The organism is Pseudonocardia wallangbongensis (genome assembly GCF_054486945.1).
Map to the genome: position 1 here is coordinate 173015 of NZ_JBRERS010000004.1, position 56362 is coordinate 229376.

General features: G+C 73.4%; 56 protein-coding genes (2 of these 56 cut by a window edge). 31 read left to right on the forward strand and 25 right to left on the reverse strand.

The genetic code is table 11. The features are described from left to right. On the forward strand, nucleotides 1-140 hold the final stretch of the coding sequence (locus tag ACU436_RS15925; RefSeq protein ID WP_459025970.1) for a bifunctional nuclease family protein. Its footprint begins 379 nt before the window's first position; the window shows 140 of its 519 coding nt (coding positions 380-519); its start codon lies off the left edge, out of view; its stop codon occupies nucleotides 138-140. A 14-nt stretch (nucleotides 141-154) separates the two neighbouring features. On the opposite strand, the gene ACU436_RS15930 is transcribed toward ACU436_RS15925, so the two are convergent. After that, nucleotides 155-841 (reverse strand): SDR family oxidoreductase, encoded by a 687-nt coding sequence (locus tag ACU436_RS15930; protein ID WP_459025972.1) that lies wholly within the window; start codon nucleotides 839-841, stop codon nucleotides 155-157. A gap of 70 nt (nucleotides 842-911) precedes the next feature. Here ACU436_RS15930 and ACU436_RS15935 point away from each other — a divergent pair, with 70 nt between their 5' ends. From ACU436_RS15935 to ACU436_RS15945, 3 genes are read left to right on the forward strand one after another with little or no spacing between them, the layout of a single operon-like run. Continuing rightward, on the forward strand, nucleotides 912-1499 hold the full coding sequence (locus ACU436_RS15935) for a TetR/AcrR family transcriptional regulator (RefSeq protein ID WP_459025973.1): 588 nt from the start codon (nucleotides 912-914) through the stop codon (nucleotides 1497-1499). 4 nt (nucleotides 1500-1503) lie between these two features. After that, nucleotides 1504-1752 carry a hypothetical protein gene (locus ACU436_RS15940; protein WP_459025974.1) on the forward strand — a complete coding sequence of 83 codons (249 nt, stop codon included), beginning with the start codon at nucleotides 1504-1506 and terminating at the stop codon, nucleotides 1750-1752. A 20-nt stretch (nucleotides 1753-1772) separates the two neighbouring features. Then, nucleotides 1773-2609 (forward strand): NAD-dependent epimerase/dehydratase family protein, encoded by an 837-nt coding sequence (locus ACU436_RS15945; RefSeq protein WP_459025975.1) that lies wholly within the window; start codon nucleotides 1773-1775, stop codon nucleotides 2607-2609. 19 nt (nucleotides 2610-2628) lie between these two features. Here ACU436_RS15945 and ACU436_RS15950 read toward each other — a convergent pair whose 3' ends face one another. After that, nucleotides 2629-3555: a TIGR03620 family F420-dependent LLM class oxidoreductase gene (locus ACU436_RS15950; protein ID WP_459025977.1), complete on the reverse strand. Its 927-nt coding sequence runs from the start codon at nucleotides 3553-3555 to the stop codon at nucleotides 2629-2631. Nucleotides 3556-3677: 122 nt separating this feature from the next. On the opposite strand from ACU436_RS15950, the gene ACU436_RS15955 reads away from it, so the two are divergent. After that, nucleotides 3678-4574, forward strand: coding sequence for a LysR family transcriptional regulator (locus tag ACU436_RS15955; protein WP_459025979.1), 897 nt, complete (start codon nucleotides 3678-3680; stop codon nucleotides 4572-4574). Here ACU436_RS15955 and recD read toward each other — a convergent pair whose 3' ends face one another. From recD to recC, 3 genes are all read right to left on the reverse strand, one after another. Then, on the reverse strand, nucleotides 4575-6557 hold the full coding sequence (gene recD / locus ACU436_RS15960) for an exodeoxyribonuclease V subunit alpha (protein ID WP_459025981.1): 1983 nt from the start codon (nucleotides 6555-6557) through the stop codon (nucleotides 4575-4577). Beyond that, nucleotides 6554-9910: a UvrD-helicase domain-containing protein gene (locus ACU436_RS15965; RefSeq protein WP_459025983.1), complete on the reverse strand. Its 3357-nt coding sequence runs from the start codon at nucleotides 9908-9910 to the stop codon at nucleotides 6554-6556. Before ACU436_RS15965 ends, recD begins: the two co-directional genes overlap by 4 nt. An 88-nt stretch (nucleotides 9911-9998) precedes the next feature. Next, entirely contained in the window at nucleotides 9999-13274 is a 3276-nt protein-coding gene (gene recC, locus ACU436_RS15970; protein ID WP_459025985.1) for an exodeoxyribonuclease V subunit gamma, read from the reverse strand. Nucleotides 13275-13587: 313 nt separating this feature from the next. Here recC and ACU436_RS15975 point away from each other — a divergent pair, with 313 nt between their 5' ends. From ACU436_RS15975 to pgm, 3 genes are all read left to right on the forward strand, one after another. Beyond that, nucleotides 13588-13977: a hypothetical protein gene (locus tag ACU436_RS15975; protein WP_459025987.1), complete on the forward strand. Its 390-nt coding sequence runs from the start codon at nucleotides 13588-13590 to the stop codon at nucleotides 13975-13977. Between the two features lie 68 nt (nucleotides 13978-14045). Next, on the forward strand, nucleotides 14046-14867 hold the full coding sequence (locus tag ACU436_RS15980; protein ID WP_459025989.1) for an NmrA family NAD(P)-binding protein: 822 nt from the start codon (nucleotides 14046-14048) through the stop codon (nucleotides 14865-14867). Between the two features lie 69 nt (nucleotides 14868-14936). Next, on the forward strand, nucleotides 14937-16562 hold the full coding sequence (gene pgm / locus ACU436_RS15985) for a phosphoglucomutase (alpha-D-glucose-1,6-bisphosphate-dependent) (RefSeq protein WP_459025991.1): 1626 nt from the start codon (nucleotides 14937-14939) through the stop codon (nucleotides 16560-16562). 47 nt (nucleotides 16563-16609) lie between these two features. Here pgm and ACU436_RS15990 read toward each other — a convergent pair whose 3' ends face one another. The 8 genes from ACU436_RS15990 to ACU436_RS16025 all read right to left on the reverse strand — a co-directional run bounded on the left by ACU436_RS15990 (nucleotide 16610) and on the right by ACU436_RS16025 (nucleotide 25015). Next, entirely contained in the window at nucleotides 16610-17107 is a 498-nt protein-coding gene (locus ACU436_RS15990) for a DUF2127 domain-containing protein (RefSeq protein WP_459025992.1), read from the reverse strand. Between the two features lie 136 nt (nucleotides 17108-17243). After that, nucleotides 17244-18023: a hypothetical protein gene (locus ACU436_RS15995; protein WP_459025994.1), complete on the reverse strand. Its 780-nt coding sequence runs from the start codon at nucleotides 18021-18023 to the stop codon at nucleotides 17244-17246. Continuing rightward, nucleotides 18020-19438: a Na+/H+ antiporter NhaC family protein gene (locus ACU436_RS16000; protein ID WP_459025995.1), complete on the reverse strand. Its 1419-nt coding sequence runs from the start codon at nucleotides 19436-19438 to the stop codon at nucleotides 18020-18022. Before ACU436_RS16000 ends, ACU436_RS15995 begins: the two co-directional genes overlap by 4 nt. A 39-nt stretch (nucleotides 19439-19477) precedes the next feature. After that, the gene (locus ACU436_RS16005) at nucleotides 19478-21079 is read right to left on the reverse strand and encodes an N-acyl-D-amino-acid deacylase family protein (protein ID WP_459025997.1); all 1602 of its coding nucleotides are present in this window, start codon (nucleotides 21077-21079) and stop codon (nucleotides 19478-19480) included. Then, on the reverse strand, nucleotides 21076-22506 hold the full coding sequence (locus ACU436_RS16010; RefSeq protein ID WP_459025999.1) for a Na+/H+ antiporter NhaC family protein: 1431 nt from the start codon (nucleotides 22504-22506) through the stop codon (nucleotides 21076-21078). Before ACU436_RS16010 ends, ACU436_RS16005 begins: the two co-directional genes overlap by 4 nt. Further along, complete coding sequence (menC, locus tag ACU436_RS16015) at nucleotides 22503-23621, reverse strand: o-succinylbenzoate synthase (protein WP_459026001.1); 1119 nt, start codon at nucleotides 23619-23621, stop codon at nucleotides 22503-22505. The genes ACU436_RS16010 and menC overlap by 4 nt, the downstream gene beginning before the upstream one ends. After that, the gene (locus ACU436_RS16020; protein WP_459026003.1) at nucleotides 23622-24272 is read right to left on the reverse strand and encodes a MurR/RpiR family transcriptional regulator; all 651 of its coding nucleotides are present in this window, start codon (nucleotides 24270-24272) and stop codon (nucleotides 23622-23624) included. It lies immediately after the preceding gene. Further along, the gene (locus ACU436_RS16025) at nucleotides 24269-25015 is read right to left on the reverse strand and encodes a GNAT family N-acetyltransferase (protein ID WP_459026005.1); all 747 of its coding nucleotides are present in this window, start codon (nucleotides 25013-25015) and stop codon (nucleotides 24269-24271) included. The genes ACU436_RS16020 and ACU436_RS16025 overlap by 4 nt, the downstream gene beginning before the upstream one ends. Before the next feature lie 97 nt (nucleotides 25016-25112). On the opposite strand from ACU436_RS16025, the gene ACU436_RS16030 reads away from it, so the two are divergent. Both ACU436_RS16030 and ACU436_RS16035 read left to right on the forward strand, forming a co-directional pair. Further along, on the forward strand, nucleotides 25113-26234 hold the full coding sequence (locus ACU436_RS16030) for a M20/M25/M40 family metallo-hydrolase (RefSeq protein WP_459026007.1): 1122 nt from the start codon (nucleotides 25113-25115) through the stop codon (nucleotides 26232-26234). A gap of 94 nt (nucleotides 26235-26328) precedes the next feature. Then, nucleotides 26329-26505, forward strand: a complete 177-nt coding sequence (locus ACU436_RS16035) for a hypothetical protein (RefSeq protein WP_459026008.1) — start codon at nucleotides 26329-26331, stop codon at nucleotides 26503-26505. Here the strand turns inward: ACU436_RS16035 and ACU436_RS16040 are convergent, their stop codons facing one another. Continuing rightward, entirely contained in the window at nucleotides 26506-27492 is a 987-nt protein-coding gene (locus tag ACU436_RS16040; RefSeq protein WP_459027007.1) for a LacI family DNA-binding transcriptional regulator, read from the reverse strand. Nucleotides 27493-27591: 99 nt separating this feature from the next. Here ACU436_RS16040 and ACU436_RS16045 point away from each other — a divergent pair, with 99 nt between their 5' ends. The 4 genes from ACU436_RS16045 to arfA are packed head-to-tail and all read left to right on the forward strand — an operon-like array spanning nucleotide 27592 to nucleotide 32249. Beyond that, nucleotides 27592-28896: an extracellular solute-binding protein gene (locus ACU436_RS16045; RefSeq protein WP_459026009.1), complete on the forward strand. Its 1305-nt coding sequence runs from the start codon at nucleotides 27592-27594 to the stop codon at nucleotides 28894-28896. Further along, entirely contained in the window at nucleotides 28893-29825 is a 933-nt protein-coding gene (locus ACU436_RS16050; RefSeq protein WP_459026010.1) for a carbohydrate ABC transporter permease, read from the forward strand. Before ACU436_RS16045 ends, ACU436_RS16050 begins: the two co-directional genes overlap by 4 nt. Continuing rightward, nucleotides 29822-30709 carry a carbohydrate ABC transporter permease gene (locus ACU436_RS16055; protein ID WP_459026012.1) on the forward strand — a complete coding sequence of 296 codons (888 nt, stop codon included), beginning with the start codon at nucleotides 29822-29824 and terminating at the stop codon, nucleotides 30707-30709. The genes ACU436_RS16050 and ACU436_RS16055 overlap by 4 nt, the downstream gene beginning before the upstream one ends. A gap of 16 nt (nucleotides 30710-30725) precedes the next feature. Then, a complete protein-coding gene (arfA, locus tag ACU436_RS16060; protein WP_459026013.1) occupies nucleotides 30726-32249 on the forward strand; it encodes an arabinosylfuranosidase ArfA in 1524 nt (507 codons plus the stop codon). Between the two features lie 70 nt (nucleotides 32250-32319). Here the strand turns inward: arfA and ACU436_RS16065 are convergent, their stop codons facing one another. Then, the gene (locus tag ACU436_RS16065; protein ID WP_459026014.1) at nucleotides 32320-32685 is read right to left on the reverse strand and encodes a hypothetical protein; all 366 of its coding nucleotides are present in this window, start codon (nucleotides 32683-32685) and stop codon (nucleotides 32320-32322) included. A 230-nt stretch (nucleotides 32686-32915) separates the two neighbouring features. Here ACU436_RS16065 and ACU436_RS16070 point away from each other — a divergent pair, with 230 nt between their 5' ends. After that, nucleotides 32916-33416 carry a beta-class carbonic anhydrase gene (locus ACU436_RS16070; protein ID WP_459026016.1) on the forward strand — a complete coding sequence of 167 codons (501 nt, stop codon included), beginning with the start codon at nucleotides 32916-32918 and terminating at the stop codon, nucleotides 33414-33416. Here the strand turns inward: ACU436_RS16070 and ACU436_RS16075 are convergent. The 4 genes from ACU436_RS16075 to ACU436_RS16090 form a co-directional block, all read right to left on the reverse strand. Beyond that, nucleotides 33413-33742, reverse strand: a complete 330-nt coding sequence (locus ACU436_RS16075) for a hypothetical protein (RefSeq protein ID WP_459026017.1) — start codon at nucleotides 33740-33742, stop codon at nucleotides 33413-33415. The genes ACU436_RS16070 and ACU436_RS16075 overlap by 4 nt on opposite strands. Before the next feature lie 57 nt (nucleotides 33743-33799). After that, complete coding sequence (locus ACU436_RS16080; protein ID WP_459026019.1) at nucleotides 33800-34036, reverse strand: hypothetical protein; 237 nt, start codon at nucleotides 34034-34036, stop codon at nucleotides 33800-33802. Nucleotides 34037-34144: 108 nt separating this feature from the next. Next, nucleotides 34145-35833 (reverse strand): hypothetical protein, encoded by a 1689-nt coding sequence (locus tag ACU436_RS16085; protein WP_459026021.1) that lies wholly within the window; start codon nucleotides 35831-35833, stop codon nucleotides 34145-34147. Between the two features lie 687 nt (nucleotides 35834-36520). After that, nucleotides 36521-36892 carry a hypothetical protein gene (locus tag ACU436_RS16090; protein WP_459026023.1) on the reverse strand — a complete coding sequence of 124 codons (372 nt, stop codon included), beginning with the start codon at nucleotides 36890-36892 and terminating at the stop codon, nucleotides 36521-36523. A gap of 148 nt (nucleotides 36893-37040) precedes the next feature. On the opposite strand from ACU436_RS16090, the gene ACU436_RS16095 reads away from it, so the two are divergent. From ACU436_RS16095 to ACU436_RS16105, 3 genes are read left to right on the forward strand one after another with little or no spacing between them, the layout of a single operon-like run. After that, nucleotides 37041-37214 carry a ribbon-helix-helix domain-containing protein gene (locus tag ACU436_RS16095; protein ID WP_459026025.1) on the forward strand — a complete coding sequence of 58 codons (174 nt, stop codon included), beginning with the start codon at nucleotides 37041-37043 and terminating at the stop codon, nucleotides 37212-37214. Nucleotide 37215: 1 nt separating this feature from the next. After that, nucleotides 37216-37563 (forward strand): VOC family protein, encoded by a 348-nt coding sequence (locus ACU436_RS16100; RefSeq protein WP_459026027.1) that lies wholly within the window; start codon nucleotides 37216-37218, stop codon nucleotides 37561-37563. Between the two features lies 1 nt (nucleotide 37564). Continuing rightward, on the forward strand, nucleotides 37565-38395 hold the full coding sequence (locus tag ACU436_RS16105; protein ID WP_459026028.1) for a class I SAM-dependent methyltransferase: 831 nt from the start codon (nucleotides 37565-37567) through the stop codon (nucleotides 38393-38395). Here the strand turns inward: ACU436_RS16105 and ACU436_RS16110 are convergent. Continuing rightward, nucleotides 38388-39425, reverse strand: a complete 1038-nt coding sequence (locus ACU436_RS16110) for a LacI family DNA-binding transcriptional regulator (RefSeq protein WP_459026030.1) — start codon at nucleotides 39423-39425, stop codon at nucleotides 38388-38390. The genes ACU436_RS16105 and ACU436_RS16110 overlap by 8 nt on opposite strands. 94 nt (nucleotides 39426-39519) lie before the next feature. Here ACU436_RS16110 and ACU436_RS16115 point away from each other — a divergent pair, with 94 nt between their 5' ends. The 8 genes from ACU436_RS16115 to ACU436_RS16150 all read left to right on the forward strand — a co-directional run bounded on the left by ACU436_RS16115 (nucleotide 39520) and on the right by ACU436_RS16150 (nucleotide 47452). Continuing rightward, nucleotides 39520-40740, forward strand: a complete 1221-nt coding sequence (locus ACU436_RS16115) for an amino acid ABC transporter substrate-binding protein (protein ID WP_459026032.1) — start codon at nucleotides 39520-39522, stop codon at nucleotides 40738-40740. Next, entirely contained in the window at nucleotides 40737-41621 is an 885-nt protein-coding gene (locus tag ACU436_RS16120; protein WP_459026034.1) for a branched-chain amino acid ABC transporter permease, read from the forward strand. The genes ACU436_RS16115 and ACU436_RS16120 overlap by 4 nt, the downstream gene beginning before the upstream one ends. Beyond that, on the forward strand, nucleotides 41605-42612 hold the full coding sequence (locus ACU436_RS16125; RefSeq protein ID WP_459026036.1) for a branched-chain amino acid ABC transporter permease: 1008 nt from the start codon (nucleotides 41605-41607) through the stop codon (nucleotides 42610-42612). Before ACU436_RS16120 ends, ACU436_RS16125 begins: the two co-directional genes overlap by 17 nt. Beyond that, nucleotides 42609-43337, forward strand: coding sequence for an ABC transporter ATP-binding protein (locus ACU436_RS16130; protein WP_459026038.1), 729 nt, complete (start codon nucleotides 42609-42611; stop codon nucleotides 43335-43337). The genes ACU436_RS16125 and ACU436_RS16130 overlap by 4 nt, the downstream gene beginning before the upstream one ends. Next, entirely contained in the window at nucleotides 43327-44088 is a 762-nt protein-coding gene (locus ACU436_RS16135; RefSeq protein WP_459026040.1) for an ABC transporter ATP-binding protein, read from the forward strand. Before ACU436_RS16130 ends, ACU436_RS16135 begins: the two co-directional genes overlap by 11 nt. 5 nt (nucleotides 44089-44093) lie before the next feature. After that, complete coding sequence (locus ACU436_RS16140; protein WP_459026042.1) at nucleotides 44094-45224, forward strand: Gfo/Idh/MocA family protein; 1131 nt, start codon at nucleotides 44094-44096, stop codon at nucleotides 45222-45224. A gap of 94 nt (nucleotides 45225-45318) precedes the next feature. Continuing rightward, the gene (locus ACU436_RS16145) at nucleotides 45319-46488 is read left to right on the forward strand and encodes a dihydrodipicolinate synthase family protein (protein WP_459026044.1); all 1170 of its coding nucleotides are present in this window, start codon (nucleotides 45319-45321) and stop codon (nucleotides 46486-46488) included. Nucleotides 46489-46558: 70 nt separating this feature from the next. Continuing rightward, nucleotides 46559-47452, forward strand: a complete 894-nt coding sequence (locus ACU436_RS16150) for a sugar phosphate isomerase/epimerase family protein (RefSeq protein ID WP_459026046.1) — start codon at nucleotides 46559-46561, stop codon at nucleotides 47450-47452. Between the two features lie 943 nt (nucleotides 47453-48395). On the opposite strand, the gene ACU436_RS16155 is transcribed toward ACU436_RS16150, so the two are convergent. Further along, the gene (locus tag ACU436_RS16155; RefSeq protein WP_459026048.1) at nucleotides 48396-49037 is read right to left on the reverse strand and encodes a TetR/AcrR family transcriptional regulator; all 642 of its coding nucleotides are present in this window, start codon (nucleotides 49035-49037) and stop codon (nucleotides 48396-48398) included. Nucleotides 49038-49132: 95 nt separating this feature from the next. On the opposite strand from ACU436_RS16155, the gene ACU436_RS16160 reads away from it, so the two are divergent. Continuing rightward, the gene (locus ACU436_RS16160) at nucleotides 49133-50737 is read left to right on the forward strand and encodes a DHA2 family efflux MFS transporter permease subunit (protein WP_459026050.1); all 1605 of its coding nucleotides are present in this window, start codon (nucleotides 49133-49135) and stop codon (nucleotides 50735-50737) included. On the opposite strand, the gene ACU436_RS16165 is transcribed toward ACU436_RS16160, so the two are convergent. Next, complete coding sequence (locus ACU436_RS16165; RefSeq protein WP_459026051.1) at nucleotides 50738-51091, reverse strand: VOC family protein; 354 nt, start codon at nucleotides 51089-51091, stop codon at nucleotides 50738-50740. Next, nucleotides 51088-51696, reverse strand: coding sequence for a class I SAM-dependent methyltransferase (locus ACU436_RS16170; RefSeq protein ID WP_459026053.1), 609 nt, complete (start codon nucleotides 51694-51696; stop codon nucleotides 51088-51090). The genes ACU436_RS16165 and ACU436_RS16170 overlap by 4 nt, the downstream gene beginning before the upstream one ends. An 89-nt stretch (nucleotides 51697-51785) precedes the next feature. Between ACU436_RS16170 and ACU436_RS16175 the strand changes: the two genes are divergently transcribed. After that, complete coding sequence (locus ACU436_RS16175; RefSeq protein WP_459026054.1) at nucleotides 51786-52094, forward strand: hypothetical protein; 309 nt, start codon at nucleotides 51786-51788, stop codon at nucleotides 52092-52094. On the opposite strand, the gene ACU436_RS16180 is transcribed toward ACU436_RS16175, so the two are convergent. Then, the gene (locus ACU436_RS16180; protein WP_459026056.1) at nucleotides 52095-52724 is read right to left on the reverse strand and encodes a proteophosphoglycan 5; all 630 of its coding nucleotides are present in this window, start codon (nucleotides 52722-52724) and stop codon (nucleotides 52095-52097) included. A 24-nt stretch (nucleotides 52725-52748) separates the two neighbouring features. Between ACU436_RS16180 and ACU436_RS16185 the strand changes: the two genes are divergently transcribed. The 3 genes from ACU436_RS16185 (at nucleotide 52749) to ACU436_RS16195 (ending at nucleotide 55050) form a co-directional block, all read left to right on the forward strand. Continuing rightward, entirely contained in the window at nucleotides 52749-52982 is a 234-nt protein-coding gene (locus ACU436_RS16185) for a hypothetical protein (protein WP_459026058.1), read from the forward strand. A 279-nt stretch (nucleotides 52983-53261) separates the two neighbouring features. Next, nucleotides 53262-53594 (forward strand): putative quinol monooxygenase, encoded by a 333-nt coding sequence (locus ACU436_RS16190; protein ID WP_459026060.1) that lies wholly within the window; start codon nucleotides 53262-53264, stop codon nucleotides 53592-53594. A gap of 487 nt (nucleotides 53595-54081) precedes the next feature. Next, nucleotides 54082-55050, forward strand: a complete 969-nt coding sequence (locus tag ACU436_RS16195; RefSeq protein WP_459026062.1) for an NADPH:quinone oxidoreductase family protein — start codon at nucleotides 54082-54084, stop codon at nucleotides 55048-55050. Here the strand turns inward: ACU436_RS16195 and ACU436_RS16200 are convergent. After that, on the reverse strand, nucleotides 55047-56362 hold the 3' portion of the coding sequence (locus ACU436_RS16200; RefSeq protein WP_459026064.1) for a BCCT family transporter. The gene runs 427 nt beyond the window's last position; 1316 of the gene's 1743 nt are visible here — the last part of the coding sequence; its start codon lies off the right edge, out of view — the gene reads right to left on this strand; the stop codon is at nucleotides 55047-55049. The two genes, ACU436_RS16195 and ACU436_RS16200, sit on opposite strands and share 4 nt — an antisense overlap.

The window sequence follows — 56362 nt, forward strand, 5'->3', positions numbered from 1 at the left end:
CGGTGGCCGAGGTGGGAATGGTCAGCCCCGCGGCGGAGGAGGACGAGACCGACGGTGGGACCCCGTCGGAGGAGGAGCTGGAGCGCTTCCGCCGCTTCCTGGACAACGCCTCACCGGAGGACTTCGGCAACTCCAGCTGACGGGCACGAGAACCTCAGGAGACGGTGAACCCGCCGTCGACGGGCAGGATCGTCCCCGTCACGTACGTCGCGCCGACGAGGTAGTCCACGGCCCGGGCGACGTCGTCCGGGCGGCCGACCCGGCCGGCGGGCACGGCCTGCGCGGCCGCGGCGAACCGGTCCTGCCGCTGGTCGTCGGGGAGGAACGACCACCACGGCGTGTCGATCACGCCCGGCGACACGGCGTTGACCCGCACCGGGGCCAGCTCGGCGGCGAGCGGTGGCACGATCCGTTCGATCGCGCCGTTCACGGCGGCGAGCGCCACGGTGCCCGGCAGCGCCGCGCGAGCACTCGCCGCGGAGATCAAGGTGATCGAGCCGGTGACCCGGGCGTGCCGGATCGCCGCGAGGTAACCGAACAGCTTGCCGTCGAACATGGCTCGGATGGCGGCGGGGTCCGCCTCCCGGAGCGGCCCCATGCCGATCGACCCGGTGCTGAAGGCGAGGACGAGGTGGTCGATCTCGCCCGTGCGTCGGAAGAACGCGGAGAGCTCCTCCTCGCTGGTGCCGTCGACCTGCTCGGCGGCCGTGACCCGGTCCTTGACCGCTGCGAGCTTCTCCGGGTTCCGCCCGGTGACGATGACCTCGGCCCCGCTGCCCGCCAGCCGCTCGGCGGTGGCGAGCCCGATGCCCGAGGTGCCTCCCATGATCACGACCCGCACGACGTACCTCCATTTCAAGACGCTACGTCTCGATACTAAATCGAGACGGGCCGTCTTGTAAACTGCGCGCATGACCGGAGACCGGCTGCCCGGCCGCCCGCGCAGCGAGTCGACCCGTCGGGCGATCGAGGCGGCGGCCCTCGACGAGCTGCGGGAGCGGGGCTACGCGGGCCTCACGATCGAGGGCATCGCGGCCCGTGCCGGCGCCGGCAAGCAGACGATCTACCGGTGGTGGAGGTCGAAGGCCGACGTCGTGCTCGACGCCATGGCGGGCTTCGCGGACGCGATCGTGCCGATCCCGGACAAGGGCTCGCTGCCCGACGACCTGCTCGCGTTCCTCGTCGCGTCGTTCCGCCAGCAAGGAACGCGCCCCGCACTCGCCGGTCTGATGGCGCAGGCGGTGTTCGACCCGGAGTTCGCCGAGGCGTTCCGCGAGCGGTTCATCTCCGTCCGGCGTACGGCGTTGCGCGGGATCCTCCAGCGCGCCGCGGCCCGCGGCGAGATCGCCGAGGACGTCGACCTCGAGTTGCTCGTCGACGTCGCGTTCGGGGTGCTGTGGTACCGGCTCCTGCTCGACCACGCCCCGCTGGACGACGCCACGGCGCGCGATCTCGCCGCGCTCATGGCGCGCGCCGCCGCCCCGGAACGTCGAGACTGAGAACGTGCCCGAGCTCCCCGAAGTGGAACGCGCGCGCCAGGCGATCGAGGCCGCGCTCGACCGCGAGATCGTCGGCGTCGACGACGGTGACGAGTGGGTGTGCCGCTGCTCTTGCAGGCCCCGCGGCGCGCACACCGGCGAGGCGATCTCCTTCCGGAAGGAGGGCGCGGCCTGCCCGCGCTGCGGTGCCCCGATGGAGCACGGCCGGGTCGGCGGGCGGTCGACGTGGTGGTGTTCCGCGGAACAGTCGTGATTGACGAGAGGATCGACAGCATGCGCATCGCCGTCACGGGGAGCAACGGCAAGATCGGACGGGCCGTCACCGCACGGCTGCGCGAGGACGGCCACGACGTGGTCGGCTTCGACGTCGACGGCGCGAGGGGTGCCGGCTTCACCCGGGTCGATCTGTGCGACTACGGGCAGACCCTCGACGCGCTCCTCGGTGTCACCTTCCGGCACGACGGCATCGACGCGCTCGTCCACCTCGCCGCGATCCCCGTCAACGGGCTCGTCCCGGACGCCACCACGTTCCACCACAACATGGCGGTCACGTTCAACGTCCTCCACGGCGCGCACCGGGCCGGGATCGCGAGGATCGCGTACGCCTCCAGCATCAACGCGATGGGGTTCCCCTTCGACGAGCCGCCGCCCTACCTGCCGCTCGACGAGGGGTACACGGCGGCGAACAACACGTACGGCCTGGTGAAGGTCATGGAAGAGACGATGGTCGGGCAGCTCGTGCGCTGGGACCCGGAGCTGTCGGTCACCGCGTTGCGCTTCACGAACGTGGTCGGCGAGGACGAGTACGGCTCGTTCGCGCGGGCCGGGGAGCTCGACTACCGCCGCGACCTGCTCGGCTCCTACGTCGACGCGCGCGACGCCGCGCTCGCCGTCTCGCTCGCGCTGGAGAAGGGCACGCCCGGCTTCGAGGTCTACGCCATCGCCGCGTCGGACACCGGCCTGACCATCCCGTCGGCGGAGCTCGCGGCGGCGTGGTTCCCGGGCGTACCGGTGCGCAAGGAGCTGGGGGAGTTCGAGACGCTGCTGTCGATCGACAAGGCGGCCGAGCGCCTCGGCTACGTCCCCCGGCACCTGTGGCGGGAACGTTGATCCGGGGCCGCGGCGGCGGTCAGCCGAGCTCGGCCAGTGCCGGGGCGAGCCGTTCCAGCTCGTCCACGCCGGTGCCGAAGTCGCCGCCCACGGGGCGCATCACCAGGACGTGATCCGCGCCGGCGGCGAGGTGCTCGCGCACCTTCGCCGCGATCGAGGCGGGGTCGCCGTGGCCGATGACCGCGTCCACCAGCCGGTCGCTCACCTCGGCGATCTCCTGCTCCGGGTAGCCGAGCTGGCCGAGGGTGTGGGCGTAGGACGCGGCCACCCTGCCGATCCGGCTCGACACGACCTCGCGCGCGGTCTCCCTGGCCCGCTGCGCGTCGGTGTCCACCACGACGGACAGCCCGACGACCAGGAGCTTGTCCGGGCCGAGCCCCTGCCTGGCCCGAGCGGTGAACTCGGGGGGGACCATGGCCGGGAACGCCCCGTCGCTGATCTCGCCGGCCAGCGCGAGCATCTTCGGCCCGACCGCGGCGAGGATCCGCGGGTAGGCCACGTCCGGCGCGGGCAGCTGGGTCGGGTCGGCCATCCGGTCGACGTAGTCGCGCATCGTGGCCAGCGGGCTCCCGAACTCGCGCCCGGCGCTGGCGGCCTGCTGCGGGTAGCCGACGCCCAGGCCCAGCACGAACCGGCCGGGATAGGCCTGGGCGAGCAGCGCCGCCCCACCGTGCGCGGTCTGCGGGGCCCGGGCCCAGATGTTGGCGATGCCGGTGCCGAAGGTCATCCGCTGGGTGGCTGCGAGCAGCACGGCCAGTTGCACGAAGGCGTCCTTGCCGCCGACGCCCTCGTTGGTCCACGCGGCGCGGTAGCCGGCGCGTTCGAGCCGACCGACCGCCTCGCGCTGCACGTCGACCGGCGCCGCCTCGGCGAGCGGCGACGGCAGGAACACCCCGACCGGCCCCAACGCCTCCCGGGCAGCCTGGACCACGGTGGTGGGTTGCATGCGGATCCTCTCCGGAGATGGTGGCTCCACGATGCGTCCACGTCGCGCCCCCGGTCCAAGATCTGTTCCTCATCAGGCAATACGTTTCAGGCATCGCCGCAGCTCGCAGCTATGATGAGGGTGTGCCCTCGCTACCGGTGGACCTCGACCTGCGGCTGGCGCGCTACTTCGTCGCCGTGGCCGAGCACCGGCACTTCGGCCGGTCCGCCGCCGCCCTGCACACCGCGCAGCCGTCCCTGAGCCGGCAGATCCGCCGCCTCGAACAGCAGCTGGGCGCGCGCCTGTTCGACCGCACCCCGCAGGGCTGCCGGCTCACCGAGGCCGGCGAGGTCTTCCTCCCGCACGCCGTCGCGCTGCTGCGCGCCGCGGCCGAGGCCGCGGCGCTCACCCGGGCCGCGGCCGACCCCAGCCGCATCACGATCGGCTACACCACCGGTCTCATCGTCACCCCGGCGGTGCGCGAGCTGCGCCACCGGCACCCCGACGCCGAGGTGCGCACCGTGCACCTGTCCTGGAACGGACCGCGCACCGCGCTGCTGGACCACCGCGTGGACGCGGCGATGACCCGGCTGCCGTTCGCCACCGACGGGCTGCACGTCACGGTGCTGTACGACGAGCCCCGCCTGCTCCTCGTGCCCCGGTACCACCGGTTGGCGGGCAAGGAGTCCGTCACGCTCGACGACATCGCCGACGAACCCCTCCCGACGGTCCGCAACCCCGATCCGGCCTGGAGCGCGTTCTGGCGCATCGACCCCCGCCCGGACGGACGCCCGGCACCCGACGGCCCACTCGTCGAGGACGGCCAGGACAAGCTCGAGCTCATCGCCGCCGGGGAAGCCGTGGCCATCGTGGCGGGGTCCCACGCCACCGGCCTGCGCCCCGACCTCACGACGGTCCGGCTCGAGGGCGTCGAGCCCTGCCACGTCGTGCTGGCCACCCGCGCCGGCGACCGCAACCGCCTCGTGGCCCAGTTCCGCAAGATCGCCGAAGCCCACCTGTCCTGCCATCCGGCCGTGTGACTAGTTCAAGCGTCCGAGCCGATGGCGCAGGCCGCTCGCCCGGCTGACCGGCCGGGCCACCGCGGCGCGCACCGCCTCCTCGGTGCCGACGACCCGGACGAACTCGGCGGCCCGGGTGACCGCCGTGTACAGCAGCTCCCGGGTGAGCAGGGGGGACTCGGCGGGCGGCAGCACCACCGTGACCCGCCGGAACTGGCTGCCCTGGCCGCGGTGGACGGTCATCGCGTGCACCGTGGCCACCTCGGACAGGCGGGCCGGCGGGTGCAGGGTGGGCACGCCGCCGCGCGTGAACGCGACCCGCAGACCCTCCGGCGTGGCGACCGCGACGCCGGTGTCGCCGTTGAACAGCCCCACGTCGTAGTCGTTGGCCGTGACGAGGACCGGGCGGCCCGGGTACCAGGGACCCGTCGGCGCATCGGGCAACGCCGAGCGCAGCCACCGCTCGATCTCGGTGCTCCAGCGCGTGACGCCGTGCGGGCCCCTGCGGTGTGCGCACAGCACCCGGTGGCGTTCGAGGGCCGCGAGGGCGGTGGGGACGTCGCCGTCGAGGGCCGCATCGGTGAGCTCGCGGCCCGCGGCGACGACGTCCTTCCGCACCCCGTCGGTGGCGTCGGGCGCGACGAACTCCAGGTCGGGGTGGCCCCCGTGGAGCAGCGCCACCGCGGAGTCGGCGTCGCCGGCCTGCACGGCCCGGGAGAACTCGGCGATGGCGCCGCCGAAGCGCCACACGTGCCGCAGGGTGACCACGCCATTGATCACCGACCCGTCGACGAGGCCGCCCGCCACGCCAGCGGCCTCGAGAGCGGCGTCGAGGCTCGCCTCCGGCTGCCCCGGCGCACGGGCCAGGTCGCCGAGGACCGCGCCCGCCTCGACCGAGGCCAGCTGGTCGGGGTCGCCCACCAGCACGATCCGGGCCTCCGACCGCACCGCCTCCAGGAGCCGGGCCATCATCGTGAGCGACACCATCGACGTCTCGTCGACCACCACCACGTCGAACGGCAGCCGCTGGGCCCGGCCGTAGCGGAAACGCCCGCCCGGTCGCCAGCCGAGGAGCCGGTGGAGGGTGGCGGCGTCGGGAGTGCGGGACCGCAGCTCGGGGGGCAGCTCGGCCGCGACCGCCTCCTGCAGCCGGGCGGCCGCCTTGCCGGTGGGGGCGGCGAGCGCGACCCGCAGCGGCGGGCCCGGCTGGTCGTGGAGCAGGGTGAGCAGCCGCGCGACGGTGGTGGTCTTGCCGGTGCCCGGCCCGCCGGCGAGCACCGTGACCCGCCGCAGCACGCTCACCGCGGCCGCCAGCCGTTGCCGCTCCGAACCCGGCGCCGAGAAGTGCCGCTCCAGGCCCGCGTGCAGCATCGCGATGTCGACCTCGGGTGGCGCGGCCGCGGCCCGCTCCGTGAGCGACCGGCGCACCACCTCCTCCTCGCCCCAGTAGCGCGCGAGGTAGAGCAGCCCGTCGACGAGCCGCAGCGGACGGCCCCCCGGCTCGTGCGGCCCGTCGGTGACGACGGGGCTCGCCGCGCACGTCGCCAGCCAGCGCGGCGGTTCGGGCCAGGGCAGCGCGGAGACGTCGACGAGCTCGTCGCCCTCGCCCAGCACGGTGTGGCTCACCGAGGAGAGGTCGACGCACACCGACCCCAGGCGCACCGCGCGCACGGCCAGCGCCACGGCGAGCAGGACCTCCTCGTCGGTCTCGCCGCCGAGGCGCCCGATGCGCTCGGCCACGTGCACATCGGCGGGATCGAGCACGCCCGCGGTGTTGAACTCCCCGAGCAGGCCGTCGGCCGCGCGGGCCAGCCGGACGTCACCCAGATCCAGTGCCCCCCGCCGGGAGTCCGTTGCGTATATCGGCGGATCCAGGTTTTCGCTGGGTGTGCCGGCGGGCCGTCCCTCGTATTGGACATACTCGGGCGGCTCGCCGGTGCGGCCAGCGGGAAGCTGGGCCGTCGAGATATGTGGCGGACTCCCGGCGGGGGGCACTCGGGTCATGCCCGCTCTCCGTCCAGCAGCGCGGACAGCTCCTGCACGAGCGCGGCGGGCGGCGACCAGCTGAACACGCCGCACGGCACGCCGTCGACCGTCGGGGTGTCGGGCCCGCACATCCCGCGCACGAACAGGTACAGCACCCCGCCGAGGTGGTGCTCCGGCGCGTAGCCGGGAAGCCGCCAGCGCAGGTACCGGTGCAGCGCGACGCCGTAGAGCAGCGCCTGCAGCGGGTAGTGCGCGGCGATCATCGCCTCGGCGAGCCGCGGCGGCGTGTAGTGGGCGGACGTGAGCGGCTCGCGGCCCTCGGGACCCATCGGCCCGAGCCAGTTGGTCTTGTAGTCGACCACCGCGAACCGCGGGCCGGGCAGCCGCAGCACGGCGTCGATGCTGCCGGTGAGGTAGCCGCGCAGCGGCTGCTCGTCGAGCCCCGCGAGCGCATCGGGGTAGTCGCGCAGGGGATCGTCGGCCGGGAGGTGCCGGCGCAGCACCGGTGCGAGGGCGCTGAGGGCCACGGGAGGGCCGGGGTGATCGCCGCCGGCGAGGGGGAGCTCGAAGTCGAGCTCGGCGAGCCGGTCCGGCGGAGCGATGTCGGCGAGGCGCAGGCCGCCCGCGAGGGGACCGAGCGGGGTGCGCGCGGCCGGCAGCAGTGCCGCGGCCAGCTCCTCGGCCTCGACACCCGGCGCGGGATGGTGCACGAGCTGCTCGCCCGCGCGGGCGGTGAGCTCGCCGGCCAGGTCGGCCGCGGTGAGGTCGGCCGCCTCGAACACCCCGTGGACCAGGGTGCCGAAGTCGGCCCCGAGCGGCAGCTCGGCCATCGGCGACGGGAGCGTGGCACCGCCGGGGGCGCCCGCACCGGGTGCCAGCTCGACCGCAGCCTCGTCGTCGATCCCCGGTGCCTCGGGCTCGCTGCCGACGCCCGGCCCGTGGCCGTGGCTCGCCCCGGCCGTGAGCGCGCTGTAGGACGTGCGCCGCCAGGCGACGTCCACCATGCGGGAGAACTCCGCGGCGCGCAGCTCGCCCGCGCCGCCGGCCGGGGTGGAGAACGCGAGGGCGCCCTGCGAGAACCCGATCTCCTCCACGGCGATCCGGCTGCCGCCGAGCCCGCGCAGCGCGTGGAGCGCGGCGTTGTCGGCAGGCACCCGGTAGGCCTCCGCCGGGTCCCGGCCCGGGTCGGGCCGCCCGATCAGCAGCCGGTGCAACGGGGACGTGGCCGTGGTGGTGGCCGGCACCCACCACGTGACCACCTGGCAGCGCGCCCGGGTGAGGGCGACGTAGAGCAGCCGCAGGTCCTCGCCCGCCTCCTCCGCGCGGTGCCGGGCGACCCGCTCCTTCCAGCCGTCGCCGGACTCGCCGCCGACGTCGAGCACCCGGGCGCCCGACTCGTCGTGCAGGAGCGGCACGTCCGGGTCGCGGACGTTGCGGTCCCAGCCGAACGGCACGTAGACGATCGGGAACTCGAGGCCCTTGCTGCGGTGGATCGTGATGATCTGGACGGCTGCCGCGTCGGACTCCAGCCGCCTGCTGCGCTCGACCACCACGTCCTGGGCGGCCTCGGCGATGCGGTGACGCAGCCACTCCACCAGCGCGGCCGGGCCGAGGTGCTCGGACACCGCGGCGGCGTGCAGGGTCTGGGCGACGTGACGCAGGTCGGTGAGCAGCCGCTCGCCGTCGGCGATGCCGAGCAGCCGGCCCGGCAGCCCGGTGCCGGTGGTGACCGCCTCCAGCAGGGCGGCGACGCCGCGCTCGTGCAGCACCGCCGCCCAGGCCCGGAGCGTGGCACCGATCTCGTCGAGCAGGGACTCGGCGCGGGGGCCGCAGAGCTCGGTGACCGTGTGGCCGAGGAAGGGGGTGAGCGCGGCCGCCCGTACCCGTACCGCCCGCGGCTGCTCCAGCGCCTCCAGCAGCGTGAGCCACTCCCCGGCCACCGGGGTGCCGAACACGCTGGCGGTGCCCGACAGGACCGCGGGCACGCCCACGGCGGCGAGGGCCTGGCGGATCATCGCGCCCTGGTCGTTGGTGCGCACCAGCACCGCGACGTCGCCGGGCGCGACCGGCTCGCCGCCGACGGTGGCCGCGCTCCCCAGCAGCGCCGCGATGTCGGACGCGGCGTCGCGCGCCACGAGCTCGCGGGCCGGTGCGACGACGGCGAGATCGCGGCGCGGCGCCTTGGGGAGCCCGGCGCGGGAGGCCACGCGCAGCCGGAACGGCGTGTCGACCGGCGCGCCCCGCAGCCTGCTACCGGGATGGGCGGACTCGACGGGGTGCACGGTGATCCGCGGGTCGCCCAGCGCGGCCCCGGCGAACACCGTGTCGAGCGCATCCAGCAGGACCGCGTCGCTGCGCCAGTTGCGGGCCAGCGTGGCGTGGTGGTCGGCAGCCTCGGTGGCGTCGAGGTAGCTGACGACGTCGGCCCCGCGGAACGCGTAGATCGCCTGCTTCGGGTCGCCGATCAGCACCAGCGTGGTGGACCCGTGGAAGGCGCGGCGCAGGATCTGCCACTGCACCGGGTCGGTGTCCTGGAACTCGTCGACCAGCACCACCCGGTAGCGGGCCCGCAGCCGGGCGGCCGCGCCGCGCGCCGGATCGGCCAGGGCGTCGGCGAGCCGGGTGAGCATGTCGTCGTAGGTGTAGATGCGCCGCACCCGCTTGCGCCGCGCCACCTCGGCCCGCACGGCGGAGCCGAACCGATGCCGGACGTGGGCGGTGCTGCCGGGCTCGGCGTCGCGCGGTTCGAGCCGCGCCTGACCGTCGTGCACGGCCCGGCGGGCGAGGGCGAGCGCCTCGGCCCGGCTGAACGCGGGGGTGCCGGCCCCGCGGGCGCCGTACTTGCGGACGTAGAAGTCGTCGACCACCTCCGCGACGACGTCGTCGATCGACTCGACGAACTCGGCGTCGCGGTCGCCGTCACCCGCCACGCCGAGGCCGGCGAGCATCTGCTGGCAGAACTGGTGGGTGGTGGCGATGGTGGCCGCGTCGAAATGGATGATCGCGCGGGCGAGCCGGGACCGCCGGGCGGCGACCTCGGGACCGGGGGCGTCGGCGAGCAGCCGCACGACCGCGTCGCTCCCGGCGCGGGCGGCGTCCGGATCGGCCAGGCCGCGCTCGGCCGTGACGAGCCGCTCCCGCACGCGTTCGCGCAGCTCCTGGGTGGCCTCCCGGCCGAAGGTGACGAGCATGAGCTCGGGCAGCGAGGCGTGGCCCTCGGCGACGTAGCGCGCGGCGAGCGCGGCGATCGTGAACGTCTTGCCGGTGCCGGCGCTCGCTTCGAGGACCGTGGTGCCGGTGGGCAGCTCGCCGCAGACGTCGAACGCGGCGGGCGCGAGCACGGGTGCGGTGGGGAACGGGATGACGGTCATCGCCGGGCCTCGATCGTCGCATGGAGCGAGCGGCACTTTCGGTCGCTAGGTGCGAGCGATGGTGCCGTTCGGCCCCCGGGGCGCTCTCTCATAGCCGCACCACGTCCTCCGTCGTGAGCAGTGGGGACCACACCTGCAGCGCGAGCGTGCCGAACCTCGTGGGCTCCCCGCCCGGCGGCCCCTCCGGGGTGAGCACCTCGGGGCCCGCGCCCGGACCCCAGGCCCGCACGTGTGCGGTGTCGGCCCGCTCGGCACCCGCGCCGGCGGTCCACTTGCGCAGCGCCTCGTCGAGTGCGCCCGCGGGATCGGCGCCACCGCGGCGGCGCGTGGCGTAGATCTCGCCGGTGATCGTGGGCAGCGGCAGCGGCTCGCGCAGCCCCGCCCGCCGCAGCGCCACGAGCTCGGCGAGCTCGGCGGCGGCGCGGTCGGGGTCGAGGGGGCCGGCCGTGGCCTTCGCGAGCCCGAACCGCTGCCCGCGCCCGATCGTGACGGCGCGCCACGGCTCGCGGGTGGCCGCGGTGAGCGCGAGCAGCCGCACCCACGCCCGGATCCGCTGCTTGGCCGCGAGCCGCGAGTACTCCACGCGCAGCAGCACCGCGCCGTGCAGCCCGCCGAGCGTGCCGACGACGCGGGTGCCGTCGGGCAGGGTGACGTCGACGTCGCGGTCGCCCGCGTCGCCGGCCAGGTACGGCTGGGCCGCGTCGACGATCGGCTCGACGTCGTCGAGCACCCGGTGCAGGACGTGCTCGCCCAGCGTGCCCGGCGGCAGCTCCCCGCGGCGCCACTCGGCCTGCCGGCAGCGGTCGAGGGGCCGGCCGGCCAGCCGGTCGCGCAGCAGCCGGTCGCCGATGGCCCACATCGCGAGCCCGTCGAGGTCGACCGGCAGCGCGTCGATGTCCTGCTCCTCCGCCGTGAACAGCGAGAGCCCCACCCGCTGGCGCAGGAACTCCTTCACCGGGTGCTCGACGAACGCCACCAGGTCGTCGAGCGCGACCACGGGATCGTCCTCGGCCGGGGGGAGCGGGGCGGCGAGGAACGGGGCCGCCGGCACCTTCGCCCCGGCCGCCGCGACCGCGCCCGCCAGCTCGGCGCGGTCGAAGCTGAACGGGGCCGGTCCGGCGAAGTTGCGCGGGTCGAACGGCTGCAGGGGGTGGCGGACCACCACCTGGTCGAGCGCCTCCGGCCCCGCCGTGGTCGCGACGGCGTCGAGCAGCTCCCCGAGCGGCACGGCCGGTGGGCGCCGCGCGCCGCTGCGCTCGTCGGCGCCGGAGTGCACCACGACGAGGTGCTCGGTGGCGGCGCAGATCGCGTCGAGGAAGAGCTGGCGGTCCTCGCTGCGCGGGTCGCGCTCGCCGACGAGCGGCTCGCGGGCGAGCAGGTCGTCGCCGTCGGGCATGCCGGCGCGGGGAAAGGCGCCGTCGTCCAGGCCGAGCAGGCAGATCACGCGGTGCGGCACCGACCGCATCGGCACCAGCGTGGCGACGGTGAGCGTGCCGGTGCGGAAGTTGGCCCGGGTGGGGCGGCCGCGCAGCCGTTCGGCGAGCAGGCCGCGGACGTCGGCCAGCCCCAGCTCGACCGTGGTGCCGTGCGGCCCGGCCGCCCGGACCGCCGCGGCGAGCTCGGCGCGCGCCTGCACTCCCTGCCACTCGTCGGTGCCGGTGACGAGCGTGAGCGCGTCGAGCCCGTCCTGCAGCGCTGCGGCCCACCGTTCGAGCGGCTGCTGCCCGCCCAGCCCGGCGAGGACGGCCGCGACCCGCTCGACGAACTCCGCGAGCCTGCCGACCCGCGCGACGTCGCCGGACTCGACCTCGTCCATGGGCAGTGCGGTGCCGAGCCAATCGTGCTCCGCGCCCGACATCGCGACGCCGAGGAGCAGCCGGTCGAGGCCCGCCGACCAGGTGTTCTGGCCGAACCCGTCGAGCTGGAACGGCGCCCGGTGCGCGCCGTCGAGCCCCCACCGCACCCCGGAACGGACCACGAGCTCGCGCACCCGCTCGAGATCGGCCTCGTCCAGGTCGAAACGCCTGCGCACCGGTGCGGTGCCGAGCAGGTCTAGCAGCTGGGACGTGGTGGCGCGCGAGTCGGCGAGCTCCAGCAGCTGCGCCACCGTGTCGAGGAGCGGGTTGACCTGGCGCAGCGCGCGGTCGGCCAGCCGGACCGCCAAGCGCTGGCCGGGGTGGGCGTCGGGGCCGTCGGCGAGCCCGAAGCGGGCCGAGACCAGCGGGGCGAACGTCTCGACGTCGGGGCACATGACGAGCACGTCGCGCGGCTCCAGCGTGGGATCGGCCTGGAGCAGCCCGAGCACGACCTCGCGGAGCACCTCGACCTGCCGGTCCGGCCCGTGGCAGGAGTGCACCTGCACGCTGCGGTCGCCGGGCGGCAGCTCGAACCCGCCCTCGGGCGCGCGGTCGTCGCGCAGGTCGGCCTGCAGCCGCTCCAGGAGCGTGACCGGCGGGCGGTCCGCTGCCGGGTGGTGCGTGTCGACGCACCCCGTGGGCAGGCGCAGCTGCAGCTCGCGGGCGTCGCGGCCGAGGGAACCCAGCAGCGGGTGGCGGGGCGTGCCCGCGGCGGGGTCGGCGCGGCGGGGCGGGACCGCGGGCGGCACCACGACCGCCGCCCACAGGGCGGGTGACGGGTGGGGCAACCACAGGTGCACGTCGCGGTGCTCGGCGAGCGCGGCCAGCACCGCGAGGTGCTCGGCGGGCAGGCGGGTGGGCCCGAAGATCGACACCCGTGCCGGGAGCGGCACCACCTCCGGGTCGGCGCGCAGCGCGGCGCACGCCGATTCGAGGCGCTCGGCCGGCGACGGGGCGCCGACGCGCTCGCGCAGCCGCCGCCACAGCTCGGGCTGCCACGCGAGGTCGGCCGCCCGGCCGTCCGGAGCGCTCATGCCGGCCAGCCATCCGGTGAGCAGCGCGGGCCGGTGGGTGGCGTAGGAGGCGAAGAGGTCGGTGAGGTGGCGCGCGACGGCGTAGCGCCGACCCCGCTCCGCGTGACCGACGTGGGCGCCCAGCGGGGCGCACCACTCCTCCCCGACGCTCGCGTCGATCACCTCCAGCAGCGGCCACACCGCCCGCTCCGGCCGCCAGGGGTCGTCCTCGGGGTCCAGGCCGGTGGCCGCCGCGACGACCTCGGCCACCACCGCGGCGGGGGAGGGGAACGCGACGCCCGCGCACACCCCGTCACCCCGGTCGCCGGCCGCGCCCAGCCGGTGGGCCAGCCGCTGCGCCAACCACCGCTCCACGCCCCTGGCCGGCACCGCCACCACCTCCGTGGCGAACGGGTCGGCAGGCGGCTCGGCCAGCAGCTCCCCGAGCGCGCGGGCCAGTGTGTCTGCCCGTTCGGCCCGGTGCAGGTGCCACATGGCTGAGCCCCCCTCGTTCACGTTCTGCGCACACGCTAGGCGCGGGCGGTGACAGACCCCGACGGGGGCGCGCCGGTTGTCCACAAGTCACCGAGCGCGAGTGCGAAACCGGAGCACGTCGGCTCGCGAAGGAGCCGCTCGGCAGCAACGGCGGCCGACCGCCCACGCTGGGTGATCATCCACTCCGTGCGTTCGCTACCCACCGTGATCAAGGTCGGAAATCAACACGATGGTGTTATCCCGTTTCCGCCCGGCTAACGGAAAGCTGTGACACGCGCGATCACCGGGTACAGGACGCGGAGGAAGGGGTCGGATGAGCGCCGACAGGAGCGACGCGACGACCGGACCGCTGGTGCCGCAGCAGCGCGGGGTACGCGATGCGGCGCGGGCGGAGGTCCTCGCCCGGCACGGCCGGCTCACCAGGGCGGGTCGCCCGATCTTCTGCCGGCCCAGTCGCGCCGAGGCGGAGGGCAGGGCGTTGCACCGCACCGGATCGGACGGCAAGGTGATCTACTCGACGCGCGAGGACGCCGAGGCCGCGGCCCGCGAGCTGGAGGCGCTCGGCGCCCGGCCGCTGCGCTCCTACATCTGCGGGCGCTCCCGGGGCGGCCACTTCCACCTCACCACCGACTCGGCCCCGCGCACCGGGCACCTCCCGCTGCACCTGCGCATCCCGCAGCAGCGCACGCCGCTCTCCGCATAACGGACGAAACCCTTGACCTGAAGTCGACTCGAGCTTCTAGCGTCGCCCGCGACGAAAGGAGTTCGACTGTGACGACACTTGTCACGGGCGCCACCGGGAACACCGGGCGCCACGTGGTCGCAGAGCTGGTTCGCCGGGGTGAGAGCGTGCGGGCCCTGACCCGGAACCCGTCCGCGGGGACGTTCCCGGCGGAGGTCGAGATCGTCGCCGGCACGCACACGTCGCCGGGAGAGCTGGGCCCCGCCCTCGAGGGCGTCGACCGCCTGCACATCACCGTGACCGCAGGGCTCGCCGAGGTCGGGCCCGAGCTGGTGCGCCGGGCGGTCGATGCCGGGGTCGGCCGCATCACGGTGGTGTGGGGCGGCTGGGTCGGGCCGGTCGAGCAGGCCGTCGCCGAGTCGGGCGTGGAGTGGACCCGCCTGGAACCGCAGGAGTTCATGTCGAACACGCTGACGTGGGTCGGGTCGATCCGCGACGAGAACGTCGTGCGCGAGCCGTACGACTTCCCGAGCGCGCTGGTCCACGAGGCCGACATCGGGGAGGTGGCGGCGATCGCGCTGCTCGACGACGGCCACGCGGGGCGCGCCTACAACCTCACCGGGCCCGAGTCGCTGACCTCGCGGGCCCGGATCGCGCTCCTGTCCCGGGCCGTCGGCCGCGACATCGCCTTCGTCCCGATCACGCACGAACGGGCCGTCGACCGGCTGATGGGCACCGGCGTGTCCCGGGCGGACGCCGAGTTCGTGATCGGCTGGTACGCCGACCCCGGGGACGCCGCCACGACCGTCGTCGACACCGTCGAGAAGGTCACCGGGCGCCCGGCGCGCACGTTCGCCCGGTGGGTGGCCGAGCACGCGGAACGCTTCGAGGAGCCCCGCGTCGGGGTGTGAGCGGGTGCGGGGCGGTGGTCGGCGGTGGCAAGGTGTCCGGGAACCGCTGCAGCACCCCGGGAGCGCGCCATGCCGAACCACCCCCGCGCCGGAACGCCCGCGCAGCCCGAGGACCTCGTCGACGTCGAGGCCCTGCTGGCCGCCTACCACGACCGCACCCCGGACCCCGGGGACCCGGCGCAGCGGGTGGCGTTCGGGACGTCCGGCCACCGCGGGTCGTCGCTGCGCACCACGTTCAACGACGCCCACATCGCCGCCACCAGCCAGGCCATCTGCGAGTACCGGGCCGCCCAGGGCACCGACGGGCCGCTGTACATCGGGCGCGACACGCACGCGCTGTCCGAGCCGGCCTGGACCACCGCGATCGAGGTGTTCCAGGCCAACGGGGTGCACGTACTCGCCGACGCGGACGGCGCGTTCACCCCCACGCCGGCCGTCTCGCACGCGATCCTCACCCACAACCGCGGCCGGGCGGGCGGGCTCGCCGACGGCGTGGTCGTCACGCCCTCGCACAACCCGCCCGCCGACGGGGGATTCAAGTACAACCCGCCGAACGGCGGCCCGGCCGACACCGACGCCACCTCCTGGATCGCCGACCGTGCCAACGGGCTGCTGCGCTCCGGCCTCGCGGGCGTCCGCCGCGCCCCGCTCGACCGCGCAGGCCTCGCCCGCCACGACTTCCTCGGCGCGTACGTCGCCGACCTGCCGTCGGTCGTGGACCTGGACGCGGTCCGGTCGGCCGGCGTGCGCATCGGCGCCGACCCGATGGGCGGGGCGAGCGTTGCCTACTGGGGGGCGATCGCCGAGCGCCACGGGCTGGACCTGACCGTCGTGAACCCGGCCGTCGACCCGCGGTTCGGGTTCATGACGCTCGACCGGGACGGCAAGATCCGGATGGACTGCTCGTCGCCGTACGCGATGGCATCCCTCGTGCAGCGGCGCGGGGAGTTCCGCATCGCCACCGGCAACGACGCCGACTCCGACCGGCACGGCATCGTCACCGCCGACGGCCTGATGAACCCCAACCACTTCCTCGCCGTCGCGATCGGATACCTGTACGCCCACCGGCCCCGCTGGTCACCCGACGCTGGAGTGGGCAAGACGGCCGTCAGCTCGTCGATGATCGACCGCGTCACCGGCGACCTCGGCCGCAAGCTCGTGGAGACCCCCGTCGGGTTCAAGTGGTTCGTGCCGGGCCTGCTGGACGGCTCGATCGGTTTCGGCGGCGAGGAGAGCGCGGGCGCGTCGTTCCTGCGCACCGACGGCGGCGTATGGACCACCGACAAGGACGGGATCATCCTCGCGCTGCTCGCCTCGGAGATCACCGCGGTGACCGGGCGCACGCCGAGCGAGCGCTACCGGGAGCTCACGGAGCGGTTCGGCGAGCCCGCCTACGCCCGCACCGACGTGGCCTGCAGCCCCGAGGACAAGGCGAAGCTCGGCCGGCTCGCCGCCGCCGACGTGCGCGCGACGGAGCTGGCCGGGGAGAAGATCACCGATCGGCTCACGAGCGCCCCGGGCAACGGCGCCGCGCTGGGCGGGCTGAAGGTCGTGACGGAGGCGGGTTGGTTCGCGGCCCGCCCGTCGGGCACGGAGGACGTCTACAAGGTCTACGCGGAGAGCTTCCGAGGCCCCGAGCACCTGAGGCGCATAGAGAAGGAGGCCCGGGAAGTGGTGGCGGCCGCGCTGAGCTGAAATAGCGTTATGGAGCCGTGGTGCTGTTTTCGAGCCTCTGAACAGCATCAAGGATCCATAGTGCGGGCGTTGCTGATCGCCCGCAGCAGGCGGTATTCGCGTAGGACGAATACGATCACCATGACGTCCAGCATGGCCAGGAGCACCAGCACGGCCGATCCCGTGTGGGCTGCGCGGATCAGCTCGTAGGCGACGAACACGGCGAGGACCGCGGCCGTCACCGGGTACGCGGGCCGAACCTTTCGCAGCAGCGCCCAGACCAGCCCCAGCTTCAGGATGCCGTGCAATCCCAGGTACACGAGCACGAACGTGCGGCCGCCCGAGGCGAACTCCGCGGTGCCGGCCACGAGGTGCCGGGTGAGGAAGCCGTCCGGCGGGCCGAGCAGGTCGCGGCCGACGACCTCGGCGACCAGCCGGTGCACCGTGGCGGCGGGCACGAGCAGCAGCACCACGGCGCCGACCAGCTCCGCGGCACCGTCCAGCGCCTTCAGGAGGAGCGCGGCCCTGAACCACCGCTCGGTGCGGCCCGCCCGGACGTCGGCCATGGACGACTTCTACCAGCACTCGGACCGCGACTCGCGTGCATCCAGACCGCGACTCGCGGGCTCGAGGCCTCCCATCTCCGCGAGTCGCGGTCTCCGTGCGCGCGAGTCGCGGCGTGAGTGCACCCGAGTGGGGGTGTCACCGGCCGCCCAGCCGGGCGAGGTCGCGGCAGGTCGCCGCGAGCAGGTCGCGCAGGAGCGGCCCGGCGAGCTGCTCGTGCACGTCGACGACGGGGCGGCCGGCGCGGAGGTCTTCCTGGTACCGCTCGCGATCGGCCGGGTAGGGGAGGGCGGACATCGCCGTGACGACCACGGTCTCGCCGTCCCGCTCGGCGATGGCGGCGACGTGGGTGCGCAGGGCGGTCTCGTCGGGGTGGCCGATCCAGCCCGCCTTCACCGCGACGTCCGCCGCCGGGACGCCGAGGGTGTCGGCGACCGCGTCGGGCGCGCCGAACGCCTGCTCGGGCGCTACCGCGGCCATCCAGCCCAGGATCCGTGCGGCGGCCGGTTCACCCGCGGCCGCGCGGGCGAGCGCGCCGTAGGCCGTGACGAGCTCGGTGGCGCTCACCTCGACCCCGCCGAACCAGCCGGGGTCCGCGTTCGCCGGTCGCCAGCGGACGCCCGTGGAGGCGGCCAGCCGGTCGAGGAGCCGCGGCGGCGGGCCGGCGTGCCAGATGCGGTTGGTGGCGGCGTTGTCGGAGTAGCGGATCGCCTGTTCGCCGTCGCTCGAGCGGCCGCCGCCGGCCGCCCACACGATCAGCGGCTTGGTCACCGAGGCGCAGCGCAGCCGGACGGCGCCGCGCCGGGCCGCGGTGGACCGCAGCGGTGCGCCTCCGTACTGGGGCGTGCCGAACACCTCGCCCGCGACCTGCGCGGACCCACCTTCGGGGAGCGTGGCGAGCACGTCGGCGGCCGTCACAGGTAGATCCCCAGCAGCACGGCGTAGAGCACCACGACCGGGACGAGCACCAGGTACGACGACAGCAGCTGCCAGCGCAGCGACCGGGATTCGGCCAGCCCCATCTGCCCGATCATGTCGGGGTTGGGGAACGGGCCGAGCCCGTCGGTCTGCGAGACGGCGAGCAGCACGAGGCTCCACGCCATGGGCGGCACCCCGAGCGTCGCGGCGAGCGGGCCGAACACCTGGTTCACCAGCACCGCCTGCGCCGCGGCCGCCCCTGCGACACCGACCCAGCCGATCAGCACCACGACGAGGCAGAACAGGTACGGGCTCAGCGTGGCCAGGGAGAACTGCTCGGCGACGCCGTCGTAGACGCCCATCGAGTCGACGAGCGCGAACAGCACGGCCAGCAGGAAGAACAGGAAGAAGATCCCGAGCAGCCGGCTCGCCCCGGTGTAGACCGCGCCCATCAGCTCGCCGATCGGCCGGCGCGCCGCGAGCCCGGTGACCGCGATGAGCACGATCAGCGCCACCGGCACGAACGTCGCGCCCGCCGCGGTGATCCCGCTGTAGACGACGAGCGCGACGAACGCGATCAGGAACGCGGCCGTGGTGCGCCCGGCACCGGGCGCGGGGTCGTGCACGTCCTCCAGGTCGACGGCGCGTTCGGGCGGGTATCCGAACGCGTCGGCGGTGCGGCGCTGGTTCCACCGGACGGAGAGGAAGCCGACGCCGAACATCACGGCCGCGGTGGGCAGGCCGGCGGCGAGGACGTAGCCGAGCCAGCTGACCCCCGCCGCGCCGTAGATGCTCGCGGTGATCGGGGCGAACGGGCTGAGCGTGAGCCCGGCGAGGCCGCTGAAGAAGAACATCGCCGCGGTGGCCGTGGTCGAGAACCGCAGCGCGGCGAGCAGGGGGATCACGATCGGCGCGACGATCGCCACGGACCCGGCGAGGGTGCCGAGCGCACCGGCGAGCACGGTGCACGCGATCATCACGCCGAGCTGGGCCCGCAGCTGCGTGGTGAGGCCGACCTTGCGCACCACGCTCAGCACGATGAACTCGGCGACCCCGGTGCGCTTGAGCACCTCGCCGAGGCCCGCGCCGAGCAGGATGATCACGCCGAGCAGCGCGATCAGCGAGCCCATCGACTCGATCAGCACCGGCCCGAGCGCCGCGGGCGTGGACCGCGTCAGCACCACGGCGGAGACCACCGCGCCCAGGGTGGCGAGCACCATGTCGACGCCGAGCAGGGCGAGCCCCGCGTAGACGACGATCGGGATGAGGCCCCACAGCCCCGGCTGGTCGGTCTGCACCGCGACGGCGATGCTCGCGACCAGGGCGACGCCGTAGAGCGTGGCAGCGGCGACGGCCTGCCGCCGAGACATGTCGAGCGTGTAGATGTTGATGTCGGAGACGGGGGACGAGGTCACGGCTTCTCCAAGGGGGGAGCGGAACGCAGCATGGTGGCTTTACTGCGGTTGAACCGGAGTAAGGCCACCTTGCTGCGGTCGGCGACGGAGCACTGCGCCTGGGCGAGCATCTGTGAGACCACCGTCCGCCAGCACCGGCTCCCCTCCCACCAGGACGTGCCGCACGCCCGTCGAGAGCTGCCACGGGTCGTCGTAGGTGGAGCGGTCGGTCACCGTCTCGGGGTCGAGGACGGCGATGTCGGCCACGGCGCCGGGGCGCAGGACGCCGCGGTCGGTCATGCCGAGGCGGGCGGCGGGGAGCCCGGTCATCTTGTGGACGGCCGTGGTGAGCGGCAGGTCCCCGTCCCGCACGCGCGGGCCGAGGACGTTCGTGAACGTGCCGAAGCTGCGCGGGTGCGGGCGGCCGGGGCCGTCCGGGCGCAGCACCCAGCCGTCGCTGGCCACGCTGGCGGCGGGGTGCCGCAGCACGGTGCGCACGTCGGCGGCGGCCATCGCGTGGTTCACGATCGACACGGCGCCCTGGTGCCCGGACAACACCCGCAGCGCGGCGTCGGCTGGGTCGGTGCCGAGCTCGCGGGCGATGTCGGCGATGCTGCGGCCGCGAGCGCCGGTGAAGGGGCCGGGCGGCAGGTCGGCGATCACCACGCCTTCCGGGTTGACGTCGCGGGCCATGCGCTCGCGCAGACCGCCGGCCACGCGTTCGCGGGTCGGGCCGTCGGCGAGCCGCTCCAGCATCCGCTCCACGCCGCCGTCGAGCGCCCACGCGGGCAGCCGGGAGGTGAGGGTGGTGGACGAGGCCGTGTACGGGTAGACGTCGCACGTCACGTCCACGTCGTCGGCGCGGGCCTCGTCGATGATCCGCAGGGCGTCGGCGACGGCGCCGTGGTTGCTGCGGCCCATCGCCTTGAGGTGCGAGATCTCCAGCCGTACGCCCGTGGTCCGCGCGGTGGCGACGGCCTCGCGCACGGCGTCGAGCAGGGTGTCGGCCTCGTTGCGCATGTGCGTCGAGTAGAGCAGCCCGTGGGCGGCGGCCACCCGCGCCAGCGCCGTGACCTCGGCCGCGTCGCCGTACGCGCCGGGCGCGTAGATCAGGCCCGTCGAGAACCCCCAGACGCCCTGTGCGGCGGCCTCGGCGAGCAGCGCGCCCATGCGCGCCAGGTCGGCGGGCTCGGCCGCGCGTTCCGCCCCGCCCATGGCGGCCAGGCGCAGCGCCGAGTGCCCCACCTGCAGGGCGAGGTTCACCGCGGGGCGGGTGGCGTCGACGGCGTCGGCGTAGCCGGCCGCGTCGGTCCAGGTCCAGGGGAGCTCGGCCTGGAGGAACGCCGAGGCGGAGCGCAGCGCGTCGAGGTCGCCGACGGGGAACGGCGAGAAGCCGCAGTTGCCCGTGACCAGCGTGGTGACGCCCTGCGTCACGGCGGTGTCGGCGGCCGGGTGCCCGGTGATGCTGAAGTCGGCGTGCGAGTGCAGGTCGATGAAGCCGGGGCAGACGACGAGCCCGTCGGCGTCGATCCGCGTGCCGGTCAATGAGCCGGGCGCGGCGACGGCGTCCACCCGGCCCGCCGTGACCCCGACGTCCGCGGGCCGTCCGGGAGCGCCGGAGCCGTCGACGACCGTCCCACCCGTGATCACGAGGTCACTCATGAGAGCACCGCCAGGATCGCGACGTACATCAACGAGGCCGGGATCAGCACCATCCACCCGGTGAGCAGCAGCGATCTCAGGTTCGTCGACCGGGCAAGACCCATCGCGCCGACCATGTTGGCGTTCGGGAACGGGCCGTACGTGTCGGCCTTCGACGCCCACAGCAGCACGACCACCCAGGCCCCCGCGCCGAGGCCGACCGTGGTGGCGAGTCCGCCGAACACCTGGTCCAGCAGCACGACCTGGGCCGCGGTCGCCCCCGGGACGCCAACCCAGCCGAGCAGCGCGATCGCGACGGCGAAGCCGAGGCCCGACGAGTTCTGCAGCTGCGGCCCGAAGATCTGGAGCACGACGTCGAACGGCTTCAGGCCGTCGATCACCAGGAACAGCGCCGCGAGCAGCCAGAACAGCAGGAAGATGCTCACCAGCCGGGCCGCGCCGCGGTAGAGGTGCCGCGCGATGTGGGTGGCCGGCAGCCGGGCGGCGACGCCGGTGGCGATGCCCAGCAGCGGCAGCGCGAGCAGCGGGAACGAGGTGCCGGCCGCCGTGATCGTCGCGTAGGCGACGGTGGCGAGGAGCAGCACGAGGAACACCGCGGTGGCCCGGCCGGCGCCCGCCGGCACCTCGACCTCGTCGGTCTCCAGGTCGCTGTCGGTGTAGAAGTCGTCGGTGCGCGCGCTGCGCCGCTGGATCCAGGGCACGACGATCATCGCGACGAGGAGTGACAGCACGGCGAGTGGCGCCGCGCCGTACTGCAGGTAGGTCAGGTAGCCGACGTCCGCGGCCTCCATGATCGCGACGTTCGAGCCGGCGAACGGCGCGAGCGCGAGCCCGGCGCAGCCGCCGACGAACATCATCGCGGCGGTGGCCGACCGCGTGAAACCCACGCGCGCCGCGACGGGCAGCAGGATCGGCGCCGAGATCGCGAGGGCCCCGGCGAGGGTGCCGAGGCTCGTCACGAGCACCAGGCAGGACAGCATCACGCCCAGCAGCACGGCCCGCTGGCTGCGCTGGCCGGCCATCCGCAGCACCCAGTGGACGATCGTGTGCGCCACCCCGGTGACGCGCAGCACCTCGCCGACGCCGGCGCCGAGCATGATGATCACGCCGATCGTGGTGACGAGGTCGCCCATCGACTCGCCGAGCAGGTCCCCGAAGTCGGCCGGCGTCATGCGGGCGATGAGCACCCCGCCCACCAGGCTCACGACGGTGGCGATCACCAGGTCCATGCCGAGCAGGCACAGCACCGCGTACATGGCGATCGGCAGGACACCCCACAGCGTGGGCGCGTCGGCCACGGCGCCGGCGATCGCGCAGACGACCAGGCCGGCGACGGCGATCGTGGTGGTGGCGATCCGGCGGCCGCGGCTCTGCTCCAGCTCGTAGGCGTTGGCACGGTCTTCGGCGCGGTCCGTCTGTTCGGTCATCGGGTCCCCTCGTGGGTGCGGACGGTGTTCGCCCGCACGAAGTCCTCGTCGACGTCGTGCCCGAGTCCGGGGGTGTCCCATGGCACGGCGACGATGCCGTGGTCGGCGCGGATCGGTGGGGTCACCACGTCGCGCGCGTAGTACTTGTCGGACCCGGAGACGTCCGACGGGAGGACGAACCCGGGGAGGCTGGAGAGCGCGACGTTGGCGGCTCGGCCGATGCCGAACTCGTGCATCCCGCCGCACCACACGGGGACGTCGTGCTCGCGGGCGAGGCCGTGCGCGGCGACGGCGGCGCTGAGCCCGCCCATCCGCGAGACCTTGATGTTCAGCACCCGGCAGGCGCCCACCGCGAGCGCGGTCTCCAGGTCGTGCCCGTCCACGATCGCCTCGTCGAGGCAGATCGGGGTGTCGATCGTGGCCTGCAGGCGGGCCGCGGCCATGAGGTCGCGGGGTGCGAACGGCTGCTCGATCATGGTCAGCCGGGCGGTGTCGAGGGCGCGCAGGGCGGTGAGGTGCTCGTCGTCCTCGGTGTAGGCGCCGTTGGCGTCGACGTGCAGCTGCAGATCGGGGAACTCGGCGCGGACGGCGGCCACGGGCTCGACGTCCCAGCCGGGCGCGATCTTGAGCTTCACGCGCGGGTAGCCCGCCTCGACCTGCCGGGCCACCTGCTCCACCAGCGCGTCCACGGTGGGCTCGATGCCGAGGCTGACGCCCGCGACGACGGTCCGCCGCTCCCCGCCGAGCGCCCCCGCCAGCGGCACGCCTTCCGATGACGACCAGAGCGACCAGGCCGCCATGTCGAAACCGGCCTTGGCGAACTCGTTGCCCCGCACCTTCCCCCACAGCGCGCGGACCTGCGCGGGGTGCTCCCACTCCGCACCGAGCAGCACGGGCACGAGGAAGGCCGCGCCGATCGTCCAGCAGGTCTCGACGGTCTCGGCGGTGAAGAACGGCCCGGACGGCGACGCGATCTCGCCCCAGCCCACGGCGCCGCCCGCGTCCTCGACGCGCACGAGCACGTGCTCGAGGTAGGACTTGCGGTGCGAGCTGGTCTCGAACTCGTGCACCAGCGGCAGCCGCACCTGCAGCAGCTCGATCCGTTCGATCCGCATCTATCGGTCTCCGTCCGCGTAGACGCCGAGGCGGGCCGTGAGCACGTCGCGGCGTGCGAGCCGCCTGCGCGCGCCCTTCGCGCTGGCCGCGGCGAGGGTGGCCAGGACGTGCACGACGGCGGCGACGGCGGTGGGGGAGTCGGCGTAGGACGCGCTGTCCGTGCTCACCACGACCGCGACGTCGGACACCCGTGCCACCGCGCTCCGCGCGTCGTCGGTGACCCCGACGACCGCGCCTCCGGCCGCGGCGAACTCCTCGGCCACGGCGATCGTCGAGCGGGCGTAGCGGCGCAGCGAGAACGCGACGAGCACGTCGCCCGGCCGCACGTCCGAGAGCACGTCGACCGCGCGGACGACGGTGCCGTCGATCAGGGTGACGTTGGCCATGCTGGCCGACAGGTCGGTCGCGAGCAGGGACGCGTAGGACCACGACTTGGAGCCGCCGGTGACGAACCGCCGCTTGGCCGCGACGATCCGGCGCGCGGCCTGCTCGAGCGAGCCGTCGCCCTGCAGGCGTTCCAGGGTGGTGGCCAGGTTGGCCGTCTCCTGGGCGACGACCTGCTGCAGCAGGGTGGTGGCGGTGGAGCGGCGTTGCAGGCGGGCGCCGTAGCGCTCGTCGGGGGTGCTGAGCTGCCGGTTGTCGGTGGTCACCGGGCCCCCACGCAGTAGAGGGCGGTGCGGTCGTCGACCCGCCGGCACGACAGCAGGACATGGCCCGGGCCGAGGATCCGCGCGAGCTCGTCGGCGACCCGGTCCCGCAGCTCGAGGGCGTCGTCCAGCTTCATCCTCCGCAGCTCGTCGCCGCTCGCCGGCACCGCGAACCAGCCGACGTCGCCGTCGTGCCGGCACCGGCCCCACTCCGGGACGTCGCGCGGCAGCGGCGGGACCGGGGCCCCGGTCGGCGCGTCGAGGTCCCACTCGACGACGACCCGGTCGGTGCGGCCGTTGTGGTCCTGCATGTCGTAGTAGTCGCGGTGGAACCACCGGCCTGCGGCGCCGAGCACGTCGAGGTTGAAGTGGGCGTTGCGCGCCTGCAGCGGGTCGTACGCCCAGCGCATCGTCCGCACCCCGGCGTGCCGGGCCATCTCGGCCTGGGCCCGCTTGAGCTGCCGGCCGACGCCGCGGCCCTGCGCGGCCGGGTCGACCGCCGCGGTCTGCGAGTAGTGGTAGGGCGTGCCGCCGTCGAGGCCGACGAAGCCGTAGGTGAAGCCCACCAGCCGGTCGTCCTCGTCGAACGCTCCGACGGCCGACCCGCCCGTGTGCCGCAGCGCGGACAGCAGCTTCGGCGTGAACGCGGGATCATCGCCGGGCAGGCCGAACACCTCGCGGTAGAGCCGGACGGCGGCGAGCCGCTCGACGGTGGTGGCGAGGGGCCGGGTGGTGATCCCGGGCATGCTGCTCCCAACGGTGATACCTGACGTATGCGTGAAGGTCCTACCTCTATAAGGGCAGGGTGTCAACTTCTGGCCGCCGAAGATATAGTCCGTATCCATGGCCGACTTCTCCGGTGCCGCAGCCGCGCTCGCGGATGATGCCCTGACCCGGCTCGTCACCTACGCGCGGCAGGAGACGCCCACCGGCGACGCGGCCGCGCTCGACGCGCTGGCGGACGTCCTCGAGGGGCGCTACCGGGAGCTGGGGGCGCAGACCGAGCGCGTCGCGCACGAGACCGGCGACCACCTCGTCGCCCGGTGGGGTGCGGGCGACTCGCCGCACGTGCTGCTGCTCGGCCACCACGACACGGTGTGGCCGCACGGCACCCTCGGGTCGATGCCGCTGACGGTCGAGGACGGCGTGCTGCGCGGACCCGGCGTCTACGACATGAAGGGCGGCCTGGTCGTCACCGAGCTCGCGTTCGCGGTCCTGCGGGAGTGCGGGATGGCGCCGGCGCGGCCGGTGCGCCTCGTCGTGGTGGCCGACGAGGAGGTCGGCAGCCCCACGGCGCGCCCGCTCGTCGAGGCCCAGATGGACGGGGCCGTCGCGGTGCTGGGCCTGGAGTCGCCGCACCCCGGCGGCGCGCTGAAGACCGCCCGCCTGGGCAGCACGCGCGTGCGGGTCGAGGTCACCGGCCGGGCCGCGCACGCCGCGCTCGACCCGGGGTCGGGGGTGTCCGCCGTCGACGAGCTGATGGACCAGATGTTCGCGGTCCGCGAGATCATGTCGGCCGAGCCGACGGTGCTGTGCAACGTCGGCACCGTCGGCGGGGGCGGGCGCACCAACGTCGTGCCGGATCACGCGGCGGCCGACATCGGCCTGCGGTTCACCGACGCCGCCACCCAGGACCGCGTGCTCGCCGCGCTGGGGCGGCTCGGCGCCGTGCGCGAGGGCGCCGAGGTCGTCGTGCGGACGCTCACCAGCCGGCCGGCCTGGTCGGACCCGGACGAGGAGCTGCTCGCCCGCGTGGCGGCGGCCGGTGCCGCGCTCGGGCAGGAGATCACCGGCCGCCCGGCGGCCGGCGGCGCGGACACCAACACCGCGGGCGCGGCCGGCCTCCCCACCCTCGACGGCTTCGGCCCGCTGGGCGGGGGCGCCCACGCCCCGGACGAGCGGATCGAGGTCGCCTCGCTCCCCGAGCGCGCGGCCCTCCTCGCAGCGGTCCTCGTCGCCCTCTAGCCGCCGGCGGGGCGCGGCCGGGCCGGGGCGTCACACACCAACTTCGGTGCTCACACACCAACAGCAGTTGGTGTGTGAGCACCACTGTTGGTGTGTGACCAGCGGGAACGGTCGTCGCCGGGCGGCGTTCGCAATCGGCCCGTCCCCTCGGCGCGCCGGCCTCCGCCATACCGCGGTGCTCACCCACCTGCGGGCGCGCAACTACGCGCTGGCGTTCCCGGGCGCCTTCCTCGCCCTCGCCGTCGGGGCGTTCGTGCTGAGCCTCGCCTGATCACCCGCTGTCCCGCGCCACCAGCCGGTGGGGGGCCGTGAGGTTGCGGGGAGGGAGCCCGGGGTCGGCCAGCCGGGCGGTGACCATTTCCAGCGCCGACTCGACCACGAACGCCCGGTCGATGGCGACGGTGGTGAGCGCCGGTGTGGTGAAGCGGGACTCGGGCACGTCGTCGACCCCGATGACGGCGACGTCGTCGGGCACCCGGCGGCCGTGGCGGTGCAGCGCGCTGAGCACGCCGATGGCGAGCACGTCGTTGGCCGCGAAGACGGCGTCGACGTCCGGGTGCTCGGCGAGCAGGGCGTCGACGGCGTCGGCGCCGGGCCCCCGGTCCCACTCGGGTACGGCGCGGATCAGCGCGCGGTCGACGGGCAGCCCGGCCGCGCGCAACGCCCGGGTGTAGCCGAGCATCCGCTGCTCCATCACCGGCTTCGGCCGGTTCTCCTTGTAGCCGACCATCGCGATGCGCCGCCTGCCCGCCGCCGCGAGGTGGGCGGTGGCCGCTATGCCGATGTCGACGCTGGCGTTGGTCACGTGGTCGACCGCGGCCGAGCCGCCGTGCTCGCCGATCAGCACCATCGGGGTGTCGTGCCGGGGTGCCTCCAGCTCCGACGGTGGCATCGAGAGCGGGCTGAAGATCAGCGCGTCGGCGAACCGGACGGGGAAGCCCGCCGCCACCTCGCGCTCGCGTTCGATGTCGCCGTCGGTCTGCTCGACGACGACCGCGAGCCCGCGCTCGCGGGCCGCGCTGACGAGGAGGCCGGCGAGGTCGGCGAAGTAGGGCATGTCGATGCCCGGTACGGCCAGCGCGATCGCGCCGGTGCGTCCCCGGCGCAGCTGCCGGCCCACGGCCTGCGGCCGGTAGCCCAGCTCCTCGACGTGGCGCCGGACGAGGGCGCGGGTCTCGGGGCGCACGTGGACGTAGTCGTTGACGACGTTGGACACGGTCTTCGGCGACACCCCCGCGGCGATCGCCACGTCGCGCATCGTCACCGGTCGTCGCTCTGTCCCCACGTACCCAGTCTCCCCTTGACAGGCAAGCGCCTTCCCGAGAGGGTTTTACCACGATGTAAAGGGGAGTGGTCGATGACGACCTCGCACCGCCTGTCGCGTCGCACCTTCCTGTGCGCGACGGCCGCCGTGGGCGGCGCCGCGCTCCTGTCCTCGTGTGCGCGAGGCCCGGGAGGCGCGGTCGACCTGGCGTACTGGAACTTCTTCACCGGCAGCGACGGCGAGCTCATGGTGGGTCTCGTCGACCGCTTCCGGGCGGAGGCGCCGAACGTCCGCGTCACGGCCACCACGCTGATGTGGGGCCCGCCGTACTACACGAAGCTGGCCATGGCCTGCGCCGGTGGCCGCGCACCCGACCTGGGCACGCTGCACGCGTCGCGGCTGCCGACGTTCGGCACCGACCTGCTCGACGAGTGGGACGTCGGCGAGCTGGCCGCACGCGGCGTGTCGATGGACGAGTTCCCGGAGCCGGTGCGGAAGCGGGTGATGGTCGACGGCCGGTTGATGGCGCTGCCTCTCGACACCCACCCGCTGGTCCTCTACTACAACACCGACGTCTGCGAGAAGGCCGGCCTGCTCGCCCCGGACGGCACCCTCGCACCGATCACGGGCGCGGATCAGATGCTCGACGCCGGACGGCGCGCCGCGGAGGTCACCGGCAGCACCGGGATCGCCTTCGGCTCCGCCGACAACCTCGGCGGCTGGATGGTGTTCTGGTCGCTGTTCCGCCAGCTCGGCGGGCAGATGCGGCTCCCGGACGGCGGGCCGGCCGAGGTGGACCGTGACGCGGTGGTCCAGGCGATGGGCTTCATGCGGGACATGGCCGACGGCACCATCGCCTCGCCGACCCTCGACGGCCAGGCCGCGTCCGCGGCGTTCGCCAGCCAGCAGGCCGGGTTCCTGATGCACGGGCCGTGGGAGGTCACCACGGCGCGCACCGCGGAGATCCCGTTCTCGATGACGCAGTTCCCGGCCCTCTTCGGCGACACGCCGTACGTGCGGGCCGACAGCCACAGCTTCGTGCTCCCGGCGCAGGCCCGGGTGGACCCGGCGGCCCGCAGTGCGGCGTACGACATGGCGGTGTCGATGCTGCGCAACAGCCTCGACTGGGCGTCCGGCGGCGGGCACATCCCGGCCCTGTCCGCCGTGGCGGAGAGCCCGGAGTACCTGGCCCAGAAGCCGATATCCAACTACCGAGGGGCGGCGCAGGTGGTGGAGTACGACCCGGAGGCGTACTTCTCCGGCTCCGGTTCGACGCTGATGTCGCGGGCCGGGCAGAGCATCCAGGGGGTCACCTCGCGAGCGCTCACGCCGGAGCAGGGTGCCGACGACCTGATCGGCTGGCTGGACTCCCAGCTCAGGTTGGGGAGTCCCCTGTGACCGCCGTCGTCACCCCGACGCGCCTCGAGCCGGGCCCGGCGGCGACGCGCACCGGCCCCAGCCTCGTCGGCGCGCGCGGCGGGATCTGGTTCGTGCTGCCGTTCATCGCCGTGTACGCGGCGTTCGTGCTGTGGCCGCTGCTCTACGGCCTCGGCCTGAGCTTCTTCGACACGAGCCTGGTGCGCGACGAGTCCCGGTTCGTGGGCCTCGCCAACTACGCGCAGCTGTTCTCCGACCCCGAGGTGTGGCGCACGCTGGGGGTCACGGTCCTGTTCACGATCGGCAGCACGATCCCGCTGGTGGTGATGGCGCTGCTGATGGCGCTGCTCGTGCAGTCCGGTGTGCGGGGCCAGTGGTTCTGGCGGTTCGTGTACTTCGCGCCGTTCCTGTTGCCGGTGGCCACGGTGGTGTTGATCTGGCAGTGGCTGTTCTCCGGCGACTTCGGCCTGTTCAACGGGCTCCTGACCGGCATGGGGCTGCCGGCGGTCGGCTGGCTCACCGAGCCCGAGATCGGCCTGTGGTCCGTCGTGATCCTCACCGTCTGGTGGACGGTCGGCTTCAACTTCCTGCTCTACCTCGCCGCACTTCAGGCCATCCCGGCACAGCTGTACGAGGCGGCGGAGCTCGACGGTGCGGGTGGCTGGCGCCGGATGCTCTCGATCACGCTGCCGCTGCTGAACCGCACCACCGGCCTGGTAATCGTGCTGCAGGTGCTGGCCTCGCTGAAGCTGTTCGACCAGGCGTACATCCTGTACAAGTCGAACGGCGGGCCGGGCGGCTCGGCCACGCCGATCCTCCAGTACGTCTACGACACCGGCTTCACGGACTACCGGCTCGGCTACGCATCGGCCATCTCGTACATGTTCTTCGTGCTGATCATCCTGGTCGCTCTCGTCCAGGCCCGGCTGAGCCGCAGGAGCGCATCGTGACCGTCGCAACCCCAGTCCTGCCCCGGCGCGGCGCCGAGGGCCGGACGGACATCCAGCGCTACACGCCGCTCGCGCGGGCCGGGATGGTCACCGCGCTGGCGGTGCTGGCCGTGCTGTGGCTGGCGCCGCTGGTCTGGGCGCTGCTCACCTCGCTCAAGCACGAGGCCGACACCACCACGGTGCCGCTGGAGCTCGTACCCGACCGCGGGTTCACGCTGCAGGCCTACGCGTCGGTGCTCGCCAACGGTGACCTGGTCACCTGGTTCCTCAACAGCACCGTCGTCACGGTGGTGGTCACGGTGATCACCGTGGCGCTGTCCGCGGCGGCCGCCTACGGCTTCTCCCGCACGCGGTTCCGCGGCCGGAACGCGCTGTTCGCGCTGACCATCGCCGGGATCATGGTGCCGCCGCAGATCCTCATCGTGCCGCTGTACCGGCAGATGCTCGCACTGGGCCTCGCCGACACCTACGCCGGCATCATCCTCCCGCAGCTGGTGCTGCCGGCCATGGTGTTCATCCTCAAGAAGTTCTTCGACGGCATCCCGCCGGAGCTGGAGGAGGCCGCCCGCGTCGACGGTGCCGGCTCGTTGCGGATCTTCCTGCAGATCGTGTTGCCGCTGTCGCGGTCGATCCTCGCCGCCGTCGCGATCTTCGTGTTCATCCACGCGTGGAACAACTTCCTGTGGCCGTTCATCATCACCTCCGACCCCGGCCTGATGACGCTCCCGGTGGGTCTCGTGCAGGTGCAGAGCAGCTTCGGGGTGCGCTACGCCCAGGTGATGGCCTCGGCGATCCTGGCGGGCCTGCCGCTGATCATCGTCTTCATGCTCTTCCAGCGCCAGATCATCCGCGGGGTCGCCACGACCGGCCTCGGCGGTACGTGAGACAGGAAGGAACCACTTGCCCCGCGCACGCCTGACCATCGACCCCGACTTCACGATCGCCCCCGTCCCCCGGCGCCTCTTCGGTACGTTCGTCGAGCACATGGGCCGGTGCGTCTACACCGGCATCTACGAGCCCGGCCACCCCAAGGCCGACGCCGACGGCCTGCGCTCCGACGTGCTGGACCTCGTGCGCGAGCTCGGCCCGACCGTCGTGCGCTACCCGGGGGGCAACTTCGTCTCCGGGTACTGCTGGGAGGACGGGGTCGGCCCGAAGGAGCAGCGGCCGCGGCGGCTGGACCGGGCGTGGCGCTCGATCGAGACCAACGAGTTCGGCCTCGGCGAGTTCGCCGGGTGGGCGAAGGCGGCGGGCACCGAGCCGATGATGGCGGTCAACCTCGGCACCCGCGGCATCCAGGAGGCGTGCGACATCCTGGAGTACGCCAACCACCCGGGTGGCACCAGGTACTCCGACCTGCGCCGCGCCCACGGCAGCGCCGACCCGTTCGACATCAAGCTGTGGTGCCTGGGCAACGAGATGGACGGCCCGTGGCAGGTCGGGCACAAGACGGCCGCCGAGTACGGCCGGCTGGCCGCGGAGACGGCCCGCGCCATGCGCCTGGTCGACCCGGGCATCGAGCTCGTCGCGTGCGGCAGCTCGAACTCGCGGATGCCGACGTTCGGGGAGTGGGAGCGGGTGGTGCTGGAGGAGACCTACGAGCAGGTCGACTTCATCTCCGCGCACGCCTACTACCAGGAGCACGACCACCTCGGCGACTTCCTCGCCTCGGCCCGCGACATGGACACGTTCATCGAGTCCGTCGTCGCCACCGCCGACGCCGTGCGCGCCCGCGGCAGGCACCGCAAGCGGATCGACATCTCGTTCGACGAGTGGAACGTCTGGTACCAGTCGCGCCACCGCGCCTCCGCGATCGCCAAGGGCGAGAGCGAGTGGGAGGTGGCGCCGCGGGTGATCGAGGACGAGTACTCGATCACCGACGCGGTGGTCGTCGGCACGCTGCTGAACTCGCTGCTCCGCCACGGCGACCGCGTCACCGTCGCCTGCCAGGCGCAGCTGGTGAACGTGATCGGGATGCTGCGCAGCGAGCCGGGCGGCCCGGCCTGGAAGCAGCCGATCGCGCACCCGTTCGAGCAGGTCCGCAGGCGCGCCGCCGGCGAGATCCTCGACGTCCGGGCCGGCAGCGACCGCTACGAGACCCCGCGGTTCGGCGACGTCGACCTCGTCGACGCCGCCGGCACCTGGGACGCCGAGAACGGGGTGGTCGCACTGTTCCTGGCCAACCGGGACCAGGCCGAGCCCGCCACCGTGGAGGTCGGCGTGCGCGGCTTCGGTGAGCTGCGCGTGCAGCACGCCGCGGTCCTCGCCGCGGGGGAGCACCAGGACCGCCACACGACGAACGACGAGCAGCACCCCGACCGGGTGGGCCTCCGCCCGCTGGAGGGCGTGCAGGTCGAGGAGGGGCTCGCGCACGTCACGTTGCCCCCGCTGTCGTGGGCGGTGGTGCAGCTGGCCCGCGCCTGACGCGTGGACGAACGGCACTCTCGTCCAGATCTGTTGGACGGGAGTGCCGTTGGTGCACAGCACCCGATGGTCAGTCGTCCAGCCAGAGCACGTCGAGGAAATCGACCCGGAAGTCCCGCTCCAGGATCAGATGAGTGACGAGGCCTGTCCGTGAGGGCCGAACGCAACGGTCCGTACCGGAGAGTCCGGATCTCGGGTCGCTGAGCGGATCGCCTCCCCACAGCGCGACCTCGAGCATCGCTCGGAACTCGGCAAACGGTGCCAAAGCTGCCAGCGGAGGTGCTTCGATCTGAGGTTGGGACTGCTCGTCGGTGATGAGTCGGTGCAAGATCAGTACGCGGCCAGGAGCAGGAGTGGCGAGCCGGACCCCGTCCACAGCGCGGTCCGGTTCATCGCCGACCAGCTCGACGGCCCGGGGCGGGTGCTCGCCCGCCACCGGACGACGGTGACCGGGCTCTGCGCGGCGTGCCCGTCGGCGCGCCCGGTCCGGTGGGGATCTCGATCCCGGACGGTACCCGGACCGTCCAGGTGCACGATCCCGAGACGAACACCCGCACCCGGGTGGACCTCGGTCAGGTGCGATGCCGGCGGGCCACGCCGTGAGATGGCACCCAATCCGGTGATCAGGTCCCCTCCTTCCGGGGCGCGGTGTGGTTAGTTGTCCGGGTGAGTGCGGAGCAGCTCCTGAGCCGGCACCAGTCGGGCGGCAGGCATCGTGCCGCGGCGGGCGCCGCCGGTCTCGCGGCCCCGCCGACGCTCCACACGGTCGTGGTGACCTGCATGGACGCGCGGATCAACCTGTTCACCCTGTTCGGGCTGAACGTCGGGGAGGCGCACGTCCTGCGCAACGCGGGCGGCGTGGTGACCGACGACGTGATCCGGTCCCTGGCGATCAGCCAGCGCAAGCTCGGCACGCGTGACGTGCTGCTCGTCCAGCACAGCAGCTGCGGGCTCACGACCTTCACCGATGACGAGTTCGTCGACGAGCTGGCCACGGAGACCGGGACCCGGCCGCCCTGGAGCCCCCAGGCGTTCCGCGACCCGGCGGAGAGCCTCCGGGGCGGCATCGCCCGGCTGCGCGGTGACCGCTTCCTGCACCGGGACACCCGGGTGCGCGGCTTCGTGCTGGACATCCGGACGTTCGCGCTCGACGAGGTCGTCGTCTAGGACTTCTCGCACTCGACCGTGATCTTGAGGGTGGCCTTCTCCCCGGTGAACTCGGGCCGCACCTGGACCCCGGTGCCGTCGGCCTTCTCCCAGGACTCGTCGACGAGGTCCTCGTCGTTGACGTGCCAGTCCCGCATCATGTCCTCGTTGTGGCAGGTGACCTCAACGACGTCGTCCTCGGCGTGGGGCACGATCCTCGGGTCGCCGTCCGAGTAGGTGAGCCTCCAGGAATGGCTCACGGTGTACGTGTCCGAGTCGGCCACGGCGACCCCGGGTACGAGCAGCGTCGCGCCGGCGACGACGAGGATCGAGACGATCGTGCGCATGGCCACCCCCCGGGGTTCGCACGTGATGGTGACCTCTGCCCCGGCCGAGGGGTACCGCTACCGGAGGGTGATCGTGCTGCCCATGCCGATCAACACGAACGCCACCAGCGCCACCGCGATCGCGATCGCGGCCACGGTCCACCCGTCGCGCAAGGCCCTGGCCCGCTCGCCCGACGGGCTGCCCGCCGCGGCGTCCAGCTGGTCGGGCGCCGGCGGGGAGTTCCGCTGGGCCGGGACGTGCACCCAGTGCTTCGGGGCCCCGGACCAGCTCTGGTAGGGGTCGGGCGTGGCCACGTCGGCTCCTTCTCTCGGCGCATCCGGGATGCTGTTCGCATCCGTAGTCGCGCGGCCCCGCAGCAGTGTCACGGTGCGGAGGCCCGCATCACCCGAATGTGTGAGGGTTCAGGGGCGCGCGAGCCGCGCGTCGCACTCCACGCGGGGCTGGGCACCGCTCGCCGGCGCCCGCAGCGCCGCGCTGACGCGGGCCCGCCAGCGGCTCGTCTCCCGCCCCGGAGCCCCGCAGCGCGAGAGCGCGAAGAGCGCCATCTCGCGATGGGCCGGCACCTCGACCCGCTGCAGGTAGCGCATGATCTCGTGGCTCGCCGTCCGTCCGGACCGGGCCGTCACCCATGCCGAGAGCTCGGCCTCGGCCACCTCGGCGCTCATGCCCGCCATGCGCACGCAGACGTACTCGATGTCCTCCTCGGCGAGCTCGCCGACGAGCGGTGCGTGCACCCCCCGCTCGACGAGCATCTCCCGCACGGCCCAGATCCCGATCGGCGTGAGGGCGACGAGGGTGGGGTCGGGGTCGTCGCGCCCGGCCAGCGCGATGAGCTCGCTCATGCCCTCGCCGTCCTCGACGCCGAGGGTCTCCGAGAGCTGGACGGCGCCGAGCAGTTCCAGCGCGTCGAGCAGGGCGGTGACGTCGCGGCGCCACAGCCGGTGCTCCACGTCGCCCGCGAGGTCGTCGACGACGCAGCCCATCCGGTCGTTCACGGTCTCGCGGACGGCCCGGTGGAACCGCTCGACCGGGATCGGCTCCCCACCGGCGGCGTACAGCTGGTACAGCAGGATCGGGTAGGCCTCGCCGAGGCTCATCCCGAACAGTGACGGCGCACCGAACACGTTGCTGCCGCCGAAGTGCTCACCGATCCCGCCGACGGCCTCGAACGCGCGCCGCCACAGCTCGATCGGCCGCGACAGCAGCGGTGCGGCGCTGCGGACCTGCACCAGCCGCCCGCGCAGCACCCGGACGAGACGGGCCTGCCGCGCCCAGTGCAGGAGCAGGCTGATCTCGGGGAGGTCGTCGCTGGTGCGGGCCCGGTCGCGGGAGAAGTGGTCGAGGTCCAGCGCGTCGGCCACCGCGCGCGCGTCGGAGAGCAGCAGGCGTCCCTCGCGCGTGAGCGCGCGGCCGGCGCGCACCCACCGCGTGAACGCGCGCAGCCGGGCGAGCGCCACCGAGGAGTCGGCGGCCGCGAGCATCTGCGCGGCGCTCGGCAGCAGCACCGGCAGCAGTTCCTGCCGCGGCTGCTCCGGTGGCTCGTCGGCCTGCCGGCGCTGGATCTCCTCCAGGGCGGAGCGGTCGATCTGCAGCTCGCCCGAGTGCACCTGCTGCAGGAACCGCGCGACGGCCGCCGGGTCGGCCGTGGCCACGCCGTGGCGCAGCATCTGGACGGCCCAGAACGTGCCGAGGTCGTGGTTGCGCTCGTCGGCGAGCGCGTCGTACAGCGCGGGTGTGGAGTCGCGGACCTGCTCGTGCAGCTCGGCCGCCGGTGCCGAGCGCGAATCCAGCCAGTCGTGCTCGTCGAGGAAGCCGATGAGGGCGTGCAACGCGGTCGGAACGGCGTCGCGGTCGTCCTCGAGCAGCGCGACGGTGCGCGGGAACCACACGGCGAGCGCGTCGGCGACGTGGCGTCGGGTCCAGTGCCCGAGCCGGCCGTCGACGCTGTGTTTGTGGTCGAGGGCGGCCGCTACCAGTGACGGCTCCACCGCGATGCCACGCCTGCGGGCCCACGCGACGATGTGCAGCCGCAGGCGGTCGCGGACGGCGGAGTACTCCTCCAGATCGTCGGGGCCGAACACGAGTCGCACTCGACCAACCTTGGCAGGTCCGAAAGTTCCCGATCGAGGGGGGCCCCACAAAAGATCGCCCGTCCGTGTGTGCTGCGCGTGACGCCGCGCTCGCCGACAGCGAGCCCGGCGGCACTACCTCCGCGGACCGGGGCCACCCCCGAAAACCGGCCGCCTCCGCACCGCGCGACCGGCCCTGCGCGGGACTGCGATCCGGCCTGGCGGACGCTGCCCGTGAGATCGCCGCCTATCAGCTCATGCCCGTCGATGCGCGGGCATGATCCGAAGTTTCGGTTGTCCATGGCTGTCTCCACGACCATGGACGCCCGATACCGCGGATCATGAACGTGACCGGCGCGGGCGGTCCTGCCAGTCGAGACGGGTGGAGCCCCGCGCTACGAGCCGGGTGCGGCCCGCCCGCCAGCGACGGAGTCCCTGGTCAGCTCGACCCGATGACCGGCCTGCGTTCCGCCGAACGCACCCACCACCGCAGCAGGCCCGAACCGGGTCTGGGACCCGGACATCGCCGCGACAGCACCGGCCGGCCCGACACCCGGAACGTGACCCGGACGGCGTCCACCAGCGGGACGGGAGGGCCGCAGGTGGGTGTCCGGCGCCAGCTGCTGGCGGCAGCCGGCGAGCCCCACACCACCAGCCACGCTGCGCCGGGCACCATCACGAACACCGGCTGTACAGGCTGGCCGACGATCAAGCGCCCGCTGTCGGGGCGACGGTTCGGCGCGCGCCCACCGGGCCGCACGTCTCCAGCGCCGCCTCCCACTTCTCGGGATCGACACCGTCGGGCGCCGGCGGTGGGTTGCGGCGGGTCATGGGCGCGTCCTGCTGCTGACCCGGCTCGCCCCGACGCGGTCCGGTGATCCTCGTTCCTCCCTCCGGTGCCGGCACCCCCTGCTCGGTCATGCAATCGGCGAAGGCATCGGCCGATGCCTTCGTTCCCGGGGCGGTGGTGGCCGGGTCGGCCGCCGGGGCCGCGCCGCCGCCGCAGGCCGCGAGTACGACCAGGCCGGCCGCGGCGAAGGGCACGGGGAGCCACCGGCGGCCGGTCCGCACGTCAGTCATCTCCTTCTCTCCTGATCCGGCCGCGGTCCCTCGCCGCGGCCGGCGCCGATCGTGGCGGCCGCGGCTGGGAACGAGCTGTCGGTGCGCTCTGAATGAGCTGAGCGTGACGAAGTATTGGCTAGATTACTAGCATGCTAGCGTCTGGCCCGTGGGTGCCGAGGAGGTCAAGCAGTTCAACGTGTACTTGCCGATCAGCCTGATCAGGCGGGTGAAGCACCGCGCGATCGAGTCCGAGCTGTCGCTCTCGGCGCTGGTCGCCGACGCGCTACGGGCCTACCTCGACGCCCATGACGAGCGCACGCAGTCGGGGAAGGAGAGCTGATATGGCCACCGAAGGTATCGAGGCCGTGTTCCTGGAGACCCACAACTGGGGGAAGACGGCGAAGTTCTTCCAGGCGCTGGGCTACGACCTCGAGTTCGCCACCGACCACAGCTCCGGCCTGCTCCGCAACGGGAACGGACCCTACGTGTTCGTGGCGGAGGTGCCCGAGAACCGGGAGCCGCAGGAGCCGCGGCTCGTGCTGGGAGTGGCCGACGCCGACGCCTTCCGGCTCGACCCGGACGTCGAGGTGGTCACACCGTTCGCGGACACCCACTTCGGCACCAGGGAGATGACCGTCCGCGACCCCGACGGGCGGCTCTGGAGCCTCCAGGCGAAGGCGCAGAGCTGACGTGGCTGCGGAGGCACCGGAGGGAACCGCGCTGCGCGTCGCCCTCTGGCGGGCGTTGCACCTCGAGGTCGACGCACCGCCGCACGTGCTCAGCGACGAGCTCGGCCTGCGGCTCGCGGACCCCGCCGGCGGCTGGCGGAGTCGCCCGGACATGGAGCCGCACGCGACCGCGGGGTTCCGGGCGGGCGTCGTCGCCCGTTCCCGGTTCATCGAGGACCTCGTGGTCGAGCAGGACGTGGAGCAGTACGTGATCCTCGGGGCGGGCCTCGACACCTTCGCCCAGCGCAGCGCCGGTCGGGTGCGGGTGTTCGAGGTCGACCAGCCCGGACCGCAGGCCTGGAAGCGGCGGCGCCTGGACGAGCTCGGCCTCGGCGTCCCCGACCGGCTGCGGCTCGTGCCGGTCGACTTCGAGGCGGGCGGGGACTGGTGGGCGGAGCTGGCCACGGCCGGATTCGACCCCGCCCGGCCCGCGGTCGTCGCGTCGGCCGGGGTCTCCATGTACCTCACCGAGGACGCGACCGCGGCCACCCTGCGCCGCATCGCAGGCCTCGCGCCGGGTTCCACGCTCGTCATGACGTTCCAGCTGCCCACCGAGCTGCTCGACGCGGACGATCGCCCGGTCCGCCGCGCGGTCGAGGAGGCGGCGCGGGCGTCCGGCACGCCGTTCGTCAGCTTCTACTCGCCGGAGGAGATGCTGGCGCTGGCCCGCGAGGCCGGCTTCACGGACGTGCGGCACGTGCCGGGCACCTCTCACGCCGAGCGCTACTTCGCCGGCCGCGGCGACGGCCTGCGCCCCCCGAGCGGGGAGGACCTGCTGATCGCGACTACGTGACGGCCGGCACCGGCCCCGTCGAGTCGCGCACGATCAGCTCGTGCCCGGTGTTCTTGCGCCGCCTGCGCGCCGAGGGTGGTTTGAGTGCCATGGTGAGCGCGAGCTCGCCCATCTCGGTCATCGGCAGCCGGACGGTGGTGAGGCTGGGGGCGAGGTCGGCAGCGACGGCGACGTCGTCGACCCCCGCCACGGACATCCGCTGCGGCACGGCGATCCCGCGGGCGCGCAGCACCGACAGCACGCCGATCGCCATGAGGTCGTTCAGCGCGATGAGCGCCGTGAGGTCGGGGTGGTCGGCCAGCAGCCGCTCGGCCCCGGAGTGCCCGCCGTTGCGGGTGAAGTCGGTGGGGAGGACCGGCATGTCGTCGAGGGTGAGCCCGTGGGCGGCGAGCGCCTGCCCGACGCCGGTGAGCCGGTCGGCCACGGTGGTGAGGATCGGTGGGCCGCCGATCACCCCGATCCGGCGGTGTCCGAGCGCCAGCAGGTGGGCGGCCGCTGCGGCGCCCGCCGCCTCGTTGTCGGGGCGGACGGCGTCGGCCACGAGGTGGTGACGACCGATGACCGCCACCCGTCCTCCGGACTCCTGGAACGCGGTGAGCACCGCGTTCGACTCCGCCTGCATCGCGGGTTCGATGTAGCCCGACCCGGCCACGACGATCGCGTCGGCGCGGTGGGCGATGAGCGTGCGGATCTGGTGCAGCTCGCCCGCGGGGTCGCGCCCGGAGTGGCAGATCTGCACGGAGAGTCCCCGCTGGGCGGCCACGTCGATCACCCCGCTCGCGATCTCGGCGAAGTACGGGTCGCCGATCTCGTGGACGATCAGGCCCACCGTGGACGTGGCGCCCCCGGCGAGCGTGCGGGCGTGGACGTTGGCGACGTAGCCCATCCGCAGCGCGACCTCGCGCACGTGCGCGGCGACCGTCTCGCTCACCCCGTCGCGCCCGGCGAGGGCCCGCGACGCCGTGGCGATCGACACCCCGGCGCGCACTGCGACGTCCATGAGGCGTGGCGCCGACCGGGGTTTGGGCATCGGTGCCTCCTTGCGACGTCGCGGCGGTCGCCCGTAGTCTACGCAAGCGCTTACGGAAAGCGCTTACGTTCCTCGACGAGGAGGAGATCCCCCGATGAACGCCCGCACCGCCCTCCGCCTGGGATGCCTCGCCGGCATCTCGGCGCTCCTCGTCACCGCGTGTTCCGGCGGAGGTGAGGCGGGTGGCGGTGACCCCTCCGACCCGATCACGATCGGCATCTCGTTGCCGCTCACCGGGGACTTCTCCGAGCCCGGCAAGGGGGTCCAGCGGGGCTACGAGGCGTGGGCGGCCGCGGTGAACGAGACCGGCGGCCTGCTCGGCCGGCAGGTCGAGCTGCGCATCCTCGACGACCAGTCCAACGCCGACCGGGTGGTGGCCGACTACGAGTCGCTGATCGCGCAGGACCAGGTCGACCTGGTGTTCGGACCGTTCTCCACCCGGCTCGTCGTGCCGTCGGCACGCGTGGCGAAGGAGTACGGGATGCTCTTCGTCGAGCCGGCGGGCGCCGCGGCCGAGGTGTTCGAGCAGGGCTTCGACAACCTCTTCTACGCCGCCCCCGCGATCGCCGACGACCACTACAACCACCTCGCCGAGACGATCATCGCGATGCCGGAGGGGCAGCGGCCGCAGACCGCCGCCTACGCCGCGATGGACGACCCGTTCGCCCAGGGCACCGCGTACGGGCTGAAGGCCAAGCTGGAGGCGGCCGGGATCCGGACCGTGGTGGACGAGGTCTACCCGCCCAACACCACCGACTTCTCCTCGATCGCCGCCCAGATCGCCGACTCGCAGGCGGACATGATCGTGGGCGGCACCCAGTACCAGGACGCGGTCAACCTGATCGTGGCGTTGCAGCAGCTCGCCTACCAGCCCAAGCTCGCCGCCTTCTCCACCGCGCCGACCAACCCGGAGTTCTCCGCGGCGATCGGCGCCCGCACCGAGGGCATCCTCTCGCCCACCGGCTACACGCCGGAGGCGCCGTACCCGTCCAACGTCGAGTTCGTGCAGCGCTACACGGCCGAGCACGGCAGCCCGCCCGCGGAGGACGAGGCCAACGCCTACACCACCGGCCAGGTCGTCGCCGCCGCCGTGCAGGCCGCGGGGTGCGCCGAGCAGGGCGAGTGCCAGCAGCGGCTCATCGACTGGCTGCGCACCAACACGGTCGACACCGTGGTCGGCCCGCTCGACTGGGACGCACAGGGCCGCCCGCAGAGCGCCCACCTCATCCAGCAGTACGTCGACGGGGAGATCCGGATCGTGCTGCCGGAGGCCACGGCCGAGGCGGAGTTCGCGTACCCGAAGGCAACCTGGTGAGCGGTTCCCTGCTCTTCCAGAGCCTCGTCCTCGGGATCCTGCTGGGCGGGCTCTACGCGCTGCTCGCCGCCGGGCTCACGCTGTACTTCGGCGTGATGCGGGTGGTGATGATCGCCCACGCCGCGTTCCTGGTGCTCGCCGCGTACCTGGCGTGGGACGTCCACGACCGGTTCGGCATCGACCCGTTGCTGTCGCTGGTGGTCACGGTGCCGCTGTTCTTCCTCGCGGGCGTCGGGTTCCAGCGGCTGCTGATCGCCCGGCTGCGACCGGCCTCGGTGACCATGATGTCGGTGCTGCTGACGTTCGCGGTGGCGCTCGCGATCGAGGGGCTGCTGGGGTTCGTCTACTCGGGCACCCAGCGGCGGGTGCAGCTGCCCTACAGCGCGGCGAGCATCGAGGTGTTCGGCGCGCAGGTGGCGGTCGTCAAGCTGATCGCGTTCGGCCTGGCCGTGCTGTCGCTGCTCGCGCTGTACCTGCTGCTCACCCGCAGCCGGTTCGGCCAGGCGCTGCGCGCCACCATCCAGCACCCGCAGGCGGCGCGACTGATCGGCATCGACACCGACCGGGTCGCCGGCTACGGCTTCGGCCTGGGCCTGGCCACCGCCGCGATCGGCGGGACGGCGCTCTCGCTGGACTCCACGATCTACCCGTCGCTGCACTGGCACTGGATCGGCCCGCTGATGGCGATCATCGTGGTCGGCGGGCTGGGCAGCATCCCGGGCGCGGCGATCGCGGCGATGGTCCTGGGCGTCGTGCAGAGCCTGCTGCAGCTCCCGCTGGGCACGACCTGGGCGCAGACCGTCTTCTACCTCGCGCTGTTCGCCACCCTGCTGGTGCGGCCGCAGGGCTTCTTCGGAGGTCGCCTTGCGCAACGTTTCTAACCTCGGTGCGCTGCTCGTCGGGGCTGCCGCACTGCTGTCGTTCCCGCTCTGGAGCCCGAACCCGTACATCACGTCCGCGGGCGTCGTCGTGCTCTCCTACGCGGTGCTCTCGACGTCGTGGAACTTCGTCGGCGGCTTCACCGGCTACATGTCCCTCGGCCACGCGGCGTGGTTCGGCCTCGGCGCCTACGCCACCGGGCTGCTGATCGCCCGGGCCGGGGTGCCGAGCTTCCTCGCGCTCGGGCTGGCCGGCGTGATCGTCGCGGTGCTCGCGGTGCCGATCGGCATCGCCGCGCTGCGGGTGCGCGGGGCGTCGTTCGTGATCGTGTCGATCGCGCTGGTGCTGGTGCTGTTGCTGGTCTTCCAGAGCTGGCGGGAGTTCACCGGCGGGTCCGACGGCCTCGTCGTGCCCCGGCCGTTCCCGGACCTGCTGCGCCCCGAGCACCACCTCGTGTTCTTCTACCTCTTCGCCGTGCTGCTGGGCGTGGCGCTGCTGGCCTGGTGGACGATCGACCGCTCGCGCTTCGGGCTGGGTCTCAAGGCGATCCGCGAGGACGAGGACAAGGCCCAGTCGCTCGGCGTGCCGACGTTCGCCTACAAGCTCGTGGCCTTCGTCGTGTCGGCCACGTTCACCGCCATCGGCGGTGGCCTCTACGCACTGTGGTTCGGCGACCTCGACCCGATCTTCCAGTTCTCGATCCTCATGGGGTCCTACATGGTGCTGATGGCCCTGCTGGGCGGGGTGCGGCACCTGTTCGGGCCGGTGCTGGGCGCGTTCGTCGTCGGCGTGGCGATCGAGTACTTCAAGATCTCCTACGGCGACTCCCAGTTCCACCTGGTCGCCACCGGCATCCTGCTGGCCGCCGTGGTCCTGTTCATGCCCGACGGCGTGATCCCCGCGGTGCAGGGGCTCTTCGCCCGGTTCCGCCCGCAGCAGAGCTCGATCCGCGAGGTCAGCGCGGCCGAGCTCCGGGAAGAGGTGCGGTTGTGAACCTCGCGACCCTCGAGCTCACCAAGTCCTTCGGCGGCGTGCACGCCGTCGACCACGCCACCGTGGAGTTCCGGGACGGGAAGATCAACGCGGTGATCGGGCCCAACGGTTCCGGCAAGACCACGTTCTTCAACTGCGTCACCGGGATGATCCGGCCCGACTCCGGATCGGTGAGCTACCGCGGCCGCGACGTCACCGGCCGGGCGCCGCACCGCATCGCCGCGGCCGGCATCGGGCGCAGCTTCCAGCTCTGCCGGATCTTCCCCCGCATGACCGTGCGCGAGAACGTGCTCGCCGCCGTGCGGCCGCGCGGGATCGCCGCCCTGCTGCGCTCGGCGGGCGCCACCGCGGACATCGAGCGGGCGCGCGGGTGGCTGCGGCGGGTGGGGATCGACCACCTCGAGGACATCGAGGCGCGCAACCTGTCCTACGGCCAGCAGAAGCTCCTGGAGCTGGCCGGGGTGCTGATGGCCGACCCCGAGACGATCATGCTGGACGAGCCGGCCGGCGGCGTGAACCCCGCCCTGATCGACCGGATCGCCACGCTCGTGCGCGAGCTCAACGCCGAGGGGCGCACCTTCATCGTCGTCGAGCACAACATGGAGCTGGTGATGAGCCTGTCCGACCACGTGGTCGTGTTCGACCGCGGTCGGCCGATCGCCGAGGGCCCGCCGGACACGGTCCGCGCCGACCCGGCGGTGCTGGAGGCCTACCTTGGCGTCTGAAAAGCGGGCGGATGAACCCCTCCTGGAACTCCGGGACATCGAGGCCGGCTACGGCCGCGCCGCCCTCGTGCTGCGCGGCCTGTCGGTCAGCGTGCCCGCGGGCACCGTGGTCTGCCTCGTCGGCCCCAACGGCGCCGGCAAGTCCACCGTGCTGAAGGTCGCGAGCGGGCTGCTCGCGCCGCGCTCGGGCGCCGTCCGCGTCGACGGGCAGGACGTCACCGGCCGCACCCCGCAGCGGATGCTCGCCGCGGGCGTCGCCCACGTGCTGCAGGGCCACAGCGTGTTCCCCGAGATGACCGTGGCCGAGAACGTCACGCTCGGGGCGTACACGACCACCGACCGGGCGGGCGTCGCCGAGCGGGTCGCGTTCGTGCAGGGCCTCTTCCCGGTGGTCCGCGAGCGCTGGCGCTCGCTGGCCGGGCTGCTGTCGGGCGGCCAGCAGAAGCAGGTGGAGTTCGCCCGCTCCCTGATGGTGAGCCCCAAGGTCCTGCTGCTCGACGAGCCCTCGATGGGACTCGATCCCAAGGCCACCGCCGTGGTGTTCGAGCAGGTCGTCGCCATGCGGGAGGCCGGGCTCGCGATCCTGCTCGTCGAGCAGAACGCCCGGCGCGCCCTGGAGACCGCCGACCTCGGCTGCGTCCTCGACCTCGGCCGCGTGCACATCAGCGGCCCCGCCCCGGAGCTCCTCGCCGACCCGCAGCTCGCCGAGCTGTACCTGGGTGGCCGCCCGACCGTCTCACCAGAAAGGTAGTGCGCATGCGCATCGTCATGAACGGCGTGACCGGGAGGATGGGGTACCGCCAGCACCTCGTGCGGTCCGTCCTCGCGATCCGCGACGACGGCGGTGTGCTGCGCCCCGACGGCACGCGCCTGCAGGTCGAGCCCGTGATCGTCGGCCGCGACCGCGAGAAGCTCACCGAGATCGCCCGCAAGCACGACATCGAGACCCTGCACACCGACCTCGACGCCGCGCTGGAGGACGACGCCCCCGTCTACTTCGACTCCCTCGTCACCAGCGAGCGCAAGAAGACGATCCTGCGCGCGATCGCCGCGGGGAAGCACATCTTCACCGAGAAGCCGATCGCGGAGTCGGTGGCCGAGGGCGAGGAGCTGGTGGCGGCCGCCCGCGCCGCCGGCATCGTCGACGGCGTGGTGCACGACAAGATCTACCTCCCCGGGCTGATCAAGCTGAAGCGGCTGATCGACTCCGGGTTCTTCGGGCGGATCCTGTCGGTGCGCGGCGAGTTCGGCTACTGGGTCTTCGAGGGCGACATGCTGCCCGCCCAGCGCCCCAGCTGGAACTACCGGGCCGAGGACGGCGGCGGCATCGTCCTCGACATGTACTGCCACTGGAACTACGTGCTCGAGCACCTGTTCGGTGGCGTCGAGGCCGTGATGACCAGGGCCGTCACGCACATCCCGCAGCGGTGGGACGAGAAGGGCGAGCCCTACGAGGCCACCGCCGACGACGCCGCGTACGGGATCTTCGAGCTGGCCGGCGGCGTCGTCGCCCAGATCAACTCGTCGTGGGCGGTGCGGGTGGACCGCAAGGAGCTCGTGGAGTTCCAGGTCGACGGCACCCACGGCTCGGCCGTCGCGGGCCTCTTCGGCTGCCGCATCCAGCACCGCGTCCGCACGCCCATGCCGGTGTGGAACCCGGACGTGCCCACCGACCAGGACTTCCGGGGCCAGTGGGAGCAGGTGCCGGACAACCAGGAGCTCGGCAACGGCTTCCGCGCCCAGTGGGAGCAGTACCTGCTCGACGTAGACGCCGGCCGCCAGCACCCGTACGACTTCGCGAGCGGCGTCCGCGGCCTGAGGCTGGTGGACGCGGCGCTGAGGTCATCGAGGGAAGGCGTCCGCGTGGAACTGAAGGCGACGCGATGACCCACGCACAGCTCCCGGTGAACCGCAGCATGGTGGCCATACTCCGGTTCAACCGGAGTATGGCCACCATGCTGCAAGTCGGGGGAGGCGCGCGGTGACCGCCGTCGATCTCCGCATCGACCTTCCTGTCGCCGGTGGGGGGTGGCGCTCCGTCCCGCTCGCCGCGCCCCGCGAGTGGGCGCCCCACCCCGAGCCCTACCGCACTCGGGTGGCGTTCGCGGCCGCGCACGTCGTGGGCGACCCGTGGGGCGAGAACGTGCCCGGCGCACCCGCCGCCGTCGACTGGGACTCGACGCTGGCGTTCCGCCGCCACCTGTTCTCCTACGGCCTCGGGGTCGCGGAGGCCATGGACACGGCGCAGCGCAACATGGGGCTGGACTGGCCTGCCGTGCAGGAGCTGGTGCGCCGCAGCGCCGAGCAGGCCCGTGAGCACGGTGCCCGGATCGCGGCGGGCGCCGGCACCGACCACCGCACCGACCTGACGAGCGTCGACGACGTGCTGGCCGCCTACACCGAGCAGGTCGGGTACGTCGAGGGCACCGGGGCACAGGTGATCCTCATGGCGTCCCGGCAGCTCGCGGCCGTGGCCGCGGGGCCGGACGACTACCTGCGCGTCTACGAGGCGCTGTTGCGGCAGGTGCGCGAGCCGGTGATCCTGCACTGGCTCGGCGAGGCGTTCGACCCGCAGCTCGCCGGCTACTGGGGCTCGGCGGACGTCGCGTCGGCGACCGCGACGTTCGTGCAGCTCATCGAGGCGCACGCGAACAAGGTGGACGGTGTGAAGGTCTCGCTGCTCTCCGCGGAGCACGAGGTCGGGCTGCGCGCCGAGCTGCCCGAGGGCGTGCGCCTCTACACCGGCGACGACTTCCACTACCCGGAGCTGATCCGCGGCGACGGAACCCACCACTCCGACGCGCTGCTCGGTGCGTTCGCGGCGGTCGCCCCGGCCGCGTCGGCCGCGCTGGCGGCGCTCGACGAGGGCGACCGGGAGCGCTACGACGCCGAGTTCGCGCCGACGCTCCCGCTGTCGCGGAAGGTGTTCGAGGCGCCGACCTTCTACTACAAGACCGGCATCGCGTTCCTGTCCTGGCTCTGCGGGCACCAGCCGGGCTTCACGATGGTCGGTGGGCTGCAGTCCGCGCGGTCGGTGGTGCACCTTTCCGAGGTGTTCGCGCTGGCCAACGAGGCGCGGCTGTTCCCGGACCCGGAGGCGGCGGCCGCGAAGCTGCGCGGCCTGCTCGGCGTGGCCGGGGCGGTGCAATGAGCGAGCTTGCGAGCGAATCAATGTCACAGCGCCTACGCGAAGCGCCGGCCGAGCGCAGCGAGGCCGAGCGATGAGCGTCCTCGACGTCCCCAGCGGGCTCCCGGGCCGGGTCGGCACCCCCGGCCCCGGCGATCCGCGGCTGGCCCGGCTCTCGCTCAACCAGCGCACCACCGCGAACTGGAACCTCCGCGAGGCGGTCGACGGGGCGGCTGCCGCGGGACTCCCGGCGATCGGGCTGTGGCGTGAGCCGGTGGCCGAGGTCGGAGTCGACGCGGCCCGCCGCCTCGTGGACGCCGCCGGGCTGCGCGTCTCCTCGTTGTGCCGGGGCGGCTTCTTCACCGCGTCCGGCCCGGCCGAGCGCGCCGCGGCGCACGAGGACAACCTGCGAGCCCTCGACGAGGCCGCCGCACTCGGGACGTCGGCGCTCGTGCTCGTCCCGGGCGGGCTGCCGCCGGGCGACAAGGACCTCGCGGGCGCCCGCACCCGGGCCGCCGAGGCGATCGCCGCGCTCGTGCCGGCCGCGGTGGAGCGCGGCGTGACGCTGGGCATCGAGCCGATGAACCCGATCTACGCGGCCGACCGCGGGGTGGTCTCCACGCTCGCGCAGGCCCTCGACATCGCCGAGGCGTTCGCGCCGCACGAGGTCGGCGTGGTGGTCGACACCTTCCACCTGTGGTGGGAGCCGGGCGTGCACGACCAGATCGTCCGGGCGGGGGAGCGGATCGTGTCGTACCAGGTGTGCGACTGGATCACGCCGCTCCCGGCCGACTCCCTGCTCGCCCGCGGGATGATGGGCGACGGGCACGTCGACTTCCCGGCCTTCACCCGCGCCGTCGCCGCGGCCGGGTACACCGGCGACGTCGAGGTGGAGATCTTCCACGCCGACGTATGGGCGGCCCCCGGCGACCAGGTGGTCGCCACCATGGCCCGCCGCTACGTCGAGCTGGTGCAGCCCCACCTCTAGTGTCCCGGACCGGACTTCCGGTCCGGGACACCAGGAGCGCCTGAACAACTCGGGCCTACGGCTCGACGCCCAGCCGGCCGCCTCGGTCACCACGATCGTGGCAGGAGCCGCGGATGGAGGGTGTTCGTCGAATCGTGGCGATGTGAGCCCGATCCCGCCGCGGTCGGCGTGGGTGGTCGGTGCGACCGTTCCACCGATCGGGCGTCGCGGGTGGGGTGTCGTAGCGAGTCGGGCCCGGTTCCGCACCCGGACTCTCGCCGAGGCCGTGGAGCGGGTGGGGGCGGGACCACCGGATGGTCCGTGCGCACCCGGCAGGAACGGTCTCGTCCAGAACCGGCGGGCCCACAGGTAGGGGACGGCCGCCAACGCGACCCCAGGATCCGGTGGTGCAGCCGACCCAGCGACCCACCCAGGCCGAAGGAATCGACGGACCGTGCCGAACACACGCGAGGCCGGCGACGGAGATTGGGCACGCAGCGGCCGGCCGGGGTGCGGCGCGCCCGCCGGAGCGGATCCCCGGGAGGATCGCCCGCGCCGCACAGCGGTGCGACCCGTGATCGATGCGGCCAGCACCCCGCTGCGGCCGCGGCCAGGCTGAGGTGCGACTCGTAGCGCATGCTCGGCCCGGGCGGCACGCCAGCGCGGTCGCCGCGACCGTGAGGTACCGCTCGGCGCGTCCGGCGGCCGGGGTGCTGCGTTCCGCTGAACGCCCCGGCGTCCATGCCGCGGCGACCGTGATCGTCGAGTGCGGTCACAGAGCCGCACGGGCGCGGCCTGAGAACCGCATGCGCTGATCAAGCCTGGGCAGCGCGGCCCCAGTTCGGCAACACCCTCGACGCGCGGCTCATGTCCCGGATCCGCTGATCACATCTCGCTCAGCGCGCTTGTTCTCGGGTGTCGGTTGTCCATCGTCGAGGCAACAGCCTCGCTCTGATAGTCCGCGCTACGGCCGGGGTTGCTCGGGAGCTCCTGGGGGCCGCGTGAGCGGCACGACGACCGTGTCCACGACCTCCACCAGGAAAGCCTCCTGGAGCGACCGGTCGCCCAGGAGGAACTGCTCGCGGAGGACGGCGATGGCTGCGCCCGCCACCACCGGGGTGAGCGCGGCGGGGCGGACCTCGCCCCGGACCACACCGCGGCGGAGCGCCTCGAGCATGCACCCGGTCGCCGGCTCGACGAACCGCGCCCGGATGACGGCCCGCAGCTCCGGATCGCCCATCGCCTCGATCATCAGGCCGCGGACGGCCTCGCCGGCCGGCCCGTTCAGCACGTCGGCGACCCGGCGCAGGAAGCCGAGCACGTCGCCCCGGACGGTGCCGGTGTCGGGAACCTCCAGTACCACCGGGGCCCGGGTGCGCATCGCGTCGACCACGAGCTCGGCGCGACTGGACCAGCGGCGGTAGAGGGACGCCGTGCTCGCCCGGGCCCGGCGCGCGACGCTCTTCATGCTCAGCTCGGCGTAGCTGACGTCCCCGAGCTCGGCGAGGGTGGCCTCGTAGATGGCGGCGTGCAGGGCGTCGCCCCGGCGCCGGGGTCCCTTGCGGTGATCGGCCTGCGCCTCGGCCGCCGCGCTGGCAACTGCCATCGGCAGGACTCTACCGCCCGCGCGGGCGGCACTTTTTCAAGCAAACCTGAATTTCCTACTAGAGAACCACTGGTTCTCTATGTCACGATTGCGCCATGACGCGGACGACCTCCACGGACCGCACGAGCGAGCCGGAGGCAGCGGCCCCCGCACCCGCACCCCTCGAGCCTCCCGCGAAGGACGACGAGCAGCGCCCGGCCGCGTCGTGGGTGGTCTCCCTGCTGGTCCTGATCGTCGGGATGTTCATGTCCGTGCTGGACGTGACGATCGTGAACGTCGCCATCCCGGCCATCCAGGACGATCTCGGCACCACCACGGAGGACGTCCTGTGGATCGCCACCGCCTACACGCTCACGCTGGGTGTCGTGGTCCCACTGAGCAGTTGGCTCGGCGACCGCTTCGGGCTGACGCGGACCTACCTGGTCACCCTGATCGGCTTCTCGCTGGGCTCCGCGCTGTGCGGCCTCGCGTGGAGCCTGGGCAGCCTCATCGCGTTCCGGGTGCTGCAGGCGGTGCCGGGCGGCATCCTGCCGGTGGTCACGTTGACGATGGTGTACCAGATCGTGCCGCGCGAGAAGATCGGCATCGCGATGGGCATGTACGGGCTGGGCATCGTGTTCGCCCCGGCGATCGGCCCGGTCCTCGGCGGCTACCTGGTCGAGCACACCGACTGGCGGCTGATCTTCTACATCAACGTGCCGGTCGGCATCCTCGGCGCGGTGGCCGCGTACCTGCTGCTGCCGGACTCCGGGCGCGGGCCGCGCCGCCCGTTCGACCTGCTCGGGTTCCTCACGATCGGATTCGCCCTCTTCGCCGTCCTGCTGGCCTTCCAACAGGGCGAGGACTGGGGCTGGACGTCCTACCCGGTGCTGATGCTGCTCATGTTCGGGCTGCTCAGCCTGGCGACGTTCGTGGTGATCGAGCTGGAGGTGGCGCACCCGCTGCTGGACGTGCGGGTGTTCCGGAACTGGGCGTTCACGAACTCGCTGCTGCTGCTGTCCATCCTGACCATCGGGCTCTTCTCGGTGCTGTTCTACGTTCCGGTGTTCCTCCAGCAGGGGCAGGGGCTCACGGCGTTCGAGGCGGGGCTGCGCATCCTGCCGCAGGCGCTGGTGGTGGCCGTGCTGATGCCGATCGCCGGCCGGCTCTACGACAGGATCGGGCCGCGCCCGCTCGCGGTGGCCGGCTTCGGGATCTCCGCCTACGGCACCTATCTGCTCTGCGGCATCAACCCCGACATGACGCACGGCGACGTGGTCCTGTGGACGTGCGTGCGGGCCGCGGGCATGGGGCTGGCGATGATGCCGGTGATGACCGCGGGGATCGCGAGCCTCCCGACGGAGAAGGTGAACGAGGGCAGCGCGCTCAACAACGTCGCCCGGCAGGTGGCGGGCGCGATGGGACTGGCCATCCTGACCGCGCTGGCCTCGGCGCAACAGACTCAGGCCATCGCGGACCGCGCCGTGCTGCTGCCGGCCGGCACCACCACCCTGCCCGCCCTCGGGCCCCCGGGCGGCGACGGCGTCGACATCCTCGGCATGTACGCCGTCGTGCAGCGCACCCAGCTGGACGCGCTTGCGTCGTCCTACAGCGACATCTTCCTGGTCACAGCGCTGATCACGGTGCTGGGCGTGCTGCTCGCGATACCGCTGCGGGGCGGGCCGTCGCACGGCTCCGCGCCGGCGGCACCCGAGTTGTGATCAGAGATCGTGGGCGACGGGGTGGCGGGGTTCGTAGATCGACAACGGGGTACCGCTCGGCAGCCTGATCGACGCGAGGCGGCCCCACCCCTGGTCGGTCACCGTGTCCACGATCTCGACGCCGTTCGCCGCGCAGTCGCCCAGCACCTGCTCGATGTCGTCGCACATCAGGTACAGCTCGTGCGTCGGTTCCGCGTCGGTCGGGTGCACGGCGACCTCCGCAGGCGGGAGCTTGAAGATGAGCCAGCCGTCGCCGGCGTCGACGTGGGGGAAGGCGAGCGTGTCGCGGAGGAACGCGCGGTCGGCCTCCGCGTCGCGGCTGTGGAGGATCACATGGGCGCCGGTGAACATCATGCCTCGACAGGGGTGGGTCGGCGGGCTTCGTGGACGATCGCGGGCGGGAGGTTGCGCCAGACCGCGCGGCTCGTGGTGACCTGCGCGAAGTGGGCCCGCAGGTCGGCGAGCTGGCGCCGGGCCGGCGGGGCCCAGCGCGTCCACGTGTAGCCGAACTGCGTGAATACGCCGGTCGGCGCGAGCACCTCGGTGATCACGGCGTGCAGCCCGCGGCCGTCCGGGCCGGGGGAGTAGGCCACCCACGGCAGCCCGCTGACGACGGCGTCGACCGCCGTGATGCCGCGATCGGCGAGCAGGCGGGGCAGCTCGCGGGCGTCGGCCTGCACGACGTCGACCTCGGGGTGGCGGTCGGCGAGCAGTTGCGCCCACCGCGCGTTCAGCTCCACGGCGACATGCCGCGCGCGCCCGCCGGTGCGCTCCTGGATCGCCCGGGTGAACGCCCCGGTGCCCGGCCCGAGCTCGACGACGACCGGTGTACCTACCGCCGGGATCGCCCGGACCATCGCCGCGGCGAGGGCCGGCGAGCTCGGCGCCACCGACGCCGTGTGCAGGGGGTCGCGCACGAACTCGCGAACGAACCGGCCGGTGTCCACCCACGCCGTCACGGGCCACACCGTAGCGGCGGGGCCTTCCCAGCCGGAGAGTCCGCATCTACCGTCGTCGGTGATGCCCGTCACGTGAAGGGGGGACCGCCATGCATCCGCACCGGCTGCAGCAGCTCGTGGCGTCCGTGCCGGACACAGTCGACGCCGACCAACGCGCCAGACTGCTCGCCCACGTCCAGGCCTCGGACCGCTGCCGAGTGCGGATCGAGGGGGTGGGCGCCGAGCTCGCGAGGGCCCTCGAGGGCGTCGGGAGCCCGGACCTGGCCGTCGACCTCGCCCGCGAGCTGGATGGCCTCGAACGGGTCCAGCAGCGCATGGACCGCAAGCTCACCGCCCTGGTCGAGGAGCTCACCACCACACCGCGTGCCGTGACCTACGACGACGGCGTGCCCGCCTGATCACACCCGCCGGAACTCCCGGGCGGCGGCGGCACCGGCGGCCGGGTCCCAGCCGGTAGGACCGATCACGGCTGTCACGTGCGCCTCGGTGACCTCGGCATCGGCGGCGATGAGCGCGTCGACGGCACGGGGGTCGGGCTCCCGGCCGGCCAGGCCGGGCGCTTCCTGGCTGAACTCGACCACGAGCTCGCGGCACTGCTCGTCGTCGACGGCGGGAAGGCCGACGGAGGTGAACCCGTCGGACGCCTCGTACCCGGCGCGCCGCCAGACGCCGGCGTCGAAGCCGTACACGAACCCGACCCAGAAGCCGCGGTCCATCGCCGCGCGTGCCGGGGGAGCCCACCATCCGGGGGCGCCGGCCAGCAGGTCCGTCTCCGGTTCCTGGAAGTACTCCGCGGCCGCCGCGAAGTAGGTGTCGGAGTACTCGTGGTCGTGGCCCACGAGGACGGCGCGCCCGGCGCCGACGTGGTGCAGGTCGGCCCAGTTGCCGCCGCCGTCGTCGAAGTGCCAGACCCGGCCGTCGGCGTGGCAGCCGCGCCCCCAGCCGCGGGCCGCGCACACGGCGGCGAAGGCCGCCCAGCGGCCGCGCATCTGCCCGGGCAGCGGCAGGTCCAGCGTGACGAGTTCCATGGCGTCCCCCTCGGGTCGGGCGTCATGCTGGCAGGGCGCTACGACGACGGCGCCTCGGGCTGCTCGAGCAGCCGCTCCGTCTCCCGCCTGAGCCCCGAGCACCTGGCCGAACCCGTTGCCGAGCCGCACGTCGTCCCAGGTGACGATCGAACCCTTCGGGATGTCGCACCCCAGCTCGACGTGGTGCGCGAGCGCGATCGGCAGAGCCCGCCGCTCGACCGAGGCCCGGCCGAGATCAGCTTTCCCCAGACCGTGTAGCCGCCCTCGCCGTCGAGCACGTCGTCGTAGAAGCCCTTCGCCGCGCCGGTGGCGATGCCGCGCAGGGCGGCCGTGGACCGAGCTCATCCGGCCCGCGCTCACCGCCGGCAGCCGGCCGATCGACATGCTCGCCCTGCACTCGGTCGATCTCGTGCACGCCCGGATGCGGCAGAAGCTCCCGCCGGCCCCCAGGCGGATCCGGGTTCCCGCAGAGTTCCTGGAGCGGTCGAGCACCGAACGGATCTAGTGTTCCGGTTCGGGACACCAACAGGAGGACACGTGCCAGAAGCAGTCGTCGCCACCGCAGTCGTCGTCACCGCGGTTTTCCGCCCGCTGCCCGGTCGCCGCGAGGACGCCCGGGCAGCCATCGAGGGCGCGCTCCCCGACGTCCACGCGGAGGAGGGTTGCCTGCTCTACGCGCTGCACGACGCCGCGGACGGCACGCTGGTGCTCCTCGAGAAATGGGAGTCGCAGGAGCTGCTCACCGCGCATTCCGTGGGTGAGCCGGTCAAGCGACTCCGTAGGGCCATCGACGGGCTCCTCGAAGGGCCCTCGGCCGTCGTGACGATGGCGCCGCTGCCGGCCGGCGACCCGGTCAAGGGGCGAATCTGACGCGGTGGCTAGCTGACGAGCTGGTGTGCTCGCTGGTACGAGATGTCGAGCAGCTGTCCGATGGCGCGCAGCGGCATTCCGGTGTCCTTCAGCTCGCGGGCCGCTTGGCGGAGCTCAGCGGCCGCGGCGGCCTGGGCGCGCTGTGACTCCTCTCGCAGCCTGGCCGCGCGGGCCAGGTGCTCGTCGACGCCGGCCGGGCGCCGGATGTCCAGATCGAGTTCGACTGCGGCGGGGGTCTTCGCCGGTCATGACGACGATCAGGTCGCTCGACATGGTGGTGATCTCACGCAGATGCCGGGCCTGGGTATCGCGGTCGATCTCGGGGTACGTGGATCAGCCAGAATCGCCCGTCCCGGGTGACGTTCGCGGTGTAGCGGCTCATCGCCTCCACCAACCCTTTCCGGGCAGACAACTCTTCCTGGAGCGTGCCGAGGCCGGACGCGCGAGGATGGCTCCGGCAACGGACGGTCGAGAAAAGGGGTCTTGGGTGCGCGCGGTGCAGGTGGTGCGGTTGGACGGTCCGGCGGCGGTCGAGGTGCGTGACGTGCCGGAGCCGAAGCGGCAGGCCGACCAGGTGCTCGTCGACGTGAAGGCGGTCGGGGTGAACTTCCCGGACGTCCTCCAGTCCAAGGGGCTCTACCAGTACAAGCCGGAGCTGCCGTTCACGCTCGGGTCCGAGGTGGCCGGTGTCGTGCGGGAGGTGCCGGAGGGCTCCCCGCTGCGGGCCGGCGACCGGGTGGCCGCGTTCGCGAACACGGGTGCGTTCGCCGACGTGGTCGCCGCGCCGGCGGACAACGTGCTGCCGCTGCCGGACGCGATCGGGTTCCCCGCCGGTGCCTGCCTGCCGATGAACTACCTCACCGCCCACTTCGCCCTCCTCGTGCGGGGGCACCTGCGTGCGGATCAGACCGTGCTCGTGCAGGGTGCTGCCGGTGGGGTGGGCACAGCGGTGACCCAGCTCGCCGCGGCGCTCGGCGCCCGGGTGATCGCCGTGGCGTCGACGGCGGACAAGGCCGAGGTGGCCCGGGCCGCGGGCGCGCACGAGGCCGTGCTGGCCGACGGGTTCAAGGACGCCGTGAAGGGCCTGACCGGCGGTGCGGGCGTGGACCTCGTGGTGGACCCGGTGGGAGGGGACCGCTTCACGGACTCGCTGCGCTGCCTCGCGCCCGAGGGGCGACTGCTCGTGGTCGGCTTCACCGCGGGCGAGATCCCCACCGTGAAGGTCAACCGCCTGCTGCTCAACAACATCGACGTGGTGGGCGTCGGGTGGGGTGCCTACGCGTCCCGGCGCCCCGGCTACCTGCAGGAGCAGTGGGCCGAGCTGGAACCCCACCTGCGTTCCGGTGCGCTCGACCCCGTCATCAGCACCACCTTCCCGCTCGAGCGCGCCGCCGAGGCACTCGCGACCATCGACGAGCGGCGCGTGACCGGGAAGGTGGTGCTGGAAACGATCTAGGCCTTCTCGTCTCCGCCCTCCGACTTGGCCGTGCCGTTCGTGGTGTCCGGATGCGGCTTGACGGACACCACGAACTCGTCGCCGTACGTCTTCGTGCCGTGGTCGACGGCCTGCTCGACGGCCGCCACCGCCCGCCGGTCGCGACGCATCAGCGGGTCCTGGTGCAGGTCCTTCGCCAGCGCGATGCACAGCGCGACCATGACGAGCGCGAACGGCGCCGCCGAGATGATGGTGATGTCCCGGATCCCGGCGAGGGCGGCGTCCTCCTCCTCGCCGCCGGCCTGCGCCCCGATGGCGAGCATGATCGCGGCGATCGCGCCCATCACCACGCCCCAGAAGATCACGACCCAGCGAGTGGGCGAGATCGAGCCGCGCGACGAGAGCGTGCCGGTGACCACGGACGCCGCGTCGGCGCCGGACACGAAGAAGATCGCGACGAGCAGCATCGCCACGATGCTGAGCAACACACCGAGCGGCATCGAGTGCAGCAGCCCGAACAGCTGTCCCTCGACGCTCTGCGACGCGAGGTCGGTGCCGCTGCGCTGCAGTTGGATCGCGGCGCCCCCGAAGATCGCGAACCAGATCAGGCTCACCAGGCTCGGGATGAGCAGAACCCCGACGACGAACTGCTTGATGGTGCGGCCCCGGCTGATCCGGGCGATGAACATCCCGACGAACGGCGTCCAGGAGATCCACCACGCCCAGTAGAAGACCGTCCAGCCGGACAGCCACTCCGCGGTGGCGTCGCCGCCGGTGGCCGCGGTGCGCGCGGCCATCTGGGCCAGGTTGCCGAAGTAGTCGCCGATGGCGGTGGGGAGCAGGTTGAGGATGAGGATGGTGGGCCCGGCGACGAACACGAAGAGCGCCAGGATCCCGGCCAGCACCATGTTGATGTTCGACAGCCACTGGATGCCCTTGGCGACCCCGGACACCGCGGAGGCGACGAACGCGATCGTGAGGACGGCGATGATGCCCATCAGCAGGGCGAGCGGGACCTCCGGCAACCCGTTCGCCTGCAGGCCGGCGCCGATCTGCAGGGCGCCGAGCCCGAGCGAGGCCGCCGACCCGAACAGGGTTGCGAAGATCGCGAGGATGTCGACGGCCCGGCCGAACAGCCCTTCGGTGTGCCGCTCGCCCAGCAGGGGCGCGAAAGCCGAGCTGATCAGCGACCGGCGGCCCCGGCGGAACGTGCTGTACGCGATCGCCAGCCCGACCACCGCGTAGATCGCCCACGGGTGCAGCGTCCAGTGGAAGAGCGTGGTGGCCATCGCGACGTCGAGTGCCTCCGGCGTGCCGGCCGCGACGGTGCCCG

Coding starts and splice junctions, on each gene's coding strand:
- ACU436_RS15935 (WP_459025973.1), top strand. CDS start 912: ATGACCGGAGACCGGCTGCCCGGCCGCCCGCGCAGCGAGTCGACCCGT.
- ACU436_RS15945 (WP_459025975.1), top strand. CDS start 1,773: ATGCGCATCGCCGTCACGGGGAGCAACGGCAAGATCGGACGGGCCGTC.
- ACU436_RS15950 (WP_459025977.1), bottom strand. CDS start 3,555: ATGCAACCCACCACCGTGGTCCAGGCTGCCCGGGAGGCGTTGGGGCCG.
- recD (WP_459025981.1), bottom strand. CDS start 6,557: ATGACCCGAGTGCCCCCCGCCGGGAGTCCGCCACATATCTCGACGGCC.
- ACU436_RS15965 (WP_459025983.1), bottom strand. CDS start 9,910: ATGACCGTCATCCCGTTCCCCACCGCACCCGTGCTCGCGCCCGCCGCG.
- recC (WP_459025985.1), bottom strand. CDS start 13,274: ATGTGGCACCTGCACCGGGCCGAACGGGCAGACACACTGGCCCGCGCG.
- ACU436_RS15975 (WP_459025987.1), top strand. CDS start 13,588: ATGAGCGCCGACAGGAGCGACGCGACGACCGGACCGCTGGTGCCGCAG.
- pgm (WP_459025991.1), top strand. CDS start 14,937: ATGCCGAACCACCCCCGCGCCGGAACGCCCGCGCAGCCCGAGGACCTC.
- ACU436_RS15990 (WP_459025992.1), bottom strand. CDS start 17,107: ATGGCCGACGTCCGGGCGGGCCGCACCGAGCGGTGGTTCAGGGCCGCG.
- ACU436_RS16005 (WP_459025997.1), bottom strand. CDS start 21,079: ATGAGTGACCTCGTGATCACGGGTGGGACGGTCGTCGACGGCTCCGGC.
- ACU436_RS16010 (WP_459025999.1), bottom strand. CDS start 22,506: ATGACCGAACAGACGGACCGCGCCGAAGACCGTGCCAACGCCTACGAG.
- menC (WP_459026001.1), bottom strand. CDS start 23,621: ATGCGGATCGAACGGATCGAGCTGCTGCAGGTGCGGCTGCCGCTGGTG.
- ACU436_RS16025 (WP_459026005.1), bottom strand. CDS start 25,015: ATGCCCGGGATCACCACCCGGCCCCTCGCCACCACCGTCGAGCGGCTC.
- ACU436_RS16030 (WP_459026007.1), top strand. CDS start 25,113: ATGGCCGACTTCTCCGGTGCCGCAGCCGCGCTCGCGGATGATGCCCTG.
- ACU436_RS16040 (WP_459027007.1), bottom strand. CDS start 27,492: ATGCGCGACGTGGCGATCGCCGCGGGGGTGTCGCCGAAGACCGTGTCC.
- ACU436_RS16045 (WP_459026009.1), top strand. CDS start 27,592: ATGACGACCTCGCACCGCCTGTCGCGTCGCACCTTCCTGTGCGCGACG.
- ACU436_RS16075 (WP_459026017.1), bottom strand. CDS start 33,742: ATGCGCACGATCGTCTCGATCCTCGTCGTCGCCGGCGCGACGCTGCTC.
- ACU436_RS16090 (WP_459026023.1), bottom strand. CDS start 36,892: ATGACTGACGTGCGGACCGGCCGCCGGTGGCTCCCCGTGCCCTTCGCC.
- ACU436_RS16100 (WP_459026027.1), top strand. CDS start 37,216: ATGGCCACCGAAGGTATCGAGGCCGTGTTCCTGGAGACCCACAACTGG.
- ACU436_RS16110 (WP_459026030.1), bottom strand. CDS start 39,425: ATGCCCAAACCCCGGTCGGCGCCACGCCTCATGGACGTCGCAGTGCGC.
- ACU436_RS16115 (WP_459026032.1), top strand. CDS start 39,520: ATGAACGCCCGCACCGCCCTCCGCCTGGGATGCCTCGCCGGCATCTCG.
- ACU436_RS16140 (WP_459026042.1), top strand. CDS start 44,094: ATGCGCATCGTCATGAACGGCGTGACCGGGAGGATGGGGTACCGCCAG.
- ACU436_RS16150 (WP_459026046.1), top strand. CDS start 46,559: ATGAGCGTCCTCGACGTCCCCAGCGGGCTCCCGGGCCGGGTCGGCACC.
- ACU436_RS16155 (WP_459026048.1), bottom strand. CDS start 49,037: ATGGCAGTTGCCAGCGCGGCGGCCGAGGCGCAGGCCGATCACCGCAAG.
- ACU436_RS16160 (WP_459026050.1), top strand. CDS start 49,133: ATGACGCGGACGACCTCCACGGACCGCACGAGCGAGCCGGAGGCAGCG.
- ACU436_RS16165 (WP_459026051.1), bottom strand. CDS start 51,091: ATGATGTTCACCGGCGCCCATGTGATCCTCCACAGCCGCGACGCGGAG.
- ACU436_RS16175 (WP_459026054.1), top strand. CDS start 51,786: ATGCATCCGCACCGGCTGCAGCAGCTCGTGGCGTCCGTGCCGGACACA.
- ACU436_RS16180 (WP_459026056.1), bottom strand. CDS start 52,724: ATGGAACTCGTCACGCTGGACCTGCCGCTGCCCGGGCAGATGCGCGGC.
- ACU436_RS16185 (WP_459026058.1), top strand. CDS start 52,749: ATGCTGGCAGGGCGCTACGACGACGGCGCCTCGGGCTGCTCGAGCAGC.